Below are 54,704 nucleotides of genomic sequence, written 5' to 3'. Positions count from 1 at the left end.
TTCACCTGTACTGGCTCCGCCGCAAAATGGGCGAGTCCGCGGCGAAGCCGCGCTACCTGCGCACCGTGCGGGGGGTCGGCTTCCGGCTGGTGGCGCCGGACTGAGGTTCAGCCTCGCCGGGCTCACCGCGGGGCTGTGCGGCCTGATCGCGCTCGCGTTCCTCATTCCGCTCGGGCTCACACTCGGCGACCGGACCCGGGAGGCGGAGCTGGCCGACGCGGCCCGCCGGGCCGCGCTGGTGACGGGCGCGCTGGCGGTCAGCACGGACACCGCGACCGTCGAGCGGGCGGTGGCCGCCGCGGCCGGCGACGATCCGGCGCTGCGTCCGGTCGTGCACGGCATCGGGGCGGACGAGTCCGCCGGGCGCGCGAACCCGCAGATGCTCGCCGACGCCGCCGCGCAGCGGCAGTCGGTGGTGACCGACGTGGACGGCGGGGTGCTGCGGCTGGACCCGGTGGTGCTCGGTGACCGGGTCGCCGTGGTGGAGGTGTTCGTCCCCGACGAGGTGCTCGACTCCGGCGGCGGCGGGCGGTGGCTGCTGCTGCTCGCGATCGGCCTGGCGCTGGTCGGCGCGGCGGTGGCGGTGGTCGACCGGGTGGCGGCAAGGGCGGTGGACGCCACCGGCGACCTGGTCAAGGCGGCGCTCGCGGTGGGTGACGGCGAGCTGGGGGTACGGGTCGAACCGACCGGCCCGCGTGAGCTGGCCGAGGCCGGGCACGCGTTCAACCGGATGACGGAACGGCTGGTGGCACTCCGTGCCGACGAGCACGAGCTGGTCGCCGACCTGTCGCACCGGCTGCGGACGCCGCTGACCGCGCTGCGGCTGGACGCCGAGGCGCTGGAGTCCGACGACACGAGCATCGGCACGTTCAGCGAGGCGGAGCTGGACCGGCGGCGCGGCATCCGGCGGATCCGGCAGGCGATCGTCACGCTGGAGGGCGAGGTCGACCAGCTCATCAAGACGACCCGCAAGGCGGTCGCCCAGGAGTCGGCGCCGGCGTCGTGCGACGTGAGCGAGGTGGTCCGGGACCGGATGGTCTTCTGGTCGGCGCTGGCCGGGGACCAGAACCGGCCGCACCGGGTGGTCGGGGCGCAGTTGCGCATCCCGGCGCCGGTGCCCCGCGCCGAGCTGGCCGCCGCGTTGGACGCGGTGATCGGCAACGTGTTCCGGTACACCCCGCAGGGCACCGCGTTCGAGGTGGCGGTGAGCCGCCGGGACGGCTGGGTGGCGATCCGCATCGACGACGCCGGGCCGGGCATCGCCGACCCGGACCGGGCGCTGCGCCGGGGTGAGAGCGACAGGGGTTCCACCGGGCTCGGTCTGGACATCGCCAAGCGGGTGGCGTTGCAGGCGAACGGTTCGGTCAGCATCGACCGGGCCCGGCTCGGCGGGGCGAGCGTGGTGATGCTGCTGGCCGACCCGGACGCGGCGCCCCGGCAGGTGAACCGGTTCGGGCTGGTCGGGCGGATGGCCCGGGAGGCCCGCGAGCCGCGGACCGGGCGGCGCTGGCCGCGCCCGCGGTGACCCGTGACTGTGGACCGGCGCAAGTTCTCCTTAAAGGTGGTTTAACGCGGGCCGGAAAACCGGCGTGAACTGCCAGGATCGTTGACAGAACCCATCAGTTCCGTCGGCCGGGACGCCCCGTAAGACCTTCCGGCCGGCGGATCATGCGCGCGGCGGGAGTCCGGTCCCCCCACACCTCGCTCCCGTCGCGCGCGCTCTCCCGTCGATCCCGGGCGCGAGGTGACCGTCATGCCGCCGGCCGTCAGCCGTCTGCTCCGCTGGGCCGCCGTCATCGGCCTGGGCATTGCGCTCACGCTCGCACTCTGGCAGGACCCGGTGCTCGCGCACGGTCCCGTCCGGCCCGCGCCCGTCGCCTCCGGTTCCGCCGCCGCGCTCACCGCGCTGGCGCTGTCCGGGCTGATGCTGACCGCGCGGCGCCGGCCGCCCCGGGGATCACGGCGGCCGGCGCCCGTACGGCCGCTCAGCGCGCCGCGCTCCCCAGGTACGCGTCGATCTCGGCGGTGATCCGGGCCTGCTCGGCCGGCGCGAGGAACGCCGCGGCGACCGCGTCGCGGGCCAGCGCGGCCACCCCGTCCGGGCCGAGTCGCAGCAGCCGGGCGGCCACCGCGTACTCGTCGTTGAGCGTGGTGCCGAACATCGGCGGGTCGTCGGAGTTGATGCTGACCGGCACCCCGGCCTCGACCAGCCGGGGCAGCGGGTGCGCGTCCAGGCTCGGTACGGCCCGCGTGCGCACGTTCGACGTCGGGGAGATCTCCAGCGGGATCCGCCGCTCGGCGAGGTAGGTCAGCAGCGCCGGGTCCTGCGCGGCGGAGATGCCGTGGCCGATCCGCTCGGCGCCCAGCTCGCGCAGCGCGTCCCAGATCGTCTCCGGGCCGGTGGTCTCACCGGCGTGCGGCACCGACCGCAGCCCGGCCGCCCGCGCCTGGTCGAACCAGGGCTTGAACTGCGGGCGGGGCACGCCGATCTCGGGACCGCCGAGGCCGAAGCTGATCAGCCCGTCCGGTCGTTCGTCGAGCGCGATCCGCAGCGTCTGCTCGGCGGCGGGCAGGCCGGCCTCGCCGGGGATGTCGAAGCACCAGCGCAGCGCGATGCCGAAGTCGGCCTCGGCGCGCTTGCGGGCGTCCTCGATCGCCTCGCAGAACGCCGGCGCCGGGATGCCGCGGTTGACGTGCGAGTACGGCGTCACCGTCAGCTCCGCGTAGCGGACCTGCTGGCGGGCCAGTTCCCGGGCGACCTCGTGGGTGAGCAGCCAGACGTCGTCGGCGTCGCGGATCAGGTCCACCACGCTCAGGTAGACCTCGATGAAGTGGGCGAAGTCGCGGAACGCGAAGTAGTCGGCGAGCGCCTCCGGGTCGGCCGGGACGGGGCTGCGCCCCTCGTGCCGGGCGGCCAGCTCGGCGACGATCCGGGGTGAGGCCGAGCCGACGTGGTGCACGTGCAGCTCCACCTTGGGCAGTCCGGCGATGAAGGTGGGCAGGTCGGTCACGAGTTCTCCTCTGCGCGGGCGCCGGTACGGGCCACCATGAAGATCCGGCGGAACGGGAAGTACACCTGACCCTGCCGCACCGGGTACGCCTGCGCGAGCCGTACCCCCAGCTCGGCGCGGAAGTCGGCCCAGCCGGCGGCGTCCAGCGCGGCGCGCACCGGGCGCAGCGCGGTGCCCTCCATCCAGGCCAGCACCGGGTGGTCGGCGCCGTCGGCGGGCAGCAGATGCACGTACGTAGTCTCCCAGGCGTCGACCGCGCAGCCCGCGTCGGTCAGCAGCGTGGCGTAGCCGACGGGCTCGTCGACGGGCGCCTCGCGCAGCTTCGCGGCGAGCGCGTCCCGCCACCGGTCCTGCGCGGCCACGGAGCGCAGCAGCCGGTGCGAGGGCGCGTCGAAGTTGCCGGGCACCTGGAACGCCATCCAGGCACCGGCCGGCAGCTCCCCCGCCCAGCGGCGCAGCAGGTCGCGGTGTTCCGGCACCCACTGGAGCACGGCGTTGCCGACCAGCACGTCCACGTCCGGCTCGGGCCGCCAGTCGCGGACGTCGGCGACCGCGTACGCGACCGGACCGCCGTCGGCGCTCGCCCGGGCGATCATCTCCGGGGAGGAGTCCAGGCCGGTGACCCGGCTGCCGGGCCAGCGGCCGGCGAGCGTCGCGGTGAGGGTGCCGGGACCGCAGCCGAGGTCGACCACGGCGCGCGGGTGCGCGGCATCGACGCGGGCCAGCAGGTCGTGGAACGGCCGGGAACGCTCGTCGCCGTAGCGCAGGTAGGTGCGCGGATCCCACATGACAGCCTCCAAACCGTACGTACGTCTTGCTAGACCGTACGGCCCGGCGCGCGCGACGGCAAGCCGCTCACTAGGCTCGACCGGGTGGAACAGCGCAGCTTCGACCGGCTCGGCCGGCACGTCGGCATCATCGGACTCGGCGCGTGGCAGCTCGGCGCGGACTGGGGCGAGGTCAGCGAGGACGACGCGCTCGCCGTCCTGGCCGCCGCCGTCGACGCGGGCGTCACCTTCCTGGACACCGCCGACGTGTACGGCGACGGCCGCAGCGAGGCGCTGATCGGGCGGTTCCTGCGGTCCCGCCCCGGGCACGGGCTCACCGTGGCCACCAAGATGGGCCGCCGGGTGGAGCAGACGCCGGAGGCGTACACGCTCGACAACTTCCGGGCCTGGACCGACCGGTCCCGCGCCAACCTCGGCGTCGACACGCTGGACCTGGTGCAGCTGCACTGCCCGCCCACCGCCGTCTTCGCCGACGACCGGGTCTTCGACGCGCTGGACACGCTGGTGGCCGAGGGCCGCGTGGCCGGGTACGGCGTCAGCGTGGAGACCTGCGACCAGGCGCTCACCGCCATCGCCCGGCCCGGGGTGGCGAGCGTCCAGATCATCCTCAACGCGGTCCGGCACAAGCCGCTGGAGCGGGTGCTGCCGGCCGCCGCTGCCGCCGGGGTGGGGATCATCGCCCGGGTGCCGCTGGCCAGCGGCCTGCTCTCCGGGCGGTACGACGAGAACACCACGTTCCCGGCGAACGACCACCGCACGTTCAACCGCCACGGCGAGTCGTTCGACGTGGGCGAGACGTTCTCCGGCGTCGACTACGACAGCGGCCTGGCCGCCGTACGCCGGCTCGCGCCGCTGGTCGGCGACGACCGGACGATGGCGCAGTTCGCGCTGCGGTGGATCCTCGACCAGCCCGGCGTGACCGTGGTGATCCCCGGCGCCCGCTCCCCCGAGCAGGCGCGCCGCAACGCCGAGGCGGCCGGGCAGCCGGCACTGACCGAGGTGGAGCTGACCGCGGTGCGGGCCACCTACGACGAGCTGATCCGCCCGCAGGTGCACGACCGGTGGTGAGCCGGCCGGCCGGCGCGGCGTCGCCGGGCACCCGCGGCGGCGGGCATGCTGGAGCGGGACTGTCGTCGTCGGAGGGGGAACGATGAGGGGTTGGTTCCGGCTCACCCTGGGACTGGTCGCCGTGGTGCTCGGTGCGCTGTGGACGGTGCTGGGCCTCGGGTACGTCGAGGGCAGCGTGATGAGCGACCAGCGGGTCTGGGCGCTCGTCGGCCCGGTACTGGTCCTGATCGGACTGACCGGGCTGTGGTGGGGCATGCGGGCCCGGCGCCGCTGACGTCGCGGGCAAGGCGAAGCCCCGCCTCCCGTGCGGGATGCGGGGCTTCCGGCACCGGCCGGCGCGGCCGGTGCGGTCAGCTCAGATGGGGCGGACCTGCTCGGCCTGCGGACCCTTCTGACCCTGGGCGATCTCGAACTCCACCCGCTGGTTCTCCTCCAGCGTGCGGTAGCCGCTGGTCTGGATGGCCGAGAAGTGGACGAACACGTCAGCACCCCCGCCGTCGACGGTGATGAAGCCGAAGCCCTTGTCAGCGTTGAACCACTTCACGGTTCCCTGCGCCATGTGTATCTCCTTCTAAAACTGGCGGCCGAGCACGCCGTGCGGCCGATTGGCCGTTTTCGAGCAGCGGCGCCTGAGGCGGCCCCCAATGCAGGAGACTTCTCTCAACCCACGCGTCTCTCAACAGCGTGAGACAGCAAACCACGTACGCAAAAACTTCGCACAGCCTAACGGACGAAATTTCTCCGACATGTGATCTGAAGGTCTCGCGGAGGCCGCCGCGCGGCCCCGCCGCAGCCATGCGAAAGGCCCCTTTCCCCTACTCGGGAAAGGGGCCTTTCCGGCCTTTTCGTCAGTCCGGCCAGCGGCCGGTCAGCCGGCGTACGCCCACCGCTCCGCCCCTGTCGACGGCGGCCCGCACCACCGAGAAGATGGCCCCCTGCAGGGCCGCGGCGGCGAGCACCTCGCCCCAGCGGCGGTCCTCGTCGGTGGCGCTCGGCGCCTCGCCGTCGCCCGCCGTCACCTTCCAGACCTGACGGAAGATCGCCCCGGCGACGGCACCGGCGGCCAGGCCGAGCAGCACCCCCACCGGCTTGTACGCCGCCTTGCCGACCCTTCCACTCACCTGCGCCTCCCTCTGACGATCACCAGCACCACCGCCGTCACCAGCGCGCCGGCCGCGATGGCCGCCCACGGCAACGGGTTGCGCCCGACCGCCTCACCCTTCTCGTACGCCTGCGCCCGGACCAGCCGGGCCCGCTCCGCCGCCCGCCCCCGCACCCTGGCCGCGGTCAGCGACGCCTGCTCCCGCATCCGCGCCTTCGCCGCCTCGGCGGAGTGCCGCACCAGCGCCTTCGGATCGGCCCTCGCCGCGAGCAGCTCCATCGTCTCACCGAGCTCCACCCGGGTCCGGCGGATCTCCTCCCGGAGCGCCGCCACGTCCCCGGTCCCGTTACCGGTCATGCCCGCCTCCCGTCCTTCACCGCGGCGGTGACCGTGTCCACGTCCGCCCGAACGCTGCGCACCGCCGCCTCGGGCACCGGCGGGACGGCACGGCTGACCTGCTTCTTGCCCACGAGCGCCAGGATCCCGGCGAGCAGGAACAGTGCCACCGCCACGATGAGGGCGGCCAGCCACGCCGGCATGACAAGCGCCAGTAGCAGGATCACCGTAGCGACCAGAGCGCCCGCGCCATAGAGCGCCATCACCCCGCCGCCGCCGAACAGACCGATCCCGATCCCGGCGTGCTTGCCCTTCTGGGTCAGCTCCGCCCGGGCCAGGGCCAGCTCGTCCCGCACCAGGCGGGTGACCTGCTCGGTGGCGCGCTGCACCAGTTCGGCGGTGGACGGCTCGCTCCCGGTCCGCGACGTGCTGCGACTCGCGACGTCAGCCATGCTGTCCTCCTTTCGTCATCACCGCGCTGTATGCCCGGAGTCGCCGCCCGTCAATCCTGCGCGGCGCGGCCGGTCCGCCCGGCCGCGCGCCGCCGGACCCCGGTGCCGCGAGCACCGGATCCGGGGCGTGCGCACCACGTCCCCCGCAACGGGCCGGGCAAACCCGTCCGGCCCGAAAGCCCCCGAAAGCTCCCCCCTCCGCACGCGCGGAACCCCCGGCGCCGGAGGCGGCCGGGGGTTCCGATCGGGGTACGGGGTCAGCGACGCGCCTCGGCGTGCTCCTCCCGGCCGCCCACGAACACCTCGCTGCGGGCCTCGCCGTCGTCGCTGCCGCCGAAGACCCGCGCGTCGTCGGGCGCCTCGGTGTCCGACGCGCGGCGGACCGGGCGGCGCAGCGGCACCGCCTGCCAGGGCAGCGGGCCGGTCGTGTCGCCCACCTCGGCACGCAGCCGGGGCAGGGCGGTCGGGCGCTGGTCGCGTACCCAGGTCACCAGGTGCTCGCGGACCAGGCACCGCAGGTCCCACAGGCTGCCCGCGTCGGCGGCGCTGACCAGCGCGCGGACCTTGACCATGCCGCCGGTCGCGTCGGTCACCTGGAGCACGCAGACGCGCCCGTCCCACAGCTCGGTGCCCTCGCACAGGCGGCGCAGTTCCTCCCGCATCGCCTGCACCGGAACGGCCCAGTCCAGCTCGAACTCGGCGGTGCCGAGCACCGCCGCCTCGGTACGCGTCCAGTTCTGGAACGGCCGGCTGGTGAAGTAGGAGGTGGGCAGGATCAGCCGGCGGTCGTCCCAGATCTGCACCACCACGTAGCTGAGCGTCAGCTCCTCGATCCGGCCCCACTCCCCCTCGACCACCACCACGTCGTCCAGGCGTACCGCGTCGCTGAACGCGAGCTGGAGACCGGCGAAGACGTTGGCGAGCAGGCTCTGCGCGGCCAGCGCGGCGACCGCGGCGATCACACCGGCGGAGGTCAGCACACCGGCGCCGACGCCGCGTACGGCCGGGAACGTCATCAGCATGACGCCGACCGTGAGGATCACGATCACCGCGATGGTGAGCCGGCGCAGCAGCACCACCTGGGTACGCACCCGCCGGGCGTGCCTGTTGTTCGGCACGTCGACCCGGAACCGGGCCAGCGCGGTGTCCTCCGCCACCACCAGCAGCGAGGCCACCAGCCAGGCGGTGGCGGCGATCGTCGCCAGCACCAGCGTGTGCAGGACGAACTGCCGCCAGGGGCTGCCGATCGCGTACCCGGTGCTGAACCGGACCGCGAACTGCACCGCGGCCACGGTGAGCGCGACCTGGAACGCGCGGTGCGCGTGCTCGGTCAGCTCGGTCATCAGCAGCGAGCGGCGGCCGAGGCGGCGGGTGACCCGGTGCACCACCTGGGCCAGCACCAACGCGATCGCCGCCGCGGCGAGCGCGGCGGCGATGGTCACGACATAACTCTGCACGTACTCTCTCTCCCTCCGACCGGGCGGGCATCGGGCAAAGGCCCAATGGTGCCCGGCGGCCCGGGTATCGACCAGGATCAGACCTTGCGGTACCGGGACTGGAAGAAGCAGTAGACACCGAACGCGGCGATGCCGAGCGCCATGAGCGCCAGCAGCCACGGCCCGTACGACTGGTCGCGCAGCGTCCGCAGGGCGGCGTCCAGGCCGCGCGCCTTCTCCGGGTCGTAGTTCACCGCGGCGATCACGACCAGCAGGCCGGCGATGGCGAACACGCCACCCCGGGCGGCGTACCCGGCCATGCCGAGGCGGCGGGTGAGCTGACGGGTCTTGGGGCTCATCTCGCCGGTCTTGAGGTTGCGCTCGAACTTCTTCTTCAGGCCGTAGATCACCATGCCGATGCCGACCGCGGCGAGCACCAGCCCGGCCAGTCCGACCAGCCAACGGCCGCCGTCGGAGGCCATCAGCTTCTCGGAGAGCTGCTGCTGCTGGTCGGAGGCGTTGGAGCTGGCGTCCTGGAAGACCTTGATCGCGGTCCAGCCCAGCCAGACGAACACGACGACCCGGACCGCCGAGGCGATCCGTTCGAACAGTCGTTCCTTGCCGGTCTTGGACACGTGGCCGGAGATCGCCTCGAAGGCCTGCCAGATCGCCATGGCGAACAGGCCGACCGCGACCGCGATCAGGAGGAACTTCCCGAGCGGCTGTTCACCGAGGGTGCGCAGCGCGCCGTTCTGGTTTCCCTCCTCGCCCGAGTTACCGAAGGCGATCTGCAGCGCCAGCCAGGCGAAGAGGAGGTGCACCACCCCGTATCCGATGAATCCGGCACGGGTCAACAGTTCGAGCCACCGGCTGTTTCGAGCCTGTGCGGCGGTGGCTCCGGCATTCCGGGTGAGAGACATGAGCCCTCAATCTCCCGGCGGGCGATTTTCCAAACGTCTCGCCCGCCGGGACGGCCGAAACGGATCAGCCGTTGAGATCGCGGGCGACCCGCAGCACCACCTGCTGGTCGGTGAGGCTGTCCAGGCTGACCTGGAAGCCGGCCACCTCGGTGGCCTGCTGGCCGACGGTGAGCGAGAGCTGTTCCCCGGCCACCTCGACGGTGACCTGGTCGCCCTCGGCGCCGACCAGCTTCGCCTCGACGCCGAGGATCCGGGCGCTGGCCTCGACGCCACGGTCGAAGGTGATCGTGCAGGCGTCCAGCCCGCAGTCGGTCTCGGCACCTTCGGAACTGCATCCGGCGAGCAGTGCCGCGCCGAGGGCGAGAGCGGCGAGCAGACCGGCGGTACGGCGGGCAGGGGCGGAGGTGGCGCGTCGCATCGTCACCCGCCCAAGGATAGGCGGCCCGTTCCACGCGCCCGTCGTAGGCGGATGGCGCAGGCCACGCCGGGCGGGGCCCACCCGGTGCGCGCTAGGGTGCCGGAATGGCTTTCGACGTCGCCCGGGTCCGGGCCGCCTACCCTGCCCTGAGCGAGGGATTCGCCCACTTCGACGGCGCCGGGGGCACCCAGACCGCCGCCACAGTCGTCGAGGCGGTGGCCGGGGCGATGCGCGCCGCGACGGGCAACCGCAGCACCGCCTTCCTGCCCGGCCGCCGGGCGCTGGATCTGGTCGCCGGCGCGCGGGCCGCGGTCGCCGACCTGCTCGGCGCGCAGCCGTCCGGCGTGGTGCTCGGGCCCAGCGCCACCGCGCTGACGTACACGCTGGCCCGGACGCTCGGCGCCGGCTGGCGTCCGGGCGACGAGGTGGTGGTGTCCCGGCTGGACCACGACGCGAACGTCCGCCCGTGGGTGCAGGCCGCGCAGGCGTCCGGCGCCACGGTGCGCTGGGCCGAGTTCGACCCGGCGACCGGTGAGCTGCCCGCCGGCCAGTACGCCGACCTGGTCGGCGAGCGCACCCGCCTGGTCGCGGTGACCGCCGGCAGCAACGCGATCGGCACCGTCCCGGACGTGGCGGCGATCGCCAAGACCGCGCACGCCGCCGGCGCGCTGGTCTGCGTGGACGGCGTGCACTCGGTGCCGCACGGCCCGACCGACCTGGCCTCGCTCGGCGCGGACTTCCTGGTGACCAGCGCGTACAAGTGGTCCGGTCCGCACCTGGCGGCGATGGCCGCCGACCCGGCGCGCTGGGCGGCGCTGCACCCGGCGAAGCTGGTCCCCTCCGCCGACGGCGTGCCGGACCGGTTCGAGTACGGCACGCCGAGCTTCCCGCTGCTGGCCGGCGTCACCGCCGCGGTGGACCACCTGGCCGGACTGGACCCGGAGGCGACCGGCGACCGCCGGGAGCGGGTACGCGCCGGACTGGCCGCCGCGCAGGCGCACGAGGAGGCGGTGTTCGACCGGCTGCTCGCCGGGCTGGCCGACCGTCCGTTCGTGACCGTGTACGGCTCACCCGCCCGGCGCTGCCCGACGGTGTCGTTCCGGGTGGCCGGACTGACCCCGGTGCAGACCGCGGCGGCGCTCGGCGAGGCGGGCCTGTGCCTGTCGAACGGCGACTACTACGCCTACGAGTACTTCCACGCCATGGGTCTGCGCGACAGCGGCGGCGCCGTGCGGGCCAGTGTCTACCACTACAACACCGTCGACGAGGTGGACCGGCTGCTGGCCGAACTGGACCGGCTGGCCGGGCCCGGAGGGAGAATGATCCGGTGAGTTTTCTGGTCGAGGAGAACGCCGCCAAGCGCCGCTTCGAGATCCTGGTGGACGACGCGCTGGCCGGGTTCACCGCGTACACGCCGCGCGGCGAGACGCTGGTCTTCACGCACACCGAGGTCGACGACCGGTTCCAGGGTCAGGGCGTCGGTGCGGCGCTGGTCCGGGGCGCGCTGGACCAGGTCCGTGCCCGGGGCGGCCGGGTGGTGCCGCAGTGCCCGTTCGTGGCCTCGTTCATCGAGCGCCACCCGGAGTACGCCGACCTGGTGGCCGACAAGCCGTGAGGCCCGGCCCGGCCGGGGGACCTCCCCACCCGGCCGGGCCGGGAGTCAGCGCACGCCGGTCAGCACCTCGGCGGCGGCCCGGGCCGCCGCGGCGGTGGCGCCGTGGGTGGCCAGGTGCACGGCGCCGGTGACCAGCTCGGGCACGCCCAGCTCGACCACCACCGCGTCGGGGCGTACGGCCAGCGCCCGGCGTACCGCGTCCCGCATCCAGTCGTGGCGGTGCAGGTCGCGCACCACGAGCACCAGCGGCCGACCGGCCGGTGTCGCGCCCGGGTCGGCCGGTACGGCGTCGGCGGCGTAGCGGGCGGTGGTGGTGCCGGGCGCCAGGTGGGTCAGGGGTGCGGCGATGCCCCACGGCGTCTCCTCGCCGATGGCGATGTTGCGCGGCGGCGCGAACTCCACCACGTGCGCCGGACCGGCCAGCGGCAGCAGCCCGGTGTCGCCGCTGACCCGTACCGCCCGGCGGGCGGCGGCGAGCCCGATCGGTGAGCCGTCGGCGGGTGGCGGGCCGGCGATCCGGCGGGCGCGGGCGGCGACGCTCCACGCGGCGAGCTGGCCGACCCGCTTCGCCGCCTCGGCGAGCCGTTCCTCGGGCAGTTCCCCGCTGATCACCGCCGCCACGATCGCGTCACGCAGCTCGCGGGCGTCGGCCTCGGTGGCCCGTTCCCCGCCGACGCAGATCGCGTCGGCGCCGGCCACGAGCGCGCGCACCGCGGCGCCGGTGAAGCCGTACCGGTCGGCCACCGCCCGCATCTCCACCGCGTCGGTGACCACCACGCCGCCGAAGCCCATCTCCTCGCGCAGCAGGCCGCCGAGCACGCGCGGGCTCAGCGTGGCGGGCAGTTCTGGGTCCAGTGCCGGCACCAGCAGGTGGCCGGTCATCACCGCCTGCGCCCCGGCGGCCACGGCGGCGCGGAACGGGGCCAGCTCGACCGCGTCGAGGCGGGCCCGGTCGCCGCCGATGCGGGGCAGGTCGTGGTGCGAGTCGACCCGGGTGTCGCCGTGCCCGGGGAAGTGCTTGGCGCAGGCGGCGACGCCGCCGGACTGCAGGCCGCGTACCCAGGCGGCGGTGTGCCGGGCGACCAGGTCCGGGTCGGCGCCGAACGCGCGTACCCCGATGACGGGGTTGGCCGGGTTGGAGTTGACGTCGGCGTCCGGGGCGTAGTCCAGCGTGACGCCGACGGCGGCGAGTTCGGCGCCGAGGTCGCGGGCGACCTCCTCGGTCAGCGCCGGGTCGTCGACCGCGCCGAGCGCGTAGTTGCCGGGACGGGAGCTGCCCCGGGCGGACTCGATCCGGGTGACGTCGCCGGCTTCCTCGTCGATCGCCACGATGACGTCCGGCCGTTCGGCCCGCAGGGTCGCGGTGAGGGTGGCGACCTGTTCGTGGTCGACGACGTTGCGGGCGAACAGGACGACCGAGCCGAGCCCTTCGCCGAGCCAGCGGCACACCCATGGCGGCGGTGTGGTGCCGACGAAGCCCGGTTGCAGGACGGCGGCGGCGAGCGCCGCCAGGTCTCCGGTCGATCCCACGGTCCGCTCGCTCACGCTGTCGTACCCCCGTCTCCCCCACGGACCCGCCGGGGCCGGCGGGTGCTGCCATGGTCACACCGCGCCGCTAAATAGTCAACAATCCTTACTGTTAGCCGCTGGCGCCTCGCGACCTCCCATGGGAGAGTTCCCACATGTCCGCCCTGCCGCTCGCCGACGCCACCAGCGCCGCCGACATCCCCGGCGTACGCCTGCTCGGTCTGGTCGTCGGCGGCCTGTTCCTGCTGATCGCGATCCGGGCCATGTTCCGCCGCTGATCCCCGCCGGGCGGTGAGCGGCGGGGGCGGTTTCGCGCGGGATCACCGGGGGTAGCTGAGGCGCTTGATGAAACTGACCACGCACTCCTCCAGCCTGCGCCGGGCGGCACGGAACCTGTTCGGCTGGACCGCGCTGCGGCCCAACCAGCTCGCCGCCATGCGCGCCGTGATGAAGCGCCGGGACGCACTGGTGGTACTGCCCACCGGCGCCGGCAAGTCGGCGATCTACCAGATCCCGGCCAGCCTGATCCCCGGTCCGACGGTGGTGATCTCCCCGCTGCTGGCGTTGCAGCAGGACCAGATCGCCGCGCTCAACGAACGGCAGCGCCCGGAGCTGCGCGCGGTGCGGATCAGCTCGGACGAGAGCGCCGCCCAGCAGGCCGAGGCGATCGAGGACATCCGCGCCGGGCGCGCGGAGTTCCTGTTCATCACGCCGGAGGCGCTGAGCAACCCGGACCGCCTCGCCGAGGTCCGGGAGCTGAAGCCGGCGCTGGTGGCGATCGACGAGGCGCACTGCATCTCGGCGTGGGGCCACGACTTCCGGCCGGACTACCTGGCGCTCGGCCACCTGATCGACGGCCTCGGCCGCCCGCCGGTGGTGGCACTCACCGCGACCGCCTCCCCGCCGGTACGCGACGACATCATCGACCGGCTGCGGCTGCGCGAGCCGGAGGTGGTGGTCTCCGGGCTGGACCGGCCCAACCTCTTCCTCGAGGTGGCCTACTGCCCGACCGACGACTACCGGTGGCGGCGGCTCATCGCGCTGCTGAGCGACGACGAGCGGCCCGGCATCATCTACGTGCCGACCCGCCGGGCGGCCGAGGAACTGGCCGAGCGGCTCACCGGCGCCGGATACCCGGCCGAGTTCTACCACGGCGGGATGCCCACCGCGGCCCGGCACGAGCTGCACGAGGCGTTCCTGGCCGACCGGGTGCCGATCATGGTGGCCACGTCGGCGTTCGGCATGGGCATCGACAAGCCGAACATCGCCTGGGTGGTGCACATGGCGCTGCCCGACTCGCCGGACAGCTACTTCCAGGAGATCGGCCGGGCCGGACGCGACGGCTCGCCGGCCCGGGTGCTCCTCCTGTGGCGCTCCGAGGACGTCGGCCTGCAGCGCTACTTCAGCGGCGGCCTGCCGGACTCCAAGGAACTGACCGAACTCGCCGCGGTGCTGCGCGGCAAGGCCCGCACCCGCAAGGAGCTGCGCGAGCTGACCGGCCTCGGTCCGCGCAAGCTGGGCCAGTACCTGTCCCTGCTGGAGCAGGTCGGCGCCGCCGAGCCGCGGGCCAGGCAGCGCATCGTGGCGCCCCGGTACGCGCCGCCGGCCGCCGAGTCCGGCCGCGCCGCGCTGGCCGAGGCGGAACGGCAGCAGACGGTGACCCGGTCGCGTACCGACATGATGCGCGCCTTCGCCGAGACCACAGGCTGCCGGGGCCAGGCCCTGCTGGCGTACTTCGGTGAGCAGATGAGCGAGGTCTGCGGGCACTGCGACAACTGCCACGCGGGCACCAGTGTGGCCGGTGACGGCGCGGTCGGGCCGTTCCCGGTGCACAGCCAGGTTCGCCACCCGGAGTGGGGCGCCGGCCTGGTGCTCAGCTACGAGGAGGACCGGATGACGGTGCTCTTCGACGAGGTGGGTTACAAGACGCTGTCCGTGCGCGTGGTGTCCGAACAGGGCCTGCTGGAGCTGGACTAGCCTGACCCGGGCGCCGCGGGGGCGCCCGTCGACAACGACGACCACGGCGAAAGGGGCCTGATCGTGATCGAGCAGCCGGCGTACACCCGGTTCGGCGTCTCCGACGAGGAGTGGGGACTGCTTGTGGGGTTGCCGCAGTCGGTGCTCACCGCGGCGGCCGCCGCCGAGTCCGACGGCACCCGCCGCACCATGGCCGAGAACGCCGCCGGGCTGGAGACCATCGCCGCCGGCCGCGAGTCGGCCAGCCCGCTGGTCGCCGCGGTGGCCGGTGAGGTCGTCGACCGGGTCGGCGACCCGGAGACCGGCGCGGAGCTGCCGGTCATCACGCCGCAGGACCCGAAGGCGATGATCGACGACGTGCTGGCCCGGGCCGGGCAGGCGTCCGCGCTGCTCGCCGCGCGGGTGGACGAGGGGCAGGCCGGGGCGTACCGCCACTGGCTGGTGGACATCGCCGAGCAGGTGGTGGGCGCCGCCTCCACCGGCGGCATCCTCGGTCTGGGCGGCGACACGGTCACCGACTCCGAGCGCCGGTTCCGGGACCGGCTGGCCCAGGTGCTGAACGACTGAATGGACTCCTAACAGAACGCTCGCAGGTCCGTCAATGACGGACGTCACGCCCCACCGGTGTCGCTTTCCGGCCCCGTGGGGCGTCCTGCTTACAGCAGGAGTGACGAGCCACGGGGGGTCGTTGATGGACGGGAAGCTGCAACGTCAGGTCCTCGACACGGAGGTGCTGCCGCCACCGGAGCGCTTCGGCATGTGGCTGGACATGATGGCGAACACGCCGACGCCGCTGCGGGTGCACACCGCGCACGCCGACGACTTCGTCGCCCGGGCGGAGTTCATCGACCTGGGCCGGATGCAGCTCATCCGCTACCGCTACCCCTCGGTGGACTGCGTGCGCACCTCGAAACTGATCCAGCGCTCCGACCCCGACTACTACCTGCTCGCGCTGACGCTCAGCGGGACCAGCCAGGCCGACCAGGAGGGGCAGCGCGCCCGGTGCCGCCCCGGCGACCTCACCTTCTACGACTGCTCCCGTCCGCACGAGGTCAGTCACCACGCCGACGCCGCCGGGCCCGGGTACGCCCGGTCGATCGTGGCCCTGATGCCGTACGACGCGCTGCCGTTGCCGCCCCGCCGGCTCGCTCCGTTGTTCGCCGGCCGGATGTCCGGCTCCGAGGGTGTCGGTGGCCTGGTCGCCGACTTCCTCATCCGGATCACGGCGAACCCCGAGCAGTACCACGCGGCCGACGCGGAGCGCCTCGGCGCCGTCGGCCTGGACCTGGTCGCCACGCTGCTCGGCCGCAACCTCGTCTCCGAGGACGCGGTGCCCACCGAGGTCCGGCGGCGTGCCCTGCTGGCCCAGGTGCGCGCGTACGTGCGCCAGCGCCTCGGCGACGCCACGCTGGACCCGGGCGCGATCGCCGACGCGCACCACATCTCGGTGCGCTCGCTGCACCGGCTCTTCGAGGACGAGGAGACCACGGTGGCCGCGTACATCCGGGACGAGCGACTGGCCCGGTGCCGTCGCGACCTCGCCGACCCGGCGCTGAGCGACCGCTCGATCCAGCTCATCGCCGCCCGCTGGGGTTTCCGGGACAAGGCGCACTTCAGCCGGGTCTTCCGGGCCGCGCAGGGCGAGACGCCGCAGACGTACCGGGCTCGTCACCTGGAACCGGCACGGATCGTCAACAGCACGGCATCCGCCGTCAACCTGTCCCGTACATACTGAAACCTGGGCCACCGCTCGCGGTGGCCCACGGATATCGGGGGGCCGGGCGTGGCGTCCGCGGCGGTCCCGGCCGCGGGCGGCCCCGCCCGGTAGATGCCCCCCGAGACCGCACCGGCGGCCGAGGTTTCCGGCCCCGTCGCGCTTCCCCCCAGGACCGACGGGGCCGGTCGGCGGTCAGCCGGCCTCCTCCTCCAGCAGCGCCAGCACCGACTTCTCCACCGCCTCGCGCGGCATCTCCGGCTGCACCGGCGCCAGCACCCCGTCGTGGTAGAGGTCGACCACGCGCGGATCCACGTAGGAGGTCCTCGCCACCGTCGGGGTGTTGCCGAGCAGTTCGGCCACCGACCGCATCACCCCCGCCACGGCGCGCCTGCGGGCGGTCGCCGAGCGCTGCGGGCCGACAGTGGCCAGCTCGGCGGCGGCCAGCACCGTCGCGTGCCAGGTCCGGAAGTCCTTCGCGGTCATCTCACCGCCGCTGGCGTCGCGCAGGTAGTCGTTCACCTCGTCGCTGCGCACGTCGCGCCAGGCCCGGCCGTCCCAGTAGCCGAACAGCCGCTCCTGGGCGCGCCGGCGGCGGCGCAGGTTGAGCAAGACCCGGCACAGCTCGGCGTCCTCGATCCGGCGGACCTGGTCGATGCCGCCCTTGGCCGGGAACTCGAACACCACGCAGCCGCCCCGGGAGCGGGCGTGCTCGGGGCGCAGGGTGGACACCCCGAACGTCGGGTCGTCGCCGGTGGCGTACTGGTCGCTGCCGACCCGGAACGCGCCCATGTCGAGCAGCCGGGCGACGGTGGCGAGCACCCGTTCCCGGCGCAGGCCGCGCAGCGCCAGGTCCTGCGTGACCCGGTCGCGCAGCGCCGGCAGCCGGTGCGCCACCTCCAGCACGTGGTCGAACTTGGCCTCGTCGCGCTTGCGCCGCCAGCCCGGGTGGTAGAGGTACTGCTTGCGGCCCGCCGCGTCGATGCCGGTGGCCTGGATGTGGCCGTTCGGGTACGGCGAGATCCACACGTCCTGCCAGGCGGGCGGGATCACCAGCTCGCGCAGCCGGGCCAGTTCCTCGCCCTCGCGAACCGGTTCGCCGGCCGGGTCGAGGAACAGCCAGCCCTTGCCGCGCCGCCGGCGGGCGTACCCCGGCCGGCCCGGATCGCTACGCCGCAACCGCACCGGAGACCCGTTCCACGTCGGCCACCGCAGCCACCACCTCGTCGATCCCGACGGCACCCAATGTCGGGTGGGTTCCTACCCCGCCCCACCCGGTCGAATCGCTGTTGACGGGCGTGGGCTCGATCGCACCCAGCGCCCGGTGCCGGGGCCGGTCCGGCGGTGGGCCCCAGTGCGCCGCCGGCACCGGGCCGAACAACACCACCGACGGGGTGCCGTAGCCGGTGGCGAGGTGCGCCACGCCGGTGTCCCCGCTGACCACCAGCCGCGCGCACGCCACGAGCGCGGCCAGCTCGGCCAGCCCGGTCCGGCCGGCCAGCACCGCCTGCGGCGGCAGCCCGGCGTCGCGGGCGACCCGCTCGGCCAGCGCCCGCTCGTCCGGCGAGCCGGTCACCGCCACCCGGTGCCCGCGCGCGGTCAGCAACCGGGCCAGCCCGGCGAACCGGTCCGCCGGCCAGCGCTTCGCCGGGATCTTGCCGCCCGGGTGCAGCAGCGTCACCCCGGCCGGTACGCCGTCGGCCGCCGGACGCCGCAGCGCCAGGTTCCCCGGGTCGGCGGGCAGCCCGTACGCGTGCAGCAGCCGGCACCAGCGGCGGACCTCGTGCTCGTCGTCGTCCCAGGACGGGCCGTCCGGGTGCCCGGCACCCGGGTTGCGGTGGGCGAGCAGCAGGCCGGGGCGGACGGCGGCCAGCGCCCGGTGCGACCGCGGCCCGCGGCCGTGCAGGTTGACCGCCACCTCCGGCGGCGGGCCGGCCCACGCGATCCGGTCCGGCCCGGCGGTGGGCAGCACCCGGTCGACCGCCCCGGTCAGCTCCGCCAGCGGCGCCAGCCAGGCCGGGGCGGCGAGCACCAGCTCCCGGCCCGGCAGGCCGGCGCGCAGCCCGCGCAGCGCCGGCACGGCGGTGGCCAGGTCGCCGACCCCGAGCGCCCGCAGCACCAGGATCACGGGTACGAGGACTCCTGCGCGGCGCAGACCACCATCTCGCGTACCGCGCACCCGGCCGGCTGGGACAGCGCGAACATGACCGCGGCGGCGGTGTCGGCCGGCTCGTTGAGCACCGCGTCCGGGCCGGGGCGGTACTGCGCGTCCCGCTCGTCGAAGAACGCGGTCCGCATGCCGCCCGGGATCAGCAGCGTCACGCCCACCGATCCGGCCAGCTCGGCGGCGAGCGCCCGGGTGAAGCCGACCACCCCGAACTTCGCCGCGCAGTACGCCGTCGCGTCGCTCACCGCCTTGACGCCGAGCGTCGAGGCGACGGTGACGATGTTGCCGCGGGACGCCTCCAGCCAGGGCAGCGCGGCCCGGATCACCGCGGCGGTGGCGAGCAGGTCGACGGTGACGATCCGCTCCCAGGTCTCCGCCGGGATGTCGGCCAGCTTGCCGGGAACGTCCATCCCGGCGGCGGTGACCACGGCGTCCAGCCCGCCGGAGCGTTCCGCGAGATCACGGGTGCCGGCCTCGGCGGCGCGGGTGTCGGCCAGGTCGCACTCGACCCAGGGCACCCCGTCGGCGGGGCGCTGCCGGTCCAGCACCAGCGGGCGTCCACCGGCGCGGGCCACCGCGGCGACCACCGCCGCGCCGAGCCCGCTGGAGCCGCCGGTGACCAGGACGGTCGGCCCGGCTCCGGGCGCGCCGGCGCTCACGCCGCCACCGTCGGACCGGCGGGCGCGACCGCGCCGGGTCGGATGCGTCGCTCGTTCATCGTGCTCCCTTCGCCGTGGACCGGACCTGCGCGACCGCCTCGGCCGGGTCGACCGGCCAGCCGCCGCTGCCCCGCCCGGCCCGCGCCGCCGCGATCATGTCGGTGGTCGAGCGCCCGTCGAGGTACGGCACGACCACCGTGTGACCGCCCCAGCGGGCCAGGATCTCCGTCTCCGGCAGCGTCTCCGGCCCGCCGCCGCTGGCGTAGTCGCCGCCCTTGACCCAGATGTCGGGGCGCAGCCAGGACAGCGCCGCCTCCGGCGTCGCCTCGTCGAAGATCAGCACCGCGTCGACGCAGCCGAGCGCGGCGAGCAGCCGTCCCCGGTCGCCCTGCGGCACGACCGGGCGTTCCGGCCCCTTGAGCCCGGCGACGCTGGCGTCGGAGTTGAGGCAGACCACCAGGCAGTCGCCGAGTTGCCGGGCCGCCTGGAGCGTCGCCACGTGCCCGGCGTGCAGCAGGTCGAAGCAGCCGCCGGTGGCCACCACGGTGCCGCCCGCCGCGCGTACCCGGGCCACCACCTCGCCGGCCGCCGCGGCGCCGATCCGGTCCCCGCCGCCGGTGACCACCGCCGGGGCCACCGCCCGCACCGGTGCGGGCAGCGCGGTGGCCACACCGCCCCCGGCCACGTACGCCGACGCCTCCGCGACCGCCTCCTGCACCGCCTCGGACACCAGCGCGCCCCGGGCCAGGGCGAGCGTCGCGGTGGACGCGAACCGGTCACCCGCGCCGCAGGTGTCCCCCTCGGCGGGCGGCGCCGGCACCACCAGGGGCGTGGACCCGGCGTGGCTGAGCAGCGCACCGTCCCCGCCGAGCGTCACCGCCACCGCGCGCGCCTGCCAGCGGCGGCGCAACGCGTGCGCGCTACGGGACGCGACGGCCAGGCGGGAACCGCCCGGCGGCGTCTTGGCCAGGTCGCGGGCCTCCGGCTCGTTCGGCGTCGCCAGATGCACCCCCGGTACGGCCCCCGGCCCGCGCGGATGCGGATCCCAGACCACCGGCGCCCGGGTGGCGGTCAGCGCGGCGCGCAGCACCGGATGCGCTGCCACGCCCCGGCCGTAGTCGCTGACGAGGACGGCGGACGCGTCGGCGATCAGCCGCAGCACCGCGTCGCTCGGCTGACCCGGCGCACCGGACGTCCCGCCCCGGTCGTGGCGCAGCAGCACCCGGCCGCGCGCCCGCAGCCGGATCTTCTCCGGGGTGGCGCCGGCCAGCGGCAGCGCGTACAACCGGACCCCGGCGGCGGCGAGCAGCGTGCCCAGCCGCGCCCCGCCCGCGTCGTCGGCGACGGCGGTGACCAGCGCGACGTCGGCGCCCTGCGCGGCGGCGAAGACGGCGGCCAGCCCGGCGCCACCGGGCCGGTCGACGGAGACGGTCTCGTCCAGCACCGGCACCGGGGAGTCCGGGCAGAGCCGGTTCACCAGACCCTCGACGTCGCGGTCCAGCAGCGTGTCACCGAGTACCACCACCGGGCCCCTCATGCCGGGCCTCCCCGCCCGGCCGGCGCCGTCGGGTCCGGCTCGCCGACGACGACCTCGACGCCGGCGCGTACCGGCCCGGCCGGCGTGTTCGCGGCGAGCGCGGCGGGCAGCGCCAGTTCGACGTACTCGCAGAGCACGTGCGAGGCCACCAGGTGCAGTTCCTGCACCACCTGCCCGTCCGGCGAGTCGATCGCCAGGTGCTCGTGGCAGAGGTCGGCGAGGGGGTTGGGTGCGGGGCCGGTGAAGGCCCAGCAGCGCATGCCGGTCTGGTGGGCGGCGTGGGCGGCGGTGAGGAGGTTGGGGCTGGTGCCGCTGGTGGTCATGAGGAGGAGGTGGTCGTGGGGTCGGCCGTGGGCGCGGACCTGCCGGGCGAAGGTTTCGTCGTATCCGTAGTCGTTGGCGATGGCGGTGACGGCGCTGGTTTCGGCGTGCAGGGCGATGGCGGAGAGGGGTTGGCGGTCGTGGCGGAGTTTGCCGACGAGTTCGGCGGTGAGGTGCTGGGCTTCGGCGGCGCTGCCGCCGTTGCCCGCCACCAGCAGCCGGCCACCGGCGGCCAGCCGCTGCGCCAGTTCCGCACCCCAGCGGGCCAGCATCTGTTCCGCCTCCCGCAGCGGCAGCAGTGCGGCGGCCAGCAGGCTCAGGTGGTCCTCCAGCACCGTCGCGCCGGCCGGCGGCGTCCCGGCCGTCATCAGGCGACCACCCGGGTCGGGCGGCGCACCGTGGCCACCTCGCCGTACAACTCGGTGAGGCGGTCCGCCGTGGTGGCCCAGGAGTAGCGGGTGCGGGCCCGCTCCAGCGCCGCGGTCGCGTACGCGAAGCGGCGGATCCGGTCGCCGAGCAGGCCCCGGAGGGCCGCGCCGAGGGCCGCCGGTTCCCGGGGCGGCACCAGGTCGCCGGTGCGTCCGGCCACCACCGTGTCGATCAGCCCGCCGACAGCCGTCGCCACCACCGGCACGCCGCAGGCCATCGCCTCCAGCGGGGTGAGCCCGAACGGCTCGTACCAGGGCGCGGCCACGAGCACGTCGGCCGACCGGTACCAGCGGCCCATCTCCTCCCGGGGCACCGCGCCGACCAGCCGTACCCGGTCGGCGACACCGAGGGAGTGGGCCAGCGCGCGCAGGCGCAGCGCGTACGGGTCGGTCTCCAGCAGCCCGGCCGGCGGCCCGCCGACGACCACGCACTCGGCGTCGGGCACCTCGGCGACGGCCCGGATGACGTCCTGGAAGCCCTTGCGCTCGACCAGCCGGCCGACGGTGAGGATGCGGGCCCGGCCGCCGTCGCGGTCGGCGACCGGGCCGAGCGGGGAGAACGTCGTGAGGTTCACCCCCGACGGCACGACTGTCATCCGGGACCGGGGCACGCCCATCCGGACCAGTTCGGCCACCTCGTCCTGGCACTGGGCGACCACCCGGTCCACCGAGCGGCCCAGCTTCCGCTCGTGCTCGACCCGGCCCGGCGGGCTGGTGTCCTGCACGCCCTGGTGGCGGCGCTTGACGGTGCCGAGCGCGTGATACGTCTGCACCACCGGCACCCCGGCGCGGCGGGCCGCGGCGAGACCCGCCAGCCCGCTCATCCAGAAGTGCGCGTGCACCACCTCGGGCTGCCAGTCGCCGGTGCGCCACCGGTCGGCCAGCCACTGCCCGAACGACGGCATGTACGGCAGCAGGTCGTCCTTGGCCACCGGCTCGGCCGGCCCGGCCGGTACGTGCACCACCTCGTACCCGTCCGGGGTGCGGACGCTCACCGGCAGGTCCACCGCGTCGAGCCGGGTGTAGACGCGCACGTCGTGACCGGCGGCCGCGAGCGCGGCGGAGAGCTCCGCGACATGCGTGTTCTGGCCACCGGCGTCCTCCCCGCCGAGGACGGCGAGCGGGCTGGCATGCTCCGAGATCATCGCGATGCGCATACTTCCTCCTCCAGCAGCCGGTCCCAGTCGGCGAGGAATCGCTCCAGGCCGTATCGGTCCCGGGCGGCGGCCCGGGCCACGGCGCCCGCCCGGCGGGCGGACTCCGGGTCGTCCAACAGGCCACGGGCGGCGTCGACGAGCGTGTCGACGCGGGTGGACAGCGCGCCCGCGGCCGGTGGCACCGCCTCCACCGCCTCGGTGGTGGCCAGTGCCACCACGGGCATGCCCATGGTCATGGCCTCGATGAGGCTGAGGCCGAGTGAGGTCCAGCGGCACAGGTGCAGGTAGGCGCGCCGTTTGGCGAGTTCGGCGTGCATGGCGTGCTGGGGTACGTCGTCGTGGCTGGTCAGCCGGTCCTCGGGCAGGCCGAGGTGGGCGGCGAGACCGTCCACCTTCATCCCGTAGACGTCCAGCGGCGCCAGCGCGGCGAACCGGGCGAGCAGGTCGGTGCCGGTGACGCGCCAGCGGCGTACCGGCTCGTTGATGACCACGGCGAGGCGGTCGAGTTCGCCGGTCCACTGCACGTTCGGCGGTACGACGCCGTGGTCGACGACTGTGGTGCGGGTGGCGCCGTTGTCCCAGAGCAGCTCGTTGAACGCGGTGACGTGGGTCAGCAGCAGGTCGTCGCGGTCGGCCATCGGGTGCCGGGTGTTCGGCACGTCGCCTTTCGGCGTGTTGTGCTCGACGTAGATCGCCGGCACGTCCCGGCCGGGCCGGCGGCCGAGCCACTCCGCCGCCAGGTCGATCTCCTCCGGACGTTGCAGGATCACCAGGTCCACGTCGGTGTCGCGCAGCTCCTCGGGAGTGACCTCCACGGCGCTGTCCGGCCACGGGTAGGTGCGCGCCCGGCCCAGCCCGTACGGGCCCCGGTCCGGGGTCACCGGCACCAGGTAGCGGTGCTTGCCGTGCACGAAGGACGTCGTCCACGACCCGTGGACGTGCCACAGCAGGATGTTCATCCGGCCACCCCGTCCGCCACCGGCGCCGGTACGCCGAGCAGCCGCAACGCCTCCAGCACGCGCCCCGGCTCGACCGCCGACAGGCACGGGTGTCCGGGGACCGGGCAGACGGTGGCGCGGGTGTCCCGGCACGCCGCACCCGCGTCACCGAGGCGCACCGTCGGCACCCGGTACGGCCCCCACTGTCCGAACGGCACCGTGGGGGCGAACAGGCTCACCACCGGCACACCCAACGCGGCGGCGAGGTGCGCCGGGCCGGTGTTGCCCACCACCAGCGCGCCGGCTCCGGCGATCACCGCCGCCAGCTCGTCCAGCCCGGTCCGCCCGCCCAGGTCGACGCCGCCCGCCGCGGCGACCCGCGCGGTCAGGTCCCGCTCGTCCGGTCCGCCGGTGACCACGACCCGGTAGCCGGCCGCGCCGAGCACGCGGACCACACGGGTGGCCAGTTCCTCCGGGCAGGCGCGGGTCTCCACCGACGATCCGGGGTGCAGGACCACGTAGCCGGGCTCGCCGGCGGCGGCCGCGGGCGGCGGAAGCCGGTCGGTGCGGATGCGCAGCGCCGGTTCGTCGTGGCCGGGCAGTGCGAAGCCGGCTGCGGCAGCGAGGGACAGGGCGCGTTCGGGTTCGGGTACGCCGGCGGGGACGCGGTGGCGTACGTCGAGGAGGCTGCCGGGGTAGTCGTCGCTGATGGCGCTGATCCGGGGTACGCCGGCCAGGCGCAGCAGCAGTGCCAGGGGCAGGGCGGACTGGTGGAAGGAGGTGAACACGACGGCCTCGTGGGCGCGTACGGCCGCGAGCCGGTCGGTCAGCGCGCGCACGGCGCCGGGGTCGACGGGTGGGGCGGGCGCGTCGATCCACGGCAGCGGCGCCTCGATGATCTCGTCCACGCCTGGTAGCAGCTCGGCGGCGGCCCGGCCGCGTGGCCCGCAGAGCAGCACCACGCGCTCCGCGCCGGCCGCCACCGCCCGGATGCCCGGCCCGGTGACCAGCACGTCGCCCGCCGCGTCGCTGCGGACCGCCAGCACCGTGCCCCGGCGCGACCCGCGTGCGGGCTGCGGCGCGGCCGTCAGGCGCATCCGGGCCAGCACGATGCCCACCGCGTCCGGCAGGTCGGCGGCGACCGTCGGCGCGGCGGCCACCTCGGCGGCCCGGGTCGCGGGCGTGGGCACCATGATCGCGGCGGCGCCGGCCGCCGCGGCGGCTGCCGTGTCCGCGCCGATGTCGCCGATCAGCACACACCGGGTCGGCGTGGTCCCGAGCGCGGCCGCCGCCTCGTGCACCAGGCCGGCAGCGGGCTTGCGGCAGGCGCACCCGTCGGCCTCCGCGTGCGGGCAGATCGCCCAGTGGTCGAAGGGCCCGAGCAGTTCCTCCACCCGGGCGTTGACCAGGCGCAGGTCGTGCGCGGTGAAGTAGCCCCGGGCCAGGCCGGACTGGTTCGTCACGACGGCGAGCCGCAGTCCGGCCGCCCGCAACCGGTCCAGCGCCTCCCGGGCACCCGGCACCGGCCGTACCTTCTCCGGGTCGCCGTTGTACGGCACGTCCTCCACCAGCGTGCCGTCGCGGTCCAGCAGAACCGCGTCGTACAGGCCGGACGGGAACCGGTCAGCACCCGGGTCAACCCGGGCTGACCTGCACTGATCCCGCTCCTGGTCCCGTCGCACGGGCGGCGGGTTCCCGAGGCCCCGAGGAGTAAACGTCGACGTCGGCGCCAGGCGTCCCCGCCGGTGCCGCACGACCGGTGCACGCCTGCCACGACCTGCCCGGTCCGGCGATACCCGCCGCCCCGGAGAAGCTAACCCGACCGCCGTTAGCGACCGCCCTCACCGGGGTACCGCTCGGTGATGGCGGTTGTGGAGAAGGTGATCGACGCGCCCCCGGAGCAGGTGTTCGAGGTGCTCGCGGACGGGTGGACGTACAGCGACTGGGTGGTGGGCACCGCGCACGTGCGGGACGTGGACGACACGTGGCCGCGCGTCGGCAGCCGGCTGCACCACCGGGCCGGGCCCTGGCCGTTCTCGCTGCAGGACAAGTCCACGGTGCTGGAGTGCCAGGCGCCGCAGCGGCTGGTGCTGCGCGCCGGGCTGTGGCCGGCCGGGGAGGCGATCGTGGCGTTCGTCCTGGAGCCGCTGGACGACGGCCGGACCCGGGTGACGCTCGGTGAGGACTTCGCCGCCGGGCCGTTGCGGTGGGTCCGGACCAAGCTCAACGACCTGGTGCTGCATCTTCGTAACCGGGAGACGCTGGCCCGGCTGTCCGACATCGCGACGCGGCAGAAGCCGGAGCGGTGATCGATCGCCGGCGGGGCGTCTGTGCGCCCGCCGCGCGAGGGACTGGCTACCCTCTCAGGTGAACCTGTCGGCTGACCGAGGATGTCCGTGATGATCGAACCCGTGCAGTTACCCTCCCCGTGGGGGGATGCGCGCCTGACCGTCGTCGTTCCGACCTACAACGAGGCGGGCAACCTCCCGGTGCTGGTCGAGCGCCTCCTCGCGCTCCCGCTGCCGGGGCTGAAGGTGCTGGTCGCGGACGACAACTCCCCGGACGGTACCGGCGAGGTCGCCGACAAGCTGGCCATCGAGCACCCGGACCGGGTGATGGTGGTGCACCGCCCGGGCAAGGAGGGCCTCGGCCGGGCGTACGTGGACGGCATCGGCCGGGCGCTCGACGACGGCGCGGACTTCGTCGCGCAGATGGACGCCGACCTGTCGCACCCGCCGGAGGCCCTGCCCGGCATGCTCGGCGCGCTGCTGTCCACGCAGGCGTCGGTGGTCATCGGCTCGCGGTACGTGCCCGGCGGTGAGCTGGACGAGAACTGGCCGCTGTACCGGCGCGCGCTCAGCGGCTGGGCGAACCTGTACGTGCACACGCTGCTGCGGGTCCGCATCCGCGACCTGACCGCCGGCTTCAAGATCTGGCGGGCCGACGCGCTGCGCGCGATCGGGCTGGACCGGGTGCAGTCCAACGGCTACAGCTTCCAGGTGGAGATGCACTACCTCGCCACCAAGCTGGGACACACGATCCTCGAGGTGCCGATCCGCTTCGAGGAGCGCCGCGACGGCGACTCGAAGATGACCACCGCCACGAAGATCGAGAGCGCGCTGATGCCGTTCAAGCTGCGCAGCCGGCACCGCAACCTGGACTCCTGACACCGCTTTCCGTGTCTCTCCACCGCGCCCTCACGCTGCGTCATTGTCACCGCGCGTGAGGGCGCGGTCGTGCGGCCACTTCCCTCGCCGGCCCCTTTGCTCTGCAGCCATCGGCGCAGCACCGCCCTGAGCAGGGGCGCTTTCCGGGGCACCGTTGCGCCGAGCGCCCGCCTCGGACACGGTGCGTGACCGATGCGCATGCGGCTGCAGAGCAAAGGCGGCGGTGCGGTCATTCCGCCGGGGCGATTCCGGACACTCAGCGTGACGCCCCGGAACGACCCTCGCAGGTGAAGTGCGGCGCGACGATGAGCAGTCGCGCAGTCGGCGGTCGGCCGATGCCGCTGAGCGCCGCCTTGCGGCGGCGGTTCCGGCGGCGAGGTTGCGCGGTGGGTCAGCGGTAGACGGTGCGGTGAGCGGCGGCGATCGTGCGGGCGTACACCGCGCCGGTGACGGCCCGGTCGCGCGCCAGCGCCGCACGCGCCGCGTTCGCCCCCGGCGCGCCGTGGACGCCGCCGCCCGGGTGGGCGGAGGCGCTGGCCAGGTAGAGCCGGTCCACCGGGGTGTCGGCCCGGCCCAGGCCGGGGATCGGCCGCAGGAACAACTGCTGGTACGCCGCGGCGGTGCCGCCGCCGAGCGCTCCCCCGACCAGGCTCGGCTCGGCGGCCTCCAGGTCGGCCGGGCCGGCCACGTGCCGCCCGACGATCGACGCCCGGAAACCGGGTGCCGCCGCCTCCAGCACCTCCTCCATCCGCTCCACGTGCCCCGCGACCTCCTCGGCCCGCCAGTCCCGGCGGAACGGCAGGTGGGTGTAGGACCAGAGCGACTCGGTGCCGGGGGGTGAGTGGCTCGGGTCGGCCACCGACATCTGCCCCACCAGCAGGAACGGATCCCGTGGCAGCTCGCCGCGGGCCAGCTGCGCCGCGTACGTGGTGAGGCCGTCCATGTCGGCGCCCAGGTGCACGGTGCCGGCGCCGGCCAGGTCGCGGTTCTTCCACGGCACCGGCGCGGACAGCGCCCAGTCGACCTTGAGCGTGGAGCCGTCCCACTTGAAGTGCGCCAGGTCCTCGACCATCCGCGGCGGCAGCGCCGCCGCGCCGACCAGGTCGAGGAAGAGCGCCGGGGCGGGTACGTCGGCGAGCACCGCCCGCCGGGCCCGCCAGTCGGTGCCGCCGGCGGTGCGCACGCCCATCGCCCGGCCCCGGGCGGTGAGCACCCGCTCGACCCGGGCGCCGTACGTGATCCGCCCGCCCCGCTCGACCAGCCGCGCGACGAGCGCGTCGGTGATCCGCTGGGCGCCGCCGACCGGCACCGGCCAGCCCACCTGCTGGCCGAGCATGGCGAGCAGCCAGCCGTACACCCCGGAGCCGGCCTCCTCCGGGGACAGGTCGGTGTGCAGGGCGCAGCCGGCCAGCAGGACCGGACCGCCCTCGCCGGCGAACAGTTCCGCGCCGAGCTTGCGTACCGGCAGCACGAGACGGCGGGCGAGCCGGAGCGCGCCGCCGATCCGGAGCTGCCGCAGCAGGCCCAGCCCGCCGCGCACCGGCGGGAACGGCGTGGTGATGGTCTGCAGCATCGGCTCCGCCACCTGGAGCCAGTCGGCGTACGCGTGCCGCCAGCGCTCCCCGTCGCCGGGCGCGAACGCCTCCAGCGAGGCGGCGGTGGTGTCCAGGTCGCGGTTGACCACTGCGGCCCGGCCGTCCGGCAGCAGGTGCGCCAGGACGTCCGGCGCGTGCGTCCAGGACAGGCCGTGCCGTTGCAGGCCCAGCCCGTCGAGCACCGGCGAGGCGTAGCCGAGCGGGTAGAAGGAGCTGTAGAGGTCGCTGAGGTAGCCGGGCGCTGTCACGTACGCGGAGCGGACCGCCCCGCCGGGCGCCTCGGTGGCCTCCAGGACCTCGACGTCCCAGCCGGCGTCCACCAGCAGGTTCGCGGCCACCAGCCCGTTGTGCCCGGCCCCGATGACGACGGCGTCTGCGGTGGAGGTCATCCGATCCGCCTACCCGGCCGGTCACCGGGCGAAACGCGTTTGCCCCGCCCAGGCCGGGGCAAGCAGGGCCGCATGTACACGGTTGCGCAGCTCATTGGTGGAGTGTGGGGCGCCGGCGGCGAAGGCGGCGAACTGGTCGTCCACGATCCGGCGGACGGGTCGCCGGTGACCCGGGCGCCCGTCGCCACGGCCGACGAGGTGGCCAAGGCGGTGGAGGCGGCCCGGGGCGTGGCGGCGGAATGGGCCGCGACCGCACCGGCGGAACGGGCCGCGGCGCTGCACCGGGCGGCGGACGCGGTCGAGGCGGCGGCCGATGAGCTGGCCGAGGCGACCACGGCGGAGATGGGCAAGCCGCTCGACGACGCGCGGGGCGGGGTGGCTGCGGGCATCGGCACGCTGCGACAGTACGCCGAGCTGGCCCCGGTACGGGGCGGCCGGACCCTGCACGGCGCGCACGACGCGCTGGACTTCATGGCCCCCGAGCCGCGCGGCGTGGTCGCCGCGATCACCCCGTGGAACGACCCGGTGGCGGTGTCATGCGGACTGCTCGGCGCGGCACTGGTCACCGGCAACGTGGTGGTTCACAAGCCGAGCGAACGGACCCCGGCGACCGGCTGGCTGCTGGCCCGCGCGCTGGACTCGGCGCTGCCGGCCGGGGTGCTGTCGCTGCTCATCGGCGGCGGCGAGGTGGGCGCCGCGCTGGCCGGTCAGGAGCTGGACGTGATCGCCCACGTCGGTTCCACTGCGACCGGCCGGGCGATCGCCGCCGCGGGCGCGCGGACGGGCGCGAAGGTGCTGCTGGAGAACGGCGGCAGCGACCCGCTCGTGCTGGACGCGGACGTCGACCCGATCTGGGCGGCCGAACAGGCGGCGCTCGGCTGCTTCGCCAACGCGGGTCAGATCTGCGTCGCGGTCGAGCGGATCTACGTGCACCGCGACGTCGCCGAGGGCTTCCTGGACGCGCTGGTGGCGCGCGCCGAGGCGCTCACCGTGGGCCCCGGCCGTGACCCGGGCACGCAGCTCGCGCCGCTGGTCGACCGGCGGCACCGGGACCACGTCCACGGTCAGGTCACCGCCGCGCTCGCCGACGGCGCCCGGGTACGCGCGGGCGGCGTACTGCCGGACGGGCCCGGCGCGTTCTACCCGGCCACCGTGGTCGAGGGCTGCCGTCACGACATGGCGCTGGTCCGCGAGGAGACGTTCGGGCCGGTCGCGCCAGTGGTGGTGGTCGACTCGTTCAGCGAAGGGTTGCGCTGCGCCGCCGACTCCCCGTACGGCCTGGCCGCCACCGTGCTGACCGGCTCGATGAGCCACGCCCAGCGCGCCTGGCGGGAGCTGCCGGTCGGGACCGTGAAGATCAATTCGGTGTTCGGCGGGGCGCCCGGCGGTGCGGCCCAGCCGCGCCGAGGCAGCGGCCAGGGCTTCGGGTACGGCCCGGAACTGCTGGACGAGTTCAGCACCGTGAAGGCGGTGCACCTGGAGGCGCCGGGCGGCGGCCACTGGTGAGACGGCACGACACGAGCCCGGGACCGAGGCGGTCCCGGGCTCGACGCGTACCCCAGGGGTCAGCGACCCCCGCGGGCCTTGCGGGTCGCGTTGTTGTTCGCCTTCTCGATGGCCTTGACCAGCTCCGGCTTGGTCATCCGGGACCGGCCGCGCACGTCCAGCTTCTTCGCCACCTCCATGAGGTGGTCCTTGGTGGCGTTGGCGTCCACCCCACCGGCCGTCGGCGCGCGCCGGGCCGGGCCGCCGCCCGCGGCCTGCTTGTCGCTGGGCCCCTTGCGGCCCTTGGGCTCCCAGTGGTCGCCCACCTTCTCGAACTCGTGCTTGACCGCGGCGAAGGCGGTGCGGTGCGCCCGCTCCCCCTCGCCGTACGTCTCGACCGCCGAGTCGTGCGTCTTCTCCCAGGTCCGCTGCGCCTTCGCCGGGGAGCGCCGCAGCGTGCTGGGCAGTACCTCGCGCCCGGGCATCTCGTCCTCCTGGAGTCGGGATCGGCTGTCTGGTGTGGTTCCCTCCCGCCCGGCGGGCAAACCGGCACCCGGTTTGTCGATTTCCCCCCGGGGGTACCGCCCGCCCACGCCCGACGGCGGGGCCTGGAGGAGGCGGACATGACCGTGACGACACCGCAGACGGCCGGCACCCGGACGCGGTCCCGTTTCCCCCGCCGGATCCGTCAGCTCAACTGGCGCACCTGGCGCGGTGTGCTGGTGCGCAGCGGCAAGGGTTTCGTCACCGACAACTGTGCGGACTGGGCCGCGGCGCTCACCTACTACGGCGTGCTGGCGCTGTTCCCGTCCACGATCGTGGTGGTGGCGCTGGTCGGCCTGGTCTCCGACGGCCCGCGCACCGTCGACACGGTGATCGACCTGGCCCGGGAGATCGGCGCGGGCTCGGTGGTCGGCAACGACGCGTTCGTGGGTGTGGTGCGCAACGTGGTCGAGCAGCAGGGCTCGGCGAAGGTGCTGCTCAGCTTCGGTCTGCTCGGTGCGCTCTGGTCCGCGTCCGGGTTCATCGGCGCGTTCACCCGCGCCTCCAACGCGATCTACGGGGTGCGGGAGGGCCGGCCGTTCTACCGGCTGCGCCCGTTGCAGATCGGCATGGCCGCGGTGACGATCGTGCTGCTCGCCGTGGTGGCCACCGGGCTGATCGTCAGCGGCCCGGTCACCGACGCGGTCGGCGACCTGCTGCACGCCGGGGCGGTGGCCCGTACGACGTGGTCGGTGGCGAAGTGGCCGCTGCTCGCGGTGGTCGCCATGACGCTGCTGTCGCTGCTGTTCTGGATCGCGCCGAACGTGCGGCAGCCGCGGTTCCGCTGGCTCACCCCGGGCGGCGCGCTGGCGCTGGTGGCCTGGGTGCTCGCCTCCTTCGGCTTCGGCCTGTACGTGGCGAACTTCGGCTCCTACGACGTCACGTACGGCAGTCTCGGCGCGGTCATCGCGTTCCTGGTGTGGCTCTACCTGTCCAACTGCGCGCTGATGCTCGGCGTACAGGTGAACGCCGAGCTGCAACGCGGGCGGGCGATGCAGGCCGGGGTCGAGGAGCCGGACGACCCGGTGCTGCCGCCGCGCGCGCCGGCGGACGACGAGAAGGCCGAGAAGGCCGACGGCGAGAAGGCGACTGCGGAGAAGACGGCCGACCGGTTGCCGCCCGGATGACCGGCTTCCCCGGCCGGCGCCGGTTTACCGGCGGCCCCCCGGGGCATCTCCCAAGGCATGGAACGTGGCAGCAGCAAGCACTCGCCCAGGGTCGACGACCAGATGAGCAGCGAGGTCAGCGGTCTCGTCCAAGGCACCGGCACCGGCGGTTCGCGGGCCGAAGAGTTCCGGGTCCCGGAGCCGGCCGGCGAGGACCAGCCGGAGGCCACCACGGCGCCGGCCGGGGAGCTGCGCAGCGGCGCGCCGCAGGGCATGAGCTCCGAGGACGTCGAGGCGCGCAGCCGTCTGGGGCGGTTCATCACGATGACCGCCCTGCCCGGCGACCGGGAGGCGCTGCTTGCCAACGCGCGGGAGAACGAGGCGCCGACGGACATCGTCGCCGCCCTGGAGACCCTGCCCGACGGCGCCCGCTACCAGACGATCTCCGAGGTGTGGGCCGCACTCGGGCACAGGAACGAGACGACGCGCTGGTGAGCGGGCCGGCCCACGGCCCGTACGAGACATCCCACCGGCGGAACAGGAGGAACCCCGACATGAGTGGCGTTACCGAGCACGTGGACGTGGACGTCCCGATCCGGACCGCGTACGACCAGTGGACCCAGTTCGAGGAGTTCCCGCACTTCATGGACGGCGTGCAGGAGGTCCGGCAGCTCTCCGACACGATGACCCACTGGACCGTCGAGATCGCGGGCGTGAAGCGCGAGTTCGACGCCGAGATCACCGAGCAGCTGCCGGACGAGCGGGTGGCGTGGCGCTCCACCGGGGGCACCCAGCAGGCGGGCGTGGTGACCTTCCACCGCCTCGACGAGGGGCACACCCGGGTCACGCTGCAGATGGAGTTCGAGCCGCACGGCGTGGTCGAGCAGGCCGGCGACAAGCTGGGCGTGGTCGACCGGCGCGCCAAGGGCGACCTGGAGCGGTTCAAGCAGTTCATCGAGCGACGCGGTCAGGAGACCGGTGCCTGGCGCGGTGCTGTCGACCGCCCCACCCCCTGAGCCACCTCCCCCGTACCCGAGTCTCCGATGGCCGCCGGCGGTGCCGGCGGCCATCGTCGTGTCCGGCCGTTTGCGATCACCCGGTCCGGGTACCGCAGGGGAATGACCGACAACGACCGCCAGTGGCGCGACGAGGACCGTACTCCCCTGCACGAGCTGGACCAGGCCATCGCCCGGTCGGCCACGGACGGCCAGGGCGACGACGTCACCGCCAACGACGCGGGCGAGGAGGCCGCGTTCGGCCACGGCCCGGAGGCGGTGGACCGGGGCGCCGGCGCGGAGGCCGAGCGGCGTGAGATGACCGATGCGGACCGGGCGTACCGGCCGTCGACGATCGGGCGGACCGGCCCGGACAGCATGTGATCCACCGGCGGTCGCGGGTGCCCGTTGCGGTGCCCGCGGCCGCCGGATTCATGCTCGACCGAAACGACAAAAAGTGCGGTACGGACGGCCGGGAAAACGGACAGCCCATCTAGAATCGGCCGAACGGCTGACGGCACTCCCCCCGATGCGCGCAAGACTTTCGGGATGCAACAGGGCTCCGGTTTCCTCTCCAACCGTCAGCGCAAGCTCGCCTGGCTGGGCTTCCTGCTCGCCGCGATCCAGGCTCCGGTCTCCGCCCGGTTCACCGAGGACAGCTCCTGGCTGTTCAGCCTGGTGGTGGCGCTGATGGTCGCGACCGTGATCATCGCCGACGACGGCGCCCGTCGTCGCCCGGCCGAAGCACGCTCCTCCGACTGACTCAGCGTGTGCCGGGGCGCGCCTCGTGTCCCGGCACCCCCGGGCTGCGGCGTCGCTCCTTCATCTCCGCCTCGTAGAGGTGCCGCCGGCCCCCGACCAGCTCGTCGCGGGCCTGCCGGTCCAGCTCCCGGAAGAGCGCGTAGTAGCCGTCGTCGAAGTCCTCGACGATCTGGAACGTCCACCGCCCGGCGATGACGTTGCGGCCGAGCAGTTCCCTGTCGATCCGCTCGGCGAGCGCCGGGTGACCGGCGGAGCGGAACATCTGAACCGCGTCGTCGAGCATCAGGTCGGCGTGGCCGATGAGCTGGTGCAGCTCGTACAGGTGGCCGCGGGCCCGCTCGACGCACTCCAGGGCCTCGCTGAGCTTGCCCAGCGCCTCGACCGTGGCGTCACTCACTCCGTCCGGGCGCCGGTGTGCCCGGTCCGGTCCGTCGGGCCGCTGTCCCATCGTGTCCCTCCGTGACCCCGATCGTGTGGTCTGCGTACCGGACTTCTGCCCCCGCACGGGCGACTCAATCCCGGCGGACGAGGCGACGGCTCCCCCGGACGACCCGGGCATCCGCCGCTCGGCCGAGGCCGGCCCCCGGCGGGCGGCGATAGCCTCGGACACCATGCGCGTGCCGAACAACCGGGTCGCGACCCGCTCCGCGGCGGTGGCCGCGCGGTCGACCCTCACCACGCTGACCGCCGCCGTCGGCACCGCCGGCCTCGCCGCGGCCCACGCCAACCCCGGGCTGCTCGCCGAGGTCGACCAGCACGCCGCCGGGGTACGCGACAGCCTCGACGGCGACCGCCGCCCGCTGACGGTGGCGGCGCTCGCCGGGTACGCCGAGGGTCTGCGCGAGGCGGCGGCCGAGCACGGCTGGACGCCGCCGGCCGAGCCGGACTGGTCCGAGCCGGACTGGACGCTCACCCGCCTGCTCGCGGTGTGCCTGCTGGCCCGCGGGCTGGACCCGCGCCACCTGGCCTGACCCGGACACGGCTACGGGGCGCCCGCGATCGCCCCGCGGACACCCCGTCACCTGTTGCCGTCAGCCGCCCGGCCGACGGAACTGCTGCGTCTCGTCGCCCGCCTCGCCGGAGCGGTACGTGCCCGCGCCCGACATGGACGACTGCGGCGCCGCCGGCGTCGGTTGCCCGCCCCGGTCGGCCATCCGCCGCTCGTAGTCGCCACGGCCGGCCTGCTGCGCCTGCCGCTGCTGCCGGATCGCCCGGGACTCCTCGGCGGCCCGGTGCAGCCACCCGTCCCAGCGGTCCTGCATCGGCTTGACCAGACCACCACCGACACCGACGATCAGGATGCCGGCCACGGTGGCGAGGAACGCCACGAGCACCGGTGTGGTCACCGTGGTCGCGATGCCCACCTGGTTCAGCGCGGCGATGATGCCGAGCGCCAGGATGAAGATCGCTGTCACGTCGGCCAGCACCCGGCCGTACGAGAGCCCGCCGAGCGCACCCGAGACGAGGTCCCGGACGGCGTTGGCGATGGCGGCGGCGATCACCACGATCACGATCGCCACGAAGGCCCGCGGCAGCCAGGACACCACCCCGCGGATCAGGTCGCTGATCGCGTTCGGTCCCCACACCCCGAAGGCGAACTGCAGGGTGAACAACAGGACCGCGTAGTAGGCCAGTTTGGCCAGGATGTCGCTGGCGTCGTACTTGGTGCGTTCCAGGGCCCGTTTGACGCCGCCTCGTTCGACGGCGCGGTCGAACCCCACTCGTTCCAGTGCCGCGTCCACGATTTTGAGGACGGCTCGGGCGATGAGCCAACCCACGACGAGGATCGCGATGAACGCGATCGCCCGCGGTACGAAGAGCAGCACCGACCTCCAGAAGTCGGTCCAGGCCGCACTGATGTCGACCTGTCCGACCGCGAGGGTTTTCGGCATGATGTCCCTCCTGTCGCGTGAACTGCGCCGCCCGCATACCCGGTGACCTGGGCAGCACGCCGGGCCGGACCGGCCCAATTTCCCGACATGGGTGATCGAACTGGCCCTGACCTGCCCGAATGTCCCCGCCGCCGGGAGCCGGGACCCGCCGCGGACGCATGATCGGAACCACCCGGCCACGCTCCGGTTAGGCTGCGGTCATGCCAGGCACCGTCGGTCGGGTTCCCACACCGTCCGCCCCCGCACCGGGAGCGCCCACCGATCCCGTCGTCGCCGGGCAGGCGGCCGGGACCGCCCACCCGTGGGCCGGTACGCCGCTGGGCGCCCCGCACACGTGGGACCCCGCGGTACGCGCCGTGGCGGACGTGGTGCTCGCCTCCCCGGTGCCGATGGCGCTGCTCCTCGGCGACGACCTGGTGGTCTTCTACAACGACGGGTACGCCGAGCTGATCGGCGACCGGCACCCGGAGGCGCTGGGCCGGCCGGCGGCCGAGGCGTTCGCCGAGGTGTGGCGCGACCCGGGCGCCGGCGAGGCGCTGGAACGGGTCTACCGGCACGGCGAGCCGTTCCTGCAGCGGGAGGCGGTGCTGCCGGCCGACCGGCACGGCCCGGCCGAGCCGGCCGTGTTCACCAGGGGCCACTGCCCGGTCCGTGACTCGGCCGGCCGCATTGCCGGCGTACTCACCGTCTCGGCGCAGACCACCCAGCTGACCCAGCAGTTGCAGAGCCTGAGCGACTTCGCGGCGGCGCTGGCCGGCACGCTCACGCTCGACGACGTGGCGCGGGTGGCGCTGCGCTACTGCCTGCACTCCTTCGACGCCGACCGGGTGTCCTTCGCGGTGGACGAGGGCAGCGCGTGGCGGCTGGTCCGCCGCATCCGCGGTGAGCTGCTCGACGAGGCCGACGAGCGGCTGCCCCCGCTGTGGCGCCGGATGTCCGCCGAGTCGGCCCTGCCGGCGGTGGTGAGCGCGCGCAGTGGCGTCGCCTCGTTCACCGCCGACGGGCAGCCGCTGCGCGGCGTCGCGGCGGACCGGCACGACGAGAAGATCCGCGCGCTCGCGGCGCTGCCGCTGCGCACGACTGTGGTCCGTGGCTCGCTCACCATCGGCTACCGGGAGCCGCGGCCCTGGTCCCCCGCGGAACGGGCGCTGCTGGCCGCGTCCGCGGAGCTGGTCGGTCAGGCCGCCGAGCGGGCCCGCCGCTTCGAGACCCAGCACGGCACCGCTCAGATGCTGCAGCGCAGCATGCTGCCGGAACGGCTGCCGGAGCTGCCCCGGCTGCGCATCGCCGCGCGCTACGACCCGGGCGTCGACGGCAACGCGGCCGGCGGCGACTTCTACGACGCGTTCCTGCTGCCCACCGGCGCGCTCGGCGTGGTGCTGGGCGACGTGGCCGGGCACGACGTGCAGGCCGCCGCCCGGATGGGCCAGGTACGCGCCGCGCTGCGCGCGCTCGCCCTGGTCGACCCCCGTCCGGACGCGGTGCTCGACGGGCTGGACCGGCTGGTCAGCAGCCTCGGCGTCGAGGGCGGCACCCAGGAGCTGTTCGTGACTGTGGTCTTCGGCGTGGTCGAGGCGGACCGCGAGCTGATCACGCTCGCCAGCGCCGGTCATCCCGCGCCGCTGATCCGGCGCGCCGGACCCGACGCGGCGGCCGCCGAGTTCGTCGACGTGCCGCCCGCCCCTCCGCTGGGCCTGGGCGGGCGGGCGCGTACCGCCACCGTGCCGTTCCGGCCCGGCGACACCCTGCTGCTCTACAGCGACGGCGTGGTGGAGCGACGCTGGCAGGACCTGACCGCCGGGATGGCCGGGCTGGGCGCGGCGGTGACCGGGGCGGCCGGCGGCGACCCGCGCGCGCTGTGCGCGGTGGCGACCGCGTCGGTGCCGGGCGCCACCGAGGACGACGTGGCGGTACTCGCGGTGGAGTACGCGGTGCGCCCCAGCCGGTCGGCGAGCATGGAGGTGCCGGCCGAGCCGACCGCGCCGAGCCGGGTCCGGCACTGGATGACCGCGCAGCTCGGCGAGTGGAACGTGCCCGAGGCGGTGATCGGCGCGGCGGTGCTGTGCACGAGCGAGCTGACCACGAACGCGCTGCTGCACGCCGGCACCGCCGCCCGGGTCGAGGTCGACCTGTCCGCGGAGCGGCTGCTGGTGTCGGTGGCCGACTCGGGCACCCGGGGTCAGGTCACCCGGGCGCAGACCGACACGCTCAGCAGCCGGGGCCGCGGGCTGGGCCTGATCGAGGAGCTGAGCGACGCCTGGGGCACCGATCCGACCGTACGCGGCTCGACGGTGTGGTTCGAGATCCTCCTTCCGGCGGAAGAGCCGCGCGTCGGCGACGCTCCGGACGGGTAGGAGCCGGGCATGGCCGACGACAAGCGACGCGGTGTCCTCTTCGATGTGGACGGCACCCTGGTCGACACGACGTACCTGCACACGGTGAGCTGGTGGGAGGCGCTGCGGCAGGCCGACCACCGGGTGCCGATGGCGCGGATCCACAGGTCCATCGGCATGGGCTCGGACAAGCTGCTCGACCACCTGCTGGGCGCGGAGCGGGACCGGGACGCCGACGGCCGGCTGCGCGACGCGCACGACGCGCTCTACGGCGAGTACTGGGAGCGGCTCGCGCCACTGCCCGGGGCGCGGGAGCTGCTGCGGGCCTGCGCGGAGCGCGGGCTGCGGGTGGTGCTGGCGACCTCGGCGGCCGAGCACGAGGTCACCGCGCTGCGGGCGGCGCTGGACGCCGACGACGTGATCGACTCGGTCACCTCGTCGGCCGACGCGCAGGAGAGCAAGCCGGCGCCGGACATCCTGGTCGCCGCGCTGGAGCAGTCGGGGCTGGCCGCCGAGCGGGTGGTGTTCGTCGGCGACTCGGTGTGGGACGTCGCCGCCGCCGGCAAGCTGGACATCCCCTGCATCGGCCTGACCTGCGGCGGGACCGGCCGGGCGGAACTGGCCGGCGCGGGCGCGGTGGCGGTCTACGACGACCCGGCGGCGCTGCTGGACGCCCTGCCGGACAGCGCCATCGGCACGCTCGGCTGACCGGACGGTCAACCGGCGGGCCCGCGCACGCTTAACCGGGCCCGCTTCGGGGCACTTCCGGACTCCACCGCCCGGGCGCCGGGCGCCGGAAGGGTGGTGTCGTGGAACCGGTCGATGTCGCGTTCGCTCTGCTGGGCGTCGGTGCGCTGCTGGCCGGGGTGCTGCCCCGGGTCCTGGAGCGACGGCCGCTGTCGATGCCGATCGCGTTCCTCGGGCTCGGCATGCTGGTGTTCCTGCTGCCCACCGGTCTGCCCACACCGGACCCGCTGCGCTGGCCGGAACTGACCACCCACCTCACCGAGGTCGGCGTGATCGTCGCGCTGATGGGCGCCGGCCTGAAGATCGACCGTCCGCTGAGCTGGGCCCGCTGGTCGTCGACGTGGCGGCTGCTGGCGATCGCCATGCCGCTGTGCATCGCCGCGGTGGCACTGCTCGGCTGGTGGTGGGCCGGCCTGGTGCCGGCCGCGGCGTTGCTGCTCGGCGCGGCGCTCGCCCCCACCGACCCGGTGCTCGCCTCCGACGTGCAGGTGGGCGAACCGACCGATGTGGAGGACTCCGAGGACGAGGTGCGCTTCGCGCTCACCTCCGAGGCGGGCCTGAACGACGGCCTCGCCTTCCCGTTCGTGTACGCGGCGATCGCGATCGCCACCACCGGGCTCGCGCCGTCCGGCTGGCTCGCCGAGTGGTTCGCGATCGACGTGCTCTACAAGCTCGCCGCCGGGGTGGGCGGCGGGCTGCTCGTCGGCTGGCTGCTCGGCAAGCTGTTCTTCCGCGCCCCGAGCAAGCTGCGGCTGGCCAGGCACTCCGAGGGCTTCCTCGCGCTGGCCGCGACGTTCCTCGCGTACGGGCTGGTCGAGGTGGCCGGCGGGTACGGCTTCCTGGCCGTGTTCGTGGCCGCCCGCGCGATCCGGGCCGCCGAGCGTACGCACGAGTTCCACTCCGTGCTGCACGACTTCGCCGAGCAGGTGGAGCGGCTGCTCACGGTGCTGTTGCTGCTGTTGTTCGGCGGCGCGGTGATCGGCGGGCTGCTCGCGCCGCTGACCTGGCCGGCGGCGCTGGCCGGGCTGGCCCTGGTGCTGGTGATCCGGCCGCTGGCCGGGTGGCTGTCGCTGCGCGGTGCGCCCGGCAAACCGGCCGAACACTGGGTCATCTCGCTGTTCGGCATCCGCGGCGTCGGCTCGTTCTACTACCTGGCGTACGCCACCAGCAAGACCGACTTTCCGCAGGCGGATCTGGTCTGGGCCACCGTCGGTCTCGTGGTGGTGGTGTCGGTGGTGGCGCACGGGATCGCCGCGACACCGGTCATGCAGTTGCTGGACCGGGAGGGCGAACGCACCGGCGAGGACACGCGGGCCGGGTCGGCGGCGCAACCGGTGGGCGCCACCGGCTGAGCGCGCCCCGGGTCGGCGGACCCCGCGGTCGGCCCGGATCAGCCCAGCCGGGCGGCGAGCGCGCGGCCCAGGTCCCGGCCGGAGCGCCAGGCGGTCTGCACGCGCGGGCGCCCGAACGCGTCGCCGGCCAGGCCGATCCCGTCGTCGTCCAGGTGGAACGCCGCCTCCCCGGCGTGCGCGGCCGGGGTCGCGTACGTCCAGCGGTGCACGTGGGCCGACACCGCCGGCTCGGGCAGTCCGAGCAGGTCGCGGACCGCCTGCTCGATCGCCGGACGGGCGGCGGTGGGCTGGAGCAGGTGCCCGGCGGCGAACCCGGCGGTGGTGTGCGCGACCAGCACGGGCGCGCCGTCGCCGCGCCGGTCGCCGTCGTCGCAGACCAGGCTGAGCACGGGGTGGTCGTTGACGAACGCGCCCCGGAAGTCCGGCCAGCGGCGGGCCGGGAAGTGCAGCACCGCGCTCAGCGCCGGCGACCAGCGCTGCGCGGCCACGGCCCGGGTGGCAGCGGCCAGTGCCGGGTCCAGCAGCAGCGCGGCCTGCGGGCCGGGCATGGCGAGCACGACCGCCTCGGCCTCGGTCCCGTCCACCCGAGGGCCGGGCTCGACCACCATCACGAGCCGGTCGTGCGTCACCGGCAGGTCTCCCGCCAGGTGCTCGACGAGCGAGCGCAGTCCGCGCGGGGCGGCCCAGCGCATCGGGCCGGCGACCTGCTCGCGCCCGCCCGGCCCGTACGCGACGAGCGTGTCGGTCCACTCCCGCGCCAGCCCGGCGGCCCGCCACCGGTCCACCACGGCGGCGAAGTCCGGGTCGTCGACTGTGAAGTACGCGGCGCCCAGGTCGGCCGGGCGGCCGTCGAAGCGTTTGCTGGCCATCCGCCCGCCGGTGACCCGGGCGCGTTCGCGTATCCGTACCGGGACACCCGCCCGCGCCAGCTCGGTCGCGCACGCCACCCCGGCGATGCCCGCACCGACCACCACCACGCCCGCCCGGTCCGCCGTCATCACGTGATCGTAGGCGGCGGCCGGCATGAACCCGCCGGGCCGGGGGTAGTGGAACACCTGTTCGAGGAGAGGTGATCAGCATGGCCGACCGCAACAACACCAGCGCCAGGAACGTGAACCCGGACGCCGCCGTCAAGGACCCGGACGACTGGGTCACCGGTGACGAGCCGCCCACCGCCGCCCAGGAGTCGTACCTGCACACCCTGGCCCAGGAGGCGGGCGAGCCGGTGCCGGAGGGCCTGACCAAGGCCGAGGCGTCCCGGCGGATCGACGAGCTGCAGGCGGAGACCGGCCGGGGCCGCTGAGGTCAGCGCGGGGGCAGGCGGTGCAGCTCGACCCGGTCGAGCCGCCCCGCCGCCACCCGCGCGGTCAGGTAGGTGGCGTACGGCTGCGCCCGCCGGTCGGTGGGTGAGCCGGGGTTGAGCAGGCGCAGGCCGCCCGGGGCGACGCTGTCCCAGGGGATGTGCGAGTGCCCGAAGACGAGCAGGTCGCAGTCGCCGTACGCGGCGGCGCAGCGTTCCTCGCGGCGGGTCTTCGGGCCGGTCTCGTGCACCACGGCGACGCGCAGGCCGTCCAGGTCGACCCGGGCCACCTCGGGCAGCCGGGCGCGCAGCTCCGGCCCGTCGTTGTTGCCGTACACGGCGACCAGCCGGCGCGACCGCGCCTGCAGCGCGTCCAGCAGCGCCACGTCCACCCAGTCCCCGGCGTGCACCACCACGTCCGCGGCCTCCACCGCCGCCCACAGCGGCGCCGGAAGATCCCGAGCCCGCTTGGGCACATGCGTGTCCGCCATGATCACGAGTTCCACCCCGCCATCCTCCCCCACCCCCGCACCCTCGGGGTCGATCATGAGGTTGGCGGCACTCAGGGAGATCGACTACGCCGTCAACTTCATGATCGACGCGGAGAGGCGGGGGTGGGGGTGGGGGCCTCGGTGGGGGCCTCGGCGGGGGCGGCCTTGGCTCGGGCGGCGGCGTCGGTGATGCGGCCGGCGGCGATGATCAGGCCGATGTGCGAGTACGCCTGCGGGAAGTTGCCCATCTGCTCGCCGGTGTCCTGGTCGATCTGCTCGGCGTACAGGCCGAGGTCGTTGGTGCGGGCGGCGAGACGTTCGAACAGCCGCCGGGCCCGGTCCAGCTCCCCCGCCTCGGCCAGGCAGGCGGCCAGCCAGAACGAGCAGATCACGAACCCGGCCGGGTCGCCGTCCCAGCGCCGCAGCAGCCCGTCGCGGGACAGCCGCCGCTCCAGCACGTCCATCGTGGCGCGCATCCGCGGATCGCTCGCCGGCAGGAAGCCGACCAGCGGCATGACCAGCACCGAGGCGTCCAGGGCGTCGGAGCCGAACGCCCCGGTGTACGCGCCGGCCCGCTCGTTCCAGCCGTGGGTGAGCACCGCGGCCCGTACCTCGTCGCGCGCGGCGGCCCAGCGCGCCACGTCGGCGGGCTCGCCGATGCGGGAACCGAACCGGACCGCCCGGTCCAGCGCGGTCCAGCACTCCACCTTCGACGACACGTAGTGGCGCTCCGGGCCGCGCCCCTCCCACATCCCCGCGTCGGGCCGGTGCCAGCCGCGCTCGGCCTGGTCGGCGAGTGTCCGCAGCAGGTCGCGGACCTCCGGCGACATCGGGTCGAGGTAGTACCGCATCACCCAGGCGGCGTCGAGCACCTCGCCCAGCACGTCGTTCTGCCGCTGCCGCCAGGCGTCGTTGCCGACGAGCACCGGCCGGCTGTGCTCGTACCCGGCCAGGTGGTCGAGGTCGTGCTCGGTCAGGTCCCGCTCCCCCTCGACGCCGTACATGACCGGCACCGGCTCGTCGCCGATCCGGCCCATCGCCCGGGCCACCCAGGTGAACTGCCGGTCCGCCTCGTCCGGGCAGGCGGCCCGCCACAGCGCCTGGAGCGTGAGGCTGAAGTCGCGCAGCCAGACGTAGCGGTAGTCGTAGTTGCGGTCGCCGCCGAGCCGCTCCGGCACCGAGGTGGTGGCCGCCGCGACGACCGCGCCGCTGGGCGCGTACGTCATGCCCTGCACCGCGAGCGCGCTGCGCCGCACCTCGTCGCGGTACTCACCCTGGTAGTCGTGCAGCGCCGACCAGGACCGCCAGGCGGCGACGGTCTCGGCCACCGCCTCGGCGGCGTCGGGCAGCGCCGGTGCGGCACCGGCGTACGTCGGGGCGTACCCGAGGGTGAAGCGGTGGGTGCTGCCGGCGCGGGCCGTGAACTCCCCGGTGGCCGCTCCCCCGGCGACGGTCAGCGGGACGTCGGCGCGCAGCTCCAGGCGGCAGGCGCCGGCGGTGGCGGCGATCACGCCGTCGCGCTCGGTCAGGTAGGCGCCGACCCGGCCGTACTCGAACCGCGGCGCGTACTCGACGCGCATCGGCACCTCGCCGGTGAGCCCTTCGACCAGCCGGGCGAGCACCCGCGGCGAGCGCATCCCGATCTCGTGACCACGCGCGCCGGGCTCCAGCGCCAGGGCGTCGGTGACGGCTACCGTGCCGGTCGCGGTGCGGAAGACGGTACGCAGCACCAGCGCGTCGTCCAGGTAGGAGCGGGTGCTGGTGGCCGCGCCCTCGGGGCGGATGCTCCAGTGCCCGGCGTCGGAGTCGAGCAGCCGCCCGAACACCGACGGCGCGTCGAACCGGGGCGGGCACCACCAGGTGACCGCGCCCTCGCGGTCGACCAGGGCGGCGCTGCGCCCGTCGGCGAGGAAGCCGTGGTCGCTGATCCGTCGGGTCGGCACGGATGTGGCTACCCGGCCCGGGGCATCGGCATGCCTCGCCACATCGGTCCGGGCCGGTGCGTTACCGCTGCCCGGCGACGGGAACGCGGCGGGTTGACGAAGGAGGATGCTCATGACCAGACCCTCGACTCCGACCGCGGCCTGGCAACCCGGAATGCCGGGCAGCGACAACCTCCCGTCCGGCCCGGGCGGTCGCCCGACGCCGCCGAACGGGGACGGGCACGGCCCGCAGGCCGGGGCGCCGACCGTCACGATCGGCTCGTATCCGGACTATCCGTCCGCCCAGCGCGTGGTGGACTATCTGGCCGACAACCGGTTCCCGGTGGAACGTACCTCGATCGTCGGTACGGACCTCACGCTCGTGGAGACCGTGATGGGACGGCTCACCACGGGCCGGGCGGCCCTGCTCGGGGCCGGCACCGGCGCCTGGTTCGGCTTGTTCATCGGCTTGTTGTTCGGCATCTTCACGGCCGGCAACTGGCTGGCGGTGATCCTGGTCGGGCTGGTGATCGGCGCGATCTGGGGTGCGGTGTTCGGCGCTGTCGCGCACGCGATGAGCGGTGGTCAGCGTGACTTCACCTCGGCGAGTTCGCTACGGGCCGCCCAGTACGCGGTGACGGTGGACGCGGAGCTGGCCGGTCAGGCCCAGCAACTGCTCAGCCGGATGCACCTGACACCGACCGGCGCCACCGCCCGCTGACCGGCGGTACGCGACATCGAGGGAGGGCCCCGCCGGGGTCCTCCCTCGCCGCGTCAGTGGTACGCCCGCTCCCCGGCCCGCAGCGGCACGTCCACCCGGTTCTCCGGTGGCGCCAGGGGGCAGGCCCACCTGTCGTCGTAGGCGCAGCTGGGGTTGTAGAGGTAGTTGGCGTCCAGGCGGACCCGGTCGCCGGGGAGCACGGTCAGGCCCCGGCCGAACGTGCCCTTGACCGTGTCGGTGAGGTACCGGCCCCCGCCGTACGAGCCGTCGCCGCAGGTGCCGTCGCGCAGCGGCAGGAACAGCCCGCCCCCGTACGCCTCGATCCACCACAGCGTCAGCGGTCCCCACGGCGTCGCGGCGACCGCCACCCGCCGGTACGCGACCACGCCGTCCGGGCCACCGGTGTCGATGCGCAGCTCACCGGAGGCCGGGCGCAGCGGCGCCTCGACCACTGCCGACGGGTCGGGCGGGTACCAGCGCAGGCCGGTGAAGCCGGGCCGGTCGGCGGGCGGCACCGGGCTGCTGGGGTGGGTGCGGAACAGCTCGTCGCGCGCGGCCCGGAACCCGGCCAGGTCGAGGTCGGACAGGTAGAGCCGGGCCACCCGCTCCCGCCAGTCGAGCAGGTCGAGATCGTCCATCCCCCGACCCTAGCCGGGCCACCCGTTCAGATTTTGAGGAGGCAGCCCGCCATCGCCGATCCGCGCACGGCAGGGCCTCTTGTTTAAATTTTAAATAGTGCTACTCTCGGAGCCATGACGGAGAGCCTGGACGCGGAGCGGATGGCCTGCTGGCGCGCGTACATCGAGTCGAGCCAGCGGCTGTTCACCCGGCTCGAGGACGACCTGCGCGCCGACAGCGACCTGAGCTTCGCCGACTACCACGTGCTGGTCCTGCTCTCCGAGGCACCCGGCCACCGGCTGCGCATGGGTGAGCTGGCCGACCGGCTGGTGTTCTCGCCGAGCCGGCTGACCTACCAGATCACCACGATGCGCAAGCGCGGCCTGGTGGCGAAGGAGGCCTGTCCGGCGGACCGGCGCGGCAGCGAGGCCGTGCTCACCGCCGCCGGCCTGCTCGCCCTGCGCGAGGCCGCGCCGCACCACCTGCGCTCCGTGCGCGCCCACCTGATCGACGACCTCGACGACGCCGAGGTCGCCTGCCTCACCCGGGTCTTCGAGCGGCTCGGCCGGCGCCTGCGCGCCGACCGCACCGCGTCGTCCACCCCGGCCGACAAGTAAGGAGCCCCGCGATGCCCGCGATCACCGTCGACGACGTCCTCGTCCTGCCCCGCCTGCCGCAGCTCGGCGAGGCCACCGAATACCGCTCGGTCCGCCGGGTCACCACCGCCCCCAGCGGGTACGAGGGCGAGGGCTTCCCGGTCCGCCGGGCCTTCGCCGGCGTGCCGATGACCGAGCTGGACCCGTTCATCCACCTCGACCAGATGGGCGAGGTCGACTACGCGCCGGGTGAGCCGAAGGGCACCTCCTGGCACCCGCACCGCGGCTTCGAGACGGTGACCTACATGATCGACGGGATCATGGACCACCAGGACTCGACCGGTGGCGGCGGCACCATCACCGACGGCGACACCCAGTGGATGACGGCCGGCAGCGGCCTGCTCCACATCGAGGCGCCGCCGGAGCACCTGGTGATGAGCGGCGGGCTGTTCCACGGCCTGCAGCTCTGGGTCAACCTGCCGAGCATCGCCAAGATGAGCGCGCCCCGCTACCAGGACATCCGCGGCCGGGAGTCGGCGCTGCTCACCACGCCCGACGGCGGCGGCCTGATCCGGGTCATCGCCGGTGAGGTCGCCGGGCACCAGGGTCCGGGCTCGACGCACACGCCGATCACCATCGCGCACGTCACGTTGCAGCCCGGCGCCGAGCTGAGCCTGCCGTGGCGGTCGGACTTCAACGCGCTGGTGTACGTGCTGGCCGGGCGCGGCACTGTCGGCACCGACCGGCGGCCGATCCACCTGGGCCAGCTCGCCGTGCACGGGCCCGGTGAGGCGCTGCGGATCACCGCCGACCGGACGCAGGACTCCAACGCCCCGGCGCTGGAGCTGTACCTGATGGGCGGCCAGCCGATCCGCGAGCCGGTGGCGCACTACGGCCCGTTCGTGATGAACACCCGCGCCGAGCTGATCCAGGCGGTCGAGGACTTCCAGGCCGGCCGGCTCGGAGTGATCCCGACCGGGCGGGTGCCGCACAGCGACGGCCAGGGCGACCGGCCCTGACCTGCTACGGGCGCCCCGGTTCGCCGGGGCGCCCGGGCGCGCGGTCTCAGGAGACGGCGAAGATCCCGGCCACCCCGAGGATCACCATCAACAGGACCGCCACCAGCGCACCCCGCTCCCCCTCCACCGCCTGGTCGCGGTCGTCGGTCACGGTGTTCGTCGTCTCGGCGGGCATGTCGGTGCCTCCTCGGTTTCGCGGTCCAGGGGTCCGGCGCACCCCCTGACGCGCGCACCGACGCCGACCTGCTGCTCGACGTGCGGGGCCCTGCCGGGGGTCCTACCGTGTGAGGACGTCGTCGACCTCGGGGGGTGGAACGTGACTCTGCGGGACTGGTTCCTCACCGCACAGGAACGCGCCAACCCGGGCTCTGAATTACCCGTCTGGGCCGAGGGAAACCTCGCCGAGCCGCTGATTCACGGTGCCGCGTACTTCGACCGCCTGGTCAGCGAGGTGGAGTCGCTCACGGCGGGCGACCATCTGTTCTTCACCGACTGGCGGGGCGACCCGGACGAGCGGATGCGCCCGGACGGCCCCACCGTGGCGCAGTTGTTCGCGCAGGCCGCCCAGCGCGGGGTGATCGTCAAGGGCCTGATCTGGCGCTCCCACCTCGACACGCTCTCCTACAGCGAGGCGGAGAACCGCGACCTCAGCGAGGCGATCCGCGCGGCCGGCGGCGAGGTGCTGCTCGACCAGCGGGTCCGGCGCGGCGGCTCGCACCACCAGAAGCTGGTGGTGCTGCGCCGTCCGGGCGACCCGAGCCGGGACATCGCCTTCGCCGGCGGCATCGACCTGTGCCACAGCCGCCGCGACGACGCCGGCCACGCCGGCGACCCGCAGCCGGTCGGCATGTCCCCCCGGTACGGCCCCACGCCGCCCTGGCACGACGTGCAGCTCGCGGTGCGGGGGCCGGTGGTCGGCGCGCTCGACACCACGTTCCGGGAGCGGTGGACCGACCCGATGCCGCTGGACTCGGAGAACCCGATGGCCTACCTGCGGGACCGGCTGCGCGGCTCGGACCTGCGCCCCGACCCGCTGCCCGAGCAGCCCGCCGACCCGCCGCCGTGCGGGCCGCACCACGTGCAGGTGCTGCGCACCTACCCGGCGGTGCGGCCCCGCTACTCCTTCGCCCCGGACGGCGAGCGCACCGTGGCGCGCGGCTACACCAAGGCGGTACGCCGGGCCCGGCGCCTGATCTACCTGGAGGACCAGTACCTCTGGTCGACCGAGGTGGCGGAACTGTTCGCGCAGGCGCTGCACGAGCACCCGGACCTGCACCTGGTGGCGGTCGTGCCCCGGCATCCGGACGTGGACGGCCGGCTCGCGCTGCCGCCGAACATGGTGGGCCGGGAGCAGGCGCTGTCGTTGTGCCACCGGGCCGCTCCGGACCGGGTGCACGTGTTCGACGTGGAGAACCACGACGGCACACCCGTCTACGTACACGCCAAGGTGTGCGTGGTCGACGACGTCTGGGCCAGCGTGGGCAGCGACAACTTCAACCGCCGGTCCTGGACGCACGACAGCGAGCTGTCCTGCGCGGTGCTCGACGACACGCGCGACGAGCGGGCGCCGGCCGATCCGGCCGGGCTGGGCGACGGTGCCCGGGTGTTCGCCCGCGACCTGCGGCTGCGGCTGTGGCGCGAGCACCTGGACCGCGATCCCGGCGGCGCGCAGGACGACGACCTGCTGGACCCGGCGGACGCGGTGGCGGCGATCACCGCGGCGGCGGAGGAACTGGACCGCTGGCACGCCGGAGGCCGGGCCGGTCCCCGTCCGCCGGGCCGGTTGCGCCCGCACCGCCCGGAGCGGTTGCCCTGGCGTACGCGGCTCTGGGCGCTGCCCGCGTACCGGCTGGTCTACGACCCGGACGGCAGGCCGCTGCGGGCCCGGCGCGCCGGCACCTGGTGAAGGTCGGCCGGCTCGTCCGGCACGTTCGGGCGGGCCGGGTACGCGAACGACACGCGCGGCGAGTAGAAGCCCCAGCACACGTGCAGCGGGTTGGCCGGACGCAGCGCGTGGACCGGGTGCTCCCGGGCGGGGAACTCCACCGACTCGACCTCGAACGGTGACACCGGCTCGGCCACGTACGGGTAGTCGGTGACGATCAGCTCGCCGTCGCTGCCTGTGAGGTAACGGTGATGGCCCATGTGCGCCTCGGTGCCGGTGTGCCCGACCCGGGCGGTGACCCGGATCAGCAGCGTGCCGTCGGCGGCCCGGGTCTCGGCGGTGAGCTGATCGCCCCGCAGGTCGAGGCGGGTCTCCCCGGCGACGGCCGGTGCGCCCCGCGCGCTCGCGTATTGCCGGACCCGCTCGCTGGAGGAGATGTAGTGCGTCCACCAGCCGCCCGGGGTCTCGCCGTCGGGCGGATCCATGTCCGCCAGCGAGACACCCAGGTAGGTGAGCGAGTACGCGCCGAAGCCGGAGGTCTGCGTCTCGTCGTCGACCACGTACTGGTTGACGAACACCTGCCGCTGCGGGTGCGGCCGCAGCCCCGCGGGCAGGAGCGTCTCGACCGCACGCGGATCCGCCGGGAGCCAGCTGAACAGCAGCGTCCGGGCGTTGATGACGAGTTGCGGCGCGGCGGGATCCAGCACGGTGCCTCCGTTGACGTGTCGTTACGGACGGTACGGGCGGTCCCGTCGGCGGGACAACGACAGAAAGGCGACACTTCGGCCGCCTGTCGGATTCCACGTTGACCGGTCGGGGTACGACCGGGGCCGGCCGGTCACCGCCGCGCGCCACCCCGCCGAGCGCGTTATCCACCGGCTCACGCCTTTTGTAGCTGCTTACACCTTAAGTACATCGTACTTTCGGCTAGATTTCCGCAGCACGATCGGGCTATGGTGGCTTCCGAACGTACGACCGAAACCTAAACCAAAGCGTCACGTCTTTTTTCTTCCGTGGACGAGGTGCAGGGAGGACCACCCATGAGCGCTCCCACGATCAGCGCCCCGGCGACCGCGCCGGCCGGCTCCGCGAAGCTCGACCCCCGCTCGCTCACCGACAGCGCCGCCGACCTGCTCGACGCGATGGCCGCGCTGCCCGCCGACCACCCGTCGCGGCCCGCGCTGCGCGACCGCGCCATCGAGGCGTGGCTGCCGCTGGCGAACCACCTGGCCCACCGCTACAGCGGCCGGGGCGAGCCCAACGACGACCTGGCGCAGACCGCGGCGATCGGCCTGATCAAGGCGATCGACAAGTTCGACCCGTCGCGCGGCGTCGACTTCGCCGGCTACGCCATCCCCACCATCATCGGCGAGCTGAAGCGCCACTTCCGCGACCGCACCTGGGACATCCGGGTCCCGCGCCGCCTCCAGGAACTGCGCCTGGCGATCTCCGACGCCAACAGCACGCTGCTCCAGACGCTCGGCCGTTCGCCGACGGTCGCCGACATCGCCACCCACCTCAAGCTCACCGAGGAAGAGGTGCTGGAGGGCCTGGAGGGCGCCCGCGCCTACAACGCGGTGTCGCTGTCCACCCCGACCGGCGACGGCGAGCGGGCCACCGAGCTGGGCGACATGCTCGGCGGCGAGGACGGCGAGTTCGAGCTGGCCGAGATGCGTGTCGCCCTCGGCCCGGCGCTCGCCACGCTCGACCAGCGCGAGCAGAAGATCCTCACGCTGCGCTTCTACGGCAACCTGACCCAGTCGCAGATCGCCGAGCAGATCGGCGTCTCGCAGATGCACGTGTCCCGGCTGCTGGCCCGGGCCCTGACCAAGCTGCGCGGTCAGCTCGACGGAACGTACTAGCAAGGGGCGGCGGCCGGGTCGGCGGACCCGGCGCGACGCCACCCGGCCCGGTCGGCGGTGCGCCGGCCGGGCCGTTCCGCGTCCGGGGGCAGCGCGAACCGGCCGGCGGCGCGGTGCGAGAGTGGGTCGGTGCTCGCCGACCTCCCGCTCGACCTGCCGGTCCGCCCGGTCCTGCCGGCGCTCGTCGACGCGCTGCGCGAGCGCGGCGCCGCCGTCCTGGTGGCGCCGCCGGGCACCGGCAAGACCACCACCGCGCCGCTCGCGGTCGCCGACGCGGTCACCGGCCGCGTGGTGATCGCCCAGCCCCGGCGGGTGGCCGCCCGCGCCGCCGCACACCGGATGGCCACCCTGCTCGGCGAGCGGGTCGGCGACCGGATCGGGTACGCGGTACGCGGCGAGCGCCGGGTCGGCCCGCGTACCCGCGTCGAGGTGGTCACCACCGGTCTGCTGGTCCGCCGTCTGCACCACGACCCGGAGCTGCCGGGCGTGGACGCGGTAGTGCTCGACGAGTGCCACGAGCGGCACCTCGACGCCGACCTGGCGCTGGCGTTCAGCGTCGAGGCCCGCGCGACGCTGCGCCCGGACCTGTGGCTGCTGGCGATGTCGGCCACCCCGCGGACGGACCGGTTCGCCGCGCTGCTCGGCGCCGGTGACCCCGCCCCCGTGGTACGCGCCGAGGCTGCGCTGCACCCGGTCGAGCGGGTGTGGGCGCCGCCGCCGCGCCCGGTGACGCCGCCCGGCGCGGGCCGGGTCGACCCGGCGCTGCTCGACCACGTGGCCGCCACGGTCCGCCGGGCGCTGCGCGAACGCGACGGTGACGTGCTGGTCTTCCTGCCCGGCGCGGGCGAGATCGGCGCCGTCGCGCGCCGCCTGGCCGACCTGCGCGACATCGCGGTACTGCCCCTGCACGGCCGGCTGCCCGGGCCCGCCCAGGACGCGGCGCTCACCCCGGCCGCCGGACGGCGCGTGGTGCTCGCGACCGCGGTGGCGGAGAGCAGCCTGACCGTCCCCGGGGTCCGGGTGGTGGTGGACGCCGGACTGAGCCGGGTGCCCCGCACCGACCTGGCCCGAGGGCTGGGCGCGCTGGTCACGGTGCCGGTGTCGCGGGCCGGGGCCACCCAGCGCGCCGGCCGGGCCGGGCGGGAGGCGCCCGGCGCGGTCTACCGCTGCTGGTCGGAGGCGGCACACGAACGGCTCGCCCCGCAGCCCGAACCGGAGATCGCCACCGCCGACCTGACCGGGTTCGCGCTGGAGCTGGCGGCCTGGGGCACACCGGACGGCACCGGGCTGGCGCTGCCCGACCCGCCGCCGGCGGCGGCGCTGACCGTGGCGCGGGAGACGCTGACCACGCTCGGCGCGGTGGACCACGACGGCCGGATCACCGCGCGGGGGCGGGCGGTCGCCGCGGCGGGCACGCATCCCCGGCTGGCGCGGGCGCTGCTGGACGGCGCACCCCGGGTCGGTGCCGACCGGGCCGCCCAGGTGGTGGCGATCCTCGGCGAGGACACGCTGGGCGGGACCGGGGACGACCTGCCCGCCCGCTGGCGACGGCTGCGCGACGGCGCCGACCCGGCCGCCACCGCCCGCTGGCGCGCCGAGGTACGCCGCCTGCGCGCCGCCCTGCCCGCCGACGGCACCGAGCGGGAGCGCCTGCCCGACGATCTGGCCGCGGGGCTGCTCGCCGGGCTCGCGTACCCGGAACGGCTGGCCCGGGCGCGGCGGCCGGGCGGGTCCGCGTACCTGATGGCCGGCGGCACCGCGGCGGAGCTGGCGCCCGGGTCGGGGCTGGCCGGGTCGGCGTGGCTGGCCGTCGCGGTGGCCGACCGCTCCCCGGCGCGCCTGCCGCCCGGGTGCGGCTGGCCGCGCCGATCGACGAGGCGACCGCCCGGGAGGCCGGGGCCGCGCTGCTGGACACCGGGCGGGAGGTGGCCTGGTCCGGCGGGGACGTGGTGGCCCGCGAGGTGGTCCGGCTCGGCGCTGTCGAGCTGGTCGACCGGCCGCTGACCGCGCCGGAACCGGAGCTGGTCGCGGCGGCGCTGCTGGACGGGCTGCGGCAGGAGGGGACGGGACTGCTGCGGTGGACGCCCGAGGCGACCGCGCTGCGCCACCGGCTGGCGTTCTGCCGCCAGGCGCTCGGTGACGACTGGCCGGACGTCTCCGACGTGGCCCTGCTCGCCGAGGCGCCGGCCTGGCTCGGCCCGGAGCTGGCCCGCGCCCGGCGCCGGGCCGACCTGCACCGGGTGGACGTGACGGCGGCGCTGCGGCGGCTGCTGGACTGGCGGCAGGCGGCGCGGCTGGACGAGCTGGCCCCGGAGCGGGTCGAGGTGCCCAGCGGCTCGCGGATCCGGGTCGACTACGCCGACCCGGCCGCCCCGGTGCTGGCGGTCAAGCTGCAGGAGACGTTCGGCTGGCGGGACGTGCCGCGCATCGCCGGCGGGCGGGTGCCGGTGCTGCTGCACCTGCTCTCCCCCGCGGGACGGCCGGTGGCGGTCACCGCGGACCTGGCGTCGTTCTGGCGCACCGGCTATCCGCAGGTGCGCTCGGAGTTGCGCGGACGCTACCCGCGCCATCCCTGGCCGGAGGACCCGACCACGGCCGAGCCGACCCGGAGGGCTGCGCCGCGCCGGCGGTGAGGGCTACTCCTCGACGACGTCGGCGATCACGACGGTGATGTTGTCCGGGCCGCCGGCGCGCAACGCCAGGTCGATCAGCCGGGCCGCGCAGGCGTCGCGTTCCGGCTGCTCGCTGAGCACCTCGGTGAGCGTGTCGGCGCGGACCACGTTGGAGAGGCCGTCGCTGCACAGCAGCCAGCGGTCACCGGCCCGGGGCACCATCGTGGCGTACGACGGCGACACCTCGTCGCCCTGCAACGCCTGGGTCACCACCGCCCGCCGGGGGTGGCTGCTGGCCTGCTCGGCGGTGATGACGCCCTGGTCGACGAGCATCTGCACGAACGTGTCGTCGCGGGTGACCTGCTTGAGCACGCCCTCGCGGTAGAGGTAGGCCCGGGAGTCGCCGACGTGCGCCAGCGCGAGGCAGCTGCCGGTGCGGGCGAACAGCAGCGCGGTGAGCGTGGTGCCCATGCCCTGGCGTTCCGGGTCCTCCTCGACGGCCCGGCGGATCTGCGCGGTGGCCACTTCGATCCCGCCCTGGAGCGCGGCGACGAGCGCGTGTTCCGGCGTCTCCACGTCCAGCGGGGCGATCGCGTCGATGGCGATGCGGCTGGCCAGGTCGCCGGCCGCCATGCCGCCCATGCCGTCGGCGACCGCGACCAGCCAGGCACCCGCGTGCTGCGCGTCCTGGTTACCGCTGCGGATCAGCCCACGGTCGCTCGCTCCGACGGAACGAAGCTTCAGGGTCATGGGTCGCAGCCTGCCAGGTCGAGGGCTCGGATGTCTCTAGGAGATCACTGACATCGTACGTGGCGCGCCGAACCGCACCGCGCGAGGGCGCGCGTGCCCCATCGGGCCGGATCGATTGACAGCGGCGGAACGCGGTGGAAACATCGGGCTGATATTGGGAGCGCTCCCAGCTCCCGGTCTCCCCCACCACCCCCCGAGCACGGAAGGAACCTCCGTGACCCGATCCCGTCGTCGGCTCGCCGCACTCGCGGCCACCACGCTGGCGCTCACCGGCCTCACCGCCGGCCCGGCGAGCGCCGAGGTGCCGCCGGACGCCCCCGAACAACTTCGAAACGGCGACTTCAGCGCCGGCGTCTCCCCCTGGTTCTCCTACGGCACCGGCGACCTCGCGGTCGTCGACGGCCGCCTCTGCACCTCCGTCGCGGCGGGCACCGCCAACCCGTGGGACGCCGGCATCGGCCAGGACGCGGTGCCGCTGACCCAGGGCGCCGAATACGAACTGTCCTTCGACGTCTCCGCGACCCCCGGCGCGCCCCTCAAGGCGGTGCTCCAGCTCGGCAGCGCCCCCTACACCACGTACGCCAGCGTCGACGCCACAGCCACCGGCACCGCGCAGCGCGTCACCACCACGTTCACCTCACCGGCTGACAACCCCACCGCCCAGCTGATCTTCCAGATCGGCGGCAGCGCCCAGGCGCAGACGTTCTGCCTGGACAACGTGTCGCTGCGCGGCGGGGAGCCGGCACCTCCGTACGAGCCGGACACCGGTCCCCGGGTCCGGGTCAACCAGGTCGGCTACCTGCCCGGCGGGCCGAAGCACGCCACAGTGGTCACCGAGGCCACCGACGCGCTGCCGTGGCAGCTGAAGTCGGCCGGCGGCACCGTGGTGGCCAGCGGCGAGACCACGCCGCGCGGCACCGACGCCGCCTCGGCGCAGAACGTGCAGACGGTCGACTTCTCCGCGTACCGCACGCCGGGCACCGGCTACACG

The 54,704-nt window shown here is 74.7% G+C and carries 58 protein-coding genes and 1 pseudogene (2 of these 59 running past the window's edge); 30 read left to right on the top strand and 29 right to left on the bottom strand.

Annotation, left to right across the window (positions count from 1 at the left end):
• Both ACQP26_RS11415 and ACQP26_RS11410 read left to right on the top strand, forming a co-directional pair.
• A protein-coding gene (locus ACQP26_RS11415; protein ID WP_013285422.1) for a response regulator transcription factor crosses the window boundary here: on the top strand, positions 1–104 show its 3' portion. The gene continues 586 nt to the left of window position 1, outside the view; the window shows 104 of its 690 coding nt (coding positions 587–690); its start codon lies off the left edge, out of view; the stop codon is at positions 102–104.
• Positions 105–133: 29 nt separating this feature from the next.
• Positions 134–1,525, top strand: a complete 1,392-nt coding sequence (locus tag ACQP26_RS11410; protein WP_269706871.1) for a HAMP domain-containing sensor histidine kinase — start codon at positions 134–136, stop codon at positions 1,523–1,525.
• Between the two features lie 460 nt (positions 1,526–1,985).
• On the opposite strand, the gene ACQP26_RS11405 is transcribed toward ACQP26_RS11410, so the two are convergent.
• Positions 1,986–3,011: an adenosine deaminase gene (locus ACQP26_RS11405; protein ID WP_269700557.1), complete on the bottom strand. Its 1,026-nt coding sequence runs from the start codon at positions 3,009–3,011 to the stop codon at positions 1,986–1,988.
• On the bottom strand, positions 3,008–3,799 hold the full coding sequence (locus tag ACQP26_RS11400; protein WP_433495680.1) for a trans-aconitate 2-methyltransferase: 792 nt from the start codon (positions 3,797–3,799) through the stop codon (positions 3,008–3,010). The genes ACQP26_RS11405 and ACQP26_RS11400 overlap by 4 nt, the downstream gene beginning before the upstream one ends.
• 84 nt (positions 3,800–3,883) lie before the next feature.
• On the opposite strand from ACQP26_RS11400, the gene ACQP26_RS11395 reads away from it, so the two are divergent.
• Both ACQP26_RS11395 and ACQP26_RS11390 read left to right on the top strand, forming a co-directional pair.
• Complete coding sequence (locus ACQP26_RS11395; RefSeq protein ID WP_269700559.1) at positions 3,884–4,867, top strand: aldo/keto reductase; 984 nt, start codon at positions 3,884–3,886, stop codon at positions 4,865–4,867.
• 82 nt (positions 4,868–4,949) lie between these two features.
• Positions 4,950–5,141: a hypothetical protein gene (locus ACQP26_RS11390; protein WP_269700560.1), complete on the top strand. Its 192-nt coding sequence runs from the start codon at positions 4,950–4,952 to the stop codon at positions 5,139–5,141.
• 81 nt (positions 5,142–5,222) lie between these two features.
• Here ACQP26_RS11390 and ACQP26_RS11385 read toward each other — a convergent pair whose 3' ends face one another.
• The 7 genes from ACQP26_RS11385 to ACQP26_RS11355 form a co-directional block, all read right to left on the bottom strand.
• On the bottom strand, positions 5,223–5,426 hold the full coding sequence (locus tag ACQP26_RS11385; RefSeq protein ID WP_007075740.1) for a cold-shock protein: 204 nt from the start codon (positions 5,424–5,426) through the stop codon (positions 5,223–5,225).
• A gap of 289 nt (positions 5,427–5,715) precedes the next feature.
• Positions 5,716–5,988, bottom strand: a complete 273-nt coding sequence (locus ACQP26_RS11380) for a DUF4235 domain-containing protein (RefSeq protein ID WP_013285416.1) — start codon at positions 5,986–5,988, stop codon at positions 5,716–5,718.
• A complete protein-coding gene (locus ACQP26_RS11375) occupies positions 5,985–6,326 on the bottom strand; it encodes a DUF3618 domain-containing protein (protein WP_013285415.1) in 342 nt (113 codons plus the stop codon). Before ACQP26_RS11375 ends, ACQP26_RS11380 begins: the two co-directional genes overlap by 4 nt.
• Entirely contained in the window at positions 6,323–6,757 is a 435-nt protein-coding gene (locus ACQP26_RS11370) for a phage holin family protein (protein ID WP_013474843.1), read from the bottom strand. Before ACQP26_RS11370 ends, ACQP26_RS11375 begins: the two co-directional genes overlap by 4 nt.
• Positions 6,758–7,014: 257 nt before the next feature.
• Positions 7,015–8,214, bottom strand: coding sequence for a mechanosensitive ion channel family protein (locus ACQP26_RS11365; RefSeq protein ID WP_269700561.1), 1,200 nt, complete (start codon positions 8,212–8,214; stop codon positions 7,015–7,017).
• Positions 8,215–8,291: 77 nt separating this feature from the next.
• Complete coding sequence (locus ACQP26_RS11360) at positions 8,292–9,113, bottom strand: DUF1206 domain-containing protein (protein ID WP_281578354.1); 822 nt, start codon at positions 9,111–9,113, stop codon at positions 8,292–8,294.
• A 64-nt stretch (positions 9,114–9,177) separates the two neighbouring features.
• Positions 9,178–9,537: a hypothetical protein gene (locus ACQP26_RS11355; protein ID WP_433495679.1), complete on the bottom strand. Its 360-nt coding sequence runs from the start codon at positions 9,535–9,537 to the stop codon at positions 9,178–9,180.
• Positions 9,538–9,635: 98 nt separating this feature from the next.
• Between ACQP26_RS11355 and ACQP26_RS11350 the strand changes: the two genes are divergently transcribed.
• Positions 9,636–10,862: a cysteine desulfurase-like protein gene (locus tag ACQP26_RS11350; protein ID WP_433495678.1), complete on the top strand. Its 1,227-nt coding sequence runs from the start codon at positions 9,636–9,638 to the stop codon at positions 10,860–10,862.
• A complete protein-coding gene (locus ACQP26_RS11345; protein WP_433495677.1) occupies positions 10,859–11,146 on the top strand; it encodes a GNAT family N-acetyltransferase in 288 nt (95 codons plus the stop codon). Before ACQP26_RS11350 ends, ACQP26_RS11345 begins: the two co-directional genes overlap by 4 nt.
• Before the next feature lie 45 nt (positions 11,147–11,191).
• Here ACQP26_RS11345 and ACQP26_RS11340 read toward each other — a convergent pair whose 3' ends face one another.
• A complete protein-coding gene (locus ACQP26_RS11340) occupies positions 11,192–12,691 on the bottom strand; it encodes a glycoside hydrolase family 3 protein (protein ID WP_269700568.1) in 1,500 nt (499 codons plus the stop codon).
• A 137-nt stretch (positions 12,692–12,828) separates the two neighbouring features.
• Between ACQP26_RS11340 and ACQP26_RS11335 the strand changes: the two genes are divergently transcribed.
• The 4 genes from ACQP26_RS11335 (at position 12,829) to ACQP26_RS11320 (ending at position 16,385) form a co-directional block, all read left to right on the top strand.
• Complete coding sequence (locus ACQP26_RS11335; RefSeq protein WP_013285408.1) at positions 12,829–12,951, top strand: hypothetical protein; 123 nt, start codon at positions 12,829–12,831, stop codon at positions 12,949–12,951.
• 67 nt (positions 12,952–13,018) lie between these two features.
• Positions 13,019–14,650: a RecQ family ATP-dependent DNA helicase gene (locus ACQP26_RS11330; protein ID WP_433495676.1), complete on the top strand. Its 1,632-nt coding sequence runs from the start codon at positions 13,019–13,021 to the stop codon at positions 14,648–14,650.
• Between the two features lie 63 nt (positions 14,651–14,713).
• A complete protein-coding gene (locus ACQP26_RS11325; protein ID WP_433495675.1) occupies positions 14,714–15,217 on the top strand; it encodes a hypothetical protein in 504 nt (167 codons plus the stop codon).
• A 124-nt stretch (positions 15,218–15,341) separates the two neighbouring features.
• Positions 15,342–16,385: a helix-turn-helix domain-containing protein gene (locus tag ACQP26_RS11320; RefSeq protein ID WP_433495674.1), complete on the top strand. Its 1,044-nt coding sequence runs from the start codon at positions 15,342–15,344 to the stop codon at positions 16,383–16,385.
• A gap of 174 nt (positions 16,386–16,559) precedes the next feature.
• Here the strand turns inward: ACQP26_RS11320 and ACQP26_RS11315 are convergent, their stop codons facing one another.
• From ACQP26_RS11315 to ACQP26_RS11280, 8 genes are read right to left on the bottom strand one after another with little or no spacing between them, the layout of a single operon-like run.
• A complete protein-coding gene (locus ACQP26_RS11315; protein ID WP_433495673.1) occupies positions 16,560–17,549 on the bottom strand; it encodes a DNA topoisomerase IB in 990 nt (329 codons plus the stop codon).
• Positions 17,533–18,492, bottom strand: a complete 960-nt coding sequence (locus tag ACQP26_RS11310) for a glycosyltransferase family 9 protein (RefSeq protein WP_433495672.1) — start codon at positions 18,490–18,492, stop codon at positions 17,533–17,535. Before ACQP26_RS11310 ends, ACQP26_RS11315 begins: the two co-directional genes overlap by 17 nt.
• Entirely contained in the window at positions 18,489–19,190 is a 702-nt protein-coding gene (locus ACQP26_RS11305) for an SDR family oxidoreductase (protein WP_281578359.1), read from the bottom strand. Before ACQP26_RS11305 ends, ACQP26_RS11310 begins: the two co-directional genes overlap by 4 nt.
• A 55-nt stretch (positions 19,191–19,245) precedes the next feature.
• A complete protein-coding gene (locus ACQP26_RS11300) occupies positions 19,246–20,712 on the bottom strand; it encodes a PfkB family carbohydrate kinase (RefSeq protein WP_433496127.1) in 1,467 nt (488 codons plus the stop codon).
• An 11-nt stretch (positions 20,713–20,723) separates the two neighbouring features.
• Positions 20,724–21,416, bottom strand: a complete 693-nt coding sequence (locus tag ACQP26_RS11295; RefSeq protein ID WP_433495671.1) for a D-sedoheptulose-7-phosphate isomerase — start codon at positions 21,414–21,416, stop codon at positions 20,724–20,726.
• Entirely contained in the window at positions 21,416–22,633 is a 1,218-nt protein-coding gene (locus ACQP26_RS11290) for a glycosyltransferase (protein WP_433495670.1), read from the bottom strand. The genes ACQP26_RS11295 and ACQP26_RS11290 overlap by 1 nt, the downstream gene beginning before the upstream one ends.
• Positions 22,618–23,592, bottom strand: a complete 975-nt coding sequence (locus ACQP26_RS11285; RefSeq protein ID WP_433495669.1) for a glycosyltransferase — start codon at positions 23,590–23,592, stop codon at positions 22,618–22,620. The genes ACQP26_RS11290 and ACQP26_RS11285 overlap by 16 nt, the downstream gene beginning before the upstream one ends.
• Positions 23,589–25,253 (bottom strand): HAD-IIIA family hydrolase, encoded by a 1,665-nt coding sequence (locus ACQP26_RS11280; RefSeq protein ID WP_433495668.1) that lies wholly within the window; start codon positions 25,251–25,253, stop codon positions 23,589–23,591. The genes ACQP26_RS11285 and ACQP26_RS11280 overlap by 4 nt, the downstream gene beginning before the upstream one ends.
• Positions 25,254–25,433: 180 nt before the next feature.
• On the opposite strand from ACQP26_RS11280, the gene ACQP26_RS11275 reads away from it, so the two are divergent.
• Together ACQP26_RS11275 and ACQP26_RS11270 are read left to right on the top strand one after the other, a co-directional pair.
• Complete coding sequence (locus tag ACQP26_RS11275) at positions 25,434–25,880, top strand: SRPBCC family protein (RefSeq protein ID WP_433495667.1); 447 nt, start codon at positions 25,434–25,436, stop codon at positions 25,878–25,880.
• A gap of 90 nt (positions 25,881–25,970) precedes the next feature.
• Positions 25,971–26,738 carry a polyprenol monophosphomannose synthase gene (locus tag ACQP26_RS11270; protein ID WP_194801004.1) on the top strand — a complete coding sequence of 256 codons (768 nt, stop codon included), beginning with the start codon at positions 25,971–25,973 and terminating at the stop codon, positions 26,736–26,738.
• A 391-nt stretch (positions 26,739–27,129) separates the two neighbouring features.
• On the opposite strand, the gene ACQP26_RS11265 is transcribed toward ACQP26_RS11270, so the two are convergent.
• Positions 27,130–28,722 (bottom strand): phytoene desaturase family protein, encoded by a 1,593-nt coding sequence (locus ACQP26_RS11265; RefSeq protein ID WP_269700588.1) that lies wholly within the window; start codon positions 28,720–28,722, stop codon positions 27,130–27,132.
• Positions 28,723–28,794: 72 nt separating this feature from the next.
• On the opposite strand from ACQP26_RS11265, the gene ACQP26_RS11260 reads away from it, so the two are divergent.
• Positions 28,795–30,228 (top strand): aldehyde dehydrogenase family protein, encoded by a 1,434-nt coding sequence (locus tag ACQP26_RS11260; protein ID WP_433495666.1) that lies wholly within the window; start codon positions 28,795–28,797, stop codon positions 30,226–30,228.
• Between the two features lie 59 nt (positions 30,229–30,287).
• Here ACQP26_RS11260 and ACQP26_RS11255 read toward each other — a convergent pair whose 3' ends face one another.
• Positions 30,288–30,692, bottom strand: coding sequence for a ChaB family protein (locus ACQP26_RS11255; RefSeq protein ID WP_194801001.1), 405 nt, complete (start codon positions 30,690–30,692; stop codon positions 30,288–30,290).
• A gap of 138 nt (positions 30,693–30,830) precedes the next feature.
• Between ACQP26_RS11255 and ACQP26_RS11250 the strand changes: the two genes are divergently transcribed.
• The 5 genes from ACQP26_RS11250 (at position 30,831) to ACQP26_RS11230 (ending at position 33,613) form a co-directional block, all read left to right on the top strand.
• Entirely contained in the window at positions 30,831–31,877 is a 1,047-nt protein-coding gene (locus ACQP26_RS11250) for a YihY/virulence factor BrkB family protein (protein ID WP_433495665.1), read from the top strand.
• A gap of 57 nt (positions 31,878–31,934) precedes the next feature.
• Complete coding sequence (locus ACQP26_RS11245) at positions 31,935–32,351, top strand: DUF2795 domain-containing protein (RefSeq protein ID WP_269700591.1); 417 nt, start codon at positions 31,935–31,937, stop codon at positions 32,349–32,351.
• 59 nt (positions 32,352–32,410) lie between these two features.
• On the top strand, positions 32,411–32,872 hold the full coding sequence (locus ACQP26_RS11240; protein WP_013285389.1) for an SRPBCC family protein: 462 nt from the start codon (positions 32,411–32,413) through the stop codon (positions 32,870–32,872).
• Positions 32,873–32,974: 102 nt separating this feature from the next.
• Positions 32,975–33,235: a hypothetical protein gene (locus ACQP26_RS11235; protein ID WP_269700592.1), complete on the top strand. Its 261-nt coding sequence runs from the start codon at positions 32,975–32,977 to the stop codon at positions 33,233–33,235.
• Between the two features lie 165 nt (positions 33,236–33,400).
• Positions 33,401–33,613 carry a hypothetical protein gene (locus ACQP26_RS11230; protein WP_018784964.1) on the top strand — a complete coding sequence of 71 codons (213 nt, stop codon included), beginning with the start codon at positions 33,401–33,403 and terminating at the stop codon, positions 33,611–33,613.
• Position 33,614: 1 nt separating this feature from the next.
• Here the strand turns inward: ACQP26_RS11230 and ACQP26_RS11225 are convergent, their stop codons facing one another.
• Entirely contained in the window at positions 33,615–34,061 is a 447-nt protein-coding gene (locus tag ACQP26_RS11225) for a hypothetical protein (protein WP_433495664.1), read from the bottom strand.
• 163 nt (positions 34,062–34,224) lie between these two features.
• Between ACQP26_RS11225 and ACQP26_RS11220 the strand changes: the two genes are divergently transcribed.
• Positions 34,225–34,584, top strand: coding sequence for a DUF6401 family natural product biosynthesis protein (locus ACQP26_RS11220; protein ID WP_269700596.1), 360 nt, complete (start codon positions 34,225–34,227; stop codon positions 34,582–34,584).
• 60 nt (positions 34,585–34,644) lie between these two features.
• Here the strand turns inward: ACQP26_RS11220 and ACQP26_RS11215 are convergent, their stop codons facing one another.
• Entirely contained in the window at positions 34,645–35,505 is an 861-nt protein-coding gene (locus ACQP26_RS11215) for a mechanosensitive ion channel family protein (RefSeq protein WP_433495663.1), read from the bottom strand.
• Between the two features lie 200 nt (positions 35,506–35,705).
• Here ACQP26_RS11215 and ACQP26_RS11210 point away from each other — a divergent pair, with 200 nt between their 5' ends.
• From ACQP26_RS11210 to ACQP26_RS11200, 3 genes are all read left to right on the top strand, one after another.
• Complete coding sequence (locus ACQP26_RS11210; protein ID WP_433495662.1) at positions 35,706–37,859, top strand: SpoIIE family protein phosphatase; 2,154 nt, start codon at positions 35,706–35,708, stop codon at positions 37,857–37,859.
• A gap of 9 nt (positions 37,860–37,868) precedes the next feature.
• Positions 37,869–38,546, top strand: coding sequence for an HAD family hydrolase (locus tag ACQP26_RS11205; RefSeq protein WP_269700603.1), 678 nt, complete (start codon positions 37,869–37,871; stop codon positions 38,544–38,546).
• Positions 38,547–38,647: 101 nt separating this feature from the next.
• The gene (locus ACQP26_RS11200) at positions 38,648–39,937 is read left to right on the top strand and encodes a cation:proton antiporter (protein WP_433495661.1); all 1,290 of its coding nucleotides are present in this window, start codon (positions 38,648–38,650) and stop codon (positions 39,935–39,937) included.
• Between the two features lie 38 nt (positions 39,938–39,975).
• On the opposite strand, the gene ACQP26_RS11195 is transcribed toward ACQP26_RS11200, so the two are convergent.
• Positions 39,976–40,914 (bottom strand): NAD(P)/FAD-dependent oxidoreductase, encoded by a 939-nt coding sequence (locus ACQP26_RS11195; RefSeq protein WP_281580016.1) that lies wholly within the window; start codon positions 40,912–40,914, stop codon positions 39,976–39,978.
• Between the two features lie 101 nt (positions 40,915–41,015).
• Between ACQP26_RS11195 and ACQP26_RS11190 the strand changes: the two genes are divergently transcribed.
• Positions 41,016–41,240: a DUF3072 domain-containing protein gene (locus ACQP26_RS11190; RefSeq protein WP_281578371.1), complete on the top strand. Its 225-nt coding sequence runs from the start codon at positions 41,016–41,018 to the stop codon at positions 41,238–41,240.
• A gap of 2 nt (positions 41,241–41,242) precedes the next feature.
• On the opposite strand, the gene ACQP26_RS11185 is transcribed toward ACQP26_RS11190, so the two are convergent.
• Both ACQP26_RS11185 and ACQP26_RS11180 read right to left on the bottom strand, forming a co-directional pair.
• Entirely contained in the window at positions 41,243–41,743 is a 501-nt protein-coding gene (locus ACQP26_RS11185) for a metallophosphoesterase family protein (protein WP_281578372.1), read from the bottom strand.
• Positions 41,744–41,826: 83 nt separating this feature from the next.
• The gene (locus ACQP26_RS11180) at positions 41,827–43,671 is read right to left on the bottom strand and encodes a glycoside hydrolase family 15 protein (protein ID WP_433495660.1); all 1,845 of its coding nucleotides are present in this window, start codon (positions 43,669–43,671) and stop codon (positions 41,827–41,829) included.
• Between the two features lie 112 nt (positions 43,672–43,783).
• Here ACQP26_RS11180 and ACQP26_RS11175 point away from each other — a divergent pair, with 112 nt between their 5' ends.
• On the top strand, positions 43,784–44,371 hold the full coding sequence (locus ACQP26_RS11175; protein WP_269700612.1) for a general stress protein: 588 nt from the start codon (positions 43,784–43,786) through the stop codon (positions 44,369–44,371).
• Between the two features lie 53 nt (positions 44,372–44,424).
• Here the strand turns inward: ACQP26_RS11175 and ACQP26_RS11170 are convergent, their stop codons facing one another.
• On the bottom strand, positions 44,425–45,009 hold the full coding sequence (locus tag ACQP26_RS11170) for a DUF1684 domain-containing protein (RefSeq protein ID WP_281578374.1): 585 nt from the start codon (positions 45,007–45,009) through the stop codon (positions 44,425–44,427).
• A 114-nt stretch (positions 45,010–45,123) separates the two neighbouring features.
• On the opposite strand from ACQP26_RS11170, the gene ACQP26_RS11165 reads away from it, so the two are divergent.
• Together ACQP26_RS11165 and ACQP26_RS11160 are read left to right on the top strand one after the other, a co-directional pair.
• Positions 45,124–45,606 (top strand): MarR family winged helix-turn-helix transcriptional regulator, encoded by a 483-nt coding sequence (locus ACQP26_RS11165; RefSeq protein ID WP_269700614.1) that lies wholly within the window; start codon positions 45,124–45,126, stop codon positions 45,604–45,606.
• A gap of 11 nt (positions 45,607–45,617) precedes the next feature.
• On the top strand, positions 45,618–46,604 hold the full coding sequence (locus ACQP26_RS11160) for a pirin family protein (RefSeq protein WP_269700615.1): 987 nt from the start codon (positions 45,618–45,620) through the stop codon (positions 46,602–46,604).
• Between the two features lie 46 nt (positions 46,605–46,650).
• Here ACQP26_RS11160 and ACQP26_RS11155 read toward each other — a convergent pair whose 3' ends face one another.
• The gene (locus ACQP26_RS11155; protein WP_255292629.1) at positions 46,651–46,779 is read right to left on the bottom strand and encodes a hypothetical protein; all 129 of its coding nucleotides are present in this window, start codon (positions 46,777–46,779) and stop codon (positions 46,651–46,653) included.
• A gap of 141 nt (positions 46,780–46,920) precedes the next feature.
• Between ACQP26_RS11155 and ACQP26_RS11150 the strand changes: the two genes are divergently transcribed.
• Positions 46,921–48,510, top strand: a complete 1,590-nt coding sequence (locus ACQP26_RS11150) for a phospholipase D family protein (protein ID WP_281578375.1) — start codon at positions 46,921–46,923, stop codon at positions 48,508–48,510.
• On the opposite strand, the gene ACQP26_RS11145 is transcribed toward ACQP26_RS11150, so the two are convergent.
• Positions 48,459–49,196 (bottom strand): hypothetical protein, encoded by a 738-nt coding sequence (locus tag ACQP26_RS11145; RefSeq protein ID WP_433495659.1) that lies wholly within the window; start codon positions 49,194–49,196, stop codon positions 48,459–48,461. The genes ACQP26_RS11150 and ACQP26_RS11145 overlap by 52 nt on opposite strands.
• A 333-nt stretch (positions 49,197–49,529) precedes the next feature.
• Between ACQP26_RS11145 and ACQP26_RS11140 the strand changes: the two genes are divergently transcribed.
• Positions 49,530–50,351, top strand: a complete 822-nt coding sequence (locus tag ACQP26_RS11140) for a SigB/SigF/SigG family RNA polymerase sigma factor (RefSeq protein WP_269700621.1) — start codon at positions 49,530–49,532, stop codon at positions 50,349–50,351.
• A gap of 129 nt (positions 50,352–50,480) precedes the next feature.
• Positions 50,481–52,984 (top strand): annotated as a pseudogene (gene hrpB, locus ACQP26_RS11135) (ATP-dependent helicase HrpB).
• 3 nt (positions 52,985–52,987) lie between these two features.
• Here the strand turns inward: hrpB and ACQP26_RS11130 are convergent.
• On the bottom strand, positions 52,988–53,713 hold the full coding sequence (locus tag ACQP26_RS11130) for a PP2C family protein-serine/threonine phosphatase (RefSeq protein ID WP_269700625.1): 726 nt from the start codon (positions 53,711–53,713) through the stop codon (positions 52,988–52,990).
• 214 nt (positions 53,714–53,927) lie between these two features.
• On the opposite strand from ACQP26_RS11130, the gene ACQP26_RS11125 reads away from it, so the two are divergent.
• Positions 53,928–54,704 carry the start of a glycoside hydrolase family 9 protein gene (locus tag ACQP26_RS11125; RefSeq protein ID WP_433495658.1) on the top strand. It continues 1,830 nt past the right edge of the window, so only the first 777 of its 2,607 coding nucleotides appear in the window; it begins with the start codon at positions 53,928–53,930; its stop codon lies off the right edge, out of view.

The organism is Micromonospora sp. CA-248089 (assembly GCF_050948515.1).
Classification (GTDB): Bacteria; Actinomycetota; Actinomycetes; order Mycobacteriales; family Micromonosporaceae; genus Micromonospora.
The sequence above is the reverse complement of the archived record's forward strand: the minus strand, read 5'-3'. Positions and strand labels throughout refer to the sequence as shown.

Coding starts and splice junctions, on each gene's coding strand:
- ACQP26_RS11400 (WP_433495680.1), bottom strand. CDS start 3,799: ATGTGGGATCCGCGCACCTACCTGCGCTACGGCGACGAGCGTTCCCGG.
- ACQP26_RS11390 (WP_269700560.1), top strand. CDS start 4,950: ATGAGGGGTTGGTTCCGGCTCACCCTGGGACTGGTCGCCGTGGTGCTC.
- ACQP26_RS11385 (WP_007075740.1), bottom strand. CDS start 5,426: ATGGCGCAGGGAACCGTGAAGTGGTTCAACGCTGACAAGGGCTTCGGC.
- ACQP26_RS11375 (WP_013285415.1), bottom strand. CDS start 6,326: ATGACCGGTAACGGGACCGGGGACGTGGCGGCGCTCCGGGAGGAGATC.
- ACQP26_RS11370 (WP_013474843.1), bottom strand. CDS start 6,757: ATGGCTGACGTCGCGAGTCGCAGCACGTCGCGGACCGGGAGCGAGCCG.
- ACQP26_RS11360 (WP_281578354.1), bottom strand. CDS start 9,113: ATGTCTCTCACCCGGAATGCCGGAGCCACCGCCGCACAGGCTCGAAAC.
- ACQP26_RS11350 (WP_433495678.1), top strand. CDS start 9,636: ATGGCTTTCGACGTCGCCCGGGTCCGGGCCGCCTACCCTGCCCTGAGC.
- ACQP26_RS11335 (WP_013285408.1), top strand. CDS start 12,829: ATGTCCGCCCTGCCGCTCGCCGACGCCACCAGCGCCGCCGACATCCCC.
- ACQP26_RS11330 (WP_433495676.1), top strand. CDS start 13,019: ATGAAACTGACCACGCACTCCTCCAGCCTGCGCCGGGCGGCACGGAAC.
- ACQP26_RS11320 (WP_433495674.1), top strand. CDS start 15,342: ATGGACGGGAAGCTGCAACGTCAGGTCCTCGACACGGAGGTGCTGCCG.
- ACQP26_RS11295 (WP_433495671.1), bottom strand. CDS start 21,416: ATGACGGCCGGGACGCCGCCGGCCGGCGCGACGGTGCTGGAGGACCAC.
- ACQP26_RS11290 (WP_433495670.1), bottom strand. CDS start 22,633: ATGCGCATCGCGATGATCTCGGAGCATGCCAGCCCGCTCGCCGTCCTC.
- ACQP26_RS11285 (WP_433495669.1), bottom strand. CDS start 23,592: ATGAACATCCTGCTGTGGCACGTCCACGGGTCGTGGACGACGTCCTTC.
- ACQP26_RS11275 (WP_433495667.1), top strand. CDS start 25,434: ATGGCGGTTGTGGAGAAGGTGATCGACGCGCCCCCGGAGCAGGTGTTC.
- ACQP26_RS11270 (WP_194801004.1), top strand. CDS start 25,971: ATGATCGAACCCGTGCAGTTACCCTCCCCGTGGGGGGATGCGCGCCTG.
- ACQP26_RS11265 (WP_269700588.1), bottom strand. CDS start 28,722: ATGACCTCCACCGCAGACGCCGTCGTCATCGGGGCCGGGCACAACGGG.
- ACQP26_RS11260 (WP_433495666.1), top strand. CDS start 28,795: ATGTACACGGTTGCGCAGCTCATTGGTGGAGTGTGGGGCGCCGGCGGC.
- ACQP26_RS11255 (WP_194801001.1), bottom strand. CDS start 30,692: ATGCCCGGGCGCGAGGTACTGCCCAGCACGCTGCGGCGCTCCCCGGCG.
- ACQP26_RS11250 (WP_433495665.1), top strand. CDS start 30,831: ATGACCGTGACGACACCGCAGACGGCCGGCACCCGGACGCGGTCCCGT.
- ACQP26_RS11245 (WP_269700591.1), top strand. CDS start 31,935: ATGGAACGTGGCAGCAGCAAGCACTCGCCCAGGGTCGACGACCAGATG.
- ACQP26_RS11240 (WP_013285389.1), top strand. CDS start 32,411: ATGAGTGGCGTTACCGAGCACGTGGACGTGGACGTCCCGATCCGGACC.
- ACQP26_RS11235 (WP_269700592.1), top strand. CDS start 32,975: ATGACCGACAACGACCGCCAGTGGCGCGACGAGGACCGTACTCCCCTG.
- ACQP26_RS11230 (WP_018784964.1), top strand. CDS start 33,401: ATGCAACAGGGCTCCGGTTTCCTCTCCAACCGTCAGCGCAAGCTCGCC.
- ACQP26_RS11225 (WP_433495664.1), bottom strand. CDS start 34,061: ATGGGACAGCGGCCCGACGGACCGGACCGGGCACACCGGCGCCCGGAC.
- ACQP26_RS11220 (WP_269700596.1), top strand. CDS start 34,225: ATGCGCGTGCCGAACAACCGGGTCGCGACCCGCTCCGCGGCGGTGGCC.
- ACQP26_RS11215 (WP_433495663.1), bottom strand. CDS start 35,505: ATGCCGAAAACCCTCGCGGTCGGACAGGTCGACATCAGTGCGGCCTGG.
- ACQP26_RS11210 (WP_433495662.1), top strand. CDS start 35,706: ATGCCAGGCACCGTCGGTCGGGTTCCCACACCGTCCGCCCCCGCACCG.
- ACQP26_RS11205 (WP_269700603.1), top strand. CDS start 37,869: ATGGCCGACGACAAGCGACGCGGTGTCCTCTTCGATGTGGACGGCACC.
- ACQP26_RS11190 (WP_281578371.1), top strand. CDS start 41,016: ATGGCCGACCGCAACAACACCAGCGCCAGGAACGTGAACCCGGACGCC.
- ACQP26_RS11175 (WP_269700612.1), top strand. CDS start 43,784: ATGACCAGACCCTCGACTCCGACCGCGGCCTGGCAACCCGGAATGCCG.
- ACQP26_RS11170 (WP_281578374.1), bottom strand. CDS start 45,009: ATGGACGATCTCGACCTGCTCGACTGGCGGGAGCGGGTGGCCCGGCTC.
- ACQP26_RS11165 (WP_269700614.1), top strand. CDS start 45,124: ATGACGGAGAGCCTGGACGCGGAGCGGATGGCCTGCTGGCGCGCGTAC.
- ACQP26_RS11160 (WP_269700615.1), top strand. CDS start 45,618: ATGCCCGCGATCACCGTCGACGACGTCCTCGTCCTGCCCCGCCTGCCG.
- ACQP26_RS11155 (WP_255292629.1), bottom strand. CDS start 46,779: ATGCCCGCCGAGACGACGAACACCGTGACCGACGACCGCGACCAGGCG.
- ACQP26_RS11140 (WP_269700621.1), top strand. CDS start 49,530: ATGAGCGCTCCCACGATCAGCGCCCCGGCGACCGCGCCGGCCGGCTCC.
- ACQP26_RS11130 (WP_269700625.1), bottom strand. CDS start 53,713: ATGACCCTGAAGCTTCGTTCCGTCGGAGCGAGCGACCGTGGGCTGATC.